This window comes from Streptomyces sp. NPDC085524 (assembly GCF_044541755.1).
Classification (GTDB): domain Bacteria; phylum Actinomycetota; class Actinomycetes; order Streptomycetales; family Streptomycetaceae; genus Streptomyces.
Map to the genome: position 1 here is coordinate 110,760 of NZ_JBITTH010000022.1, position 55,960 is coordinate 166,719.

General features: G+C 72.4%; 50 protein-coding genes, 1 tRNA gene and 3 pseudogenes (2 of these 54 only partly in view). 28 read left to right on the top strand and 26 right to left on the bottom strand.

Features of this window, described 5'->3' with window-relative positions; all coding sequences use genetic code 11:
* Positions 1-651 carry the 5' portion of an MFS transporter gene (locus tag ACIGFK_RS29675; protein WP_386470813.1) on the bottom strand. Its footprint begins 579 nt before the window's first position, so the window shows 651 of its 1,230 coding nt (coding positions 1-651); the start codon lies at positions 649-651; the stop codon falls past the left edge of the window.
* Between the two features lie 121 nt (positions 652-772).
* Here ACIGFK_RS29675 and ACIGFK_RS29680 point away from each other — a divergent pair.
* Positions 773-862 (top strand): annotated as a pseudogene (locus ACIGFK_RS29680) (IS5/IS1182 family transposase); the annotation flags it as partial.
* 21 nt (positions 863-883) lie between these two features.
* Here ACIGFK_RS29680 and ACIGFK_RS29685 read toward each other — a convergent pair.
* Positions 884-1,648: a maleylpyruvate isomerase family mycothiol-dependent enzyme gene (locus ACIGFK_RS29685; protein WP_400054268.1), complete on the bottom strand. Its 765-nt coding sequence runs from the start codon at positions 1,646-1,648 to the stop codon at positions 884-886.
* Between the two features lie 82 nt (positions 1,649-1,730).
* Positions 1,731-2,810, bottom strand: coding sequence for an alpha/beta fold hydrolase (locus tag ACIGFK_RS29690; protein ID WP_400054270.1), 1,080 nt, complete (start codon positions 2,808-2,810; stop codon positions 1,731-1,733).
* Positions 2,811-3,015: 205 nt separating this feature from the next.
* Between ACIGFK_RS29690 and ACIGFK_RS29695 the strand changes: the two genes are divergently transcribed.
* The 3 genes from ACIGFK_RS29695 to ACIGFK_RS29705 all read left to right on the top strand — a co-directional run bounded on the left by ACIGFK_RS29695 (position 3,016) and on the right by ACIGFK_RS29705 (position 4,843).
* Positions 3,016-3,402 (top strand): hypothetical protein, encoded by a 387-nt coding sequence (locus ACIGFK_RS29695; RefSeq protein WP_376660410.1) that lies wholly within the window; start codon positions 3,016-3,018, stop codon positions 3,400-3,402.
* 9 nt (positions 3,403-3,411) lie between these two features.
* Positions 3,412-3,903 carry a GNAT family N-acetyltransferase gene (locus tag ACIGFK_RS29700; RefSeq protein ID WP_400054272.1) on the top strand — a complete coding sequence of 164 codons (492 nt, stop codon included), beginning with the start codon at positions 3,412-3,414 and terminating at the stop codon, positions 3,901-3,903.
* Positions 3,904-4,000: 97 nt separating this feature from the next.
* Positions 4,001-4,843 carry a trypsin-like peptidase domain-containing protein gene (locus tag ACIGFK_RS29705; protein ID WP_376660412.1) on the top strand — a complete coding sequence of 281 codons (843 nt, stop codon included), beginning with the start codon at positions 4,001-4,003 and terminating at the stop codon, positions 4,841-4,843.
* Between the two features lie 30 nt (positions 4,844-4,873).
* Here ACIGFK_RS29705 and ACIGFK_RS29710 read toward each other — a convergent pair whose 3' ends face one another.
* The 5 genes from ACIGFK_RS29710 to ACIGFK_RS29730 all read right to left on the bottom strand — a co-directional run bounded on the left by ACIGFK_RS29710 (position 4,874) and on the right by ACIGFK_RS29730 (position 8,991).
* Positions 4,874-5,320, bottom strand: coding sequence for an NUDIX hydrolase (locus ACIGFK_RS29710; protein WP_376660413.1), 447 nt, complete (start codon positions 5,318-5,320; stop codon positions 4,874-4,876).
* Positions 5,321-5,409: 89 nt separating this feature from the next.
* Positions 5,410-6,681, bottom strand: coding sequence for an ABC transporter permease (locus ACIGFK_RS29715; protein ID WP_400054275.1), 1,272 nt, complete (start codon positions 6,679-6,681; stop codon positions 5,410-5,412).
* Positions 6,678-7,385, bottom strand: coding sequence for an ABC transporter ATP-binding protein (locus ACIGFK_RS29720; RefSeq protein ID WP_376660415.1), 708 nt, complete (start codon positions 7,383-7,385; stop codon positions 6,678-6,680). The genes ACIGFK_RS29715 and ACIGFK_RS29720 overlap by 4 nt, the downstream gene beginning before the upstream one ends.
* Positions 7,382-8,512 (bottom strand): peptidoglycan-binding protein, encoded by a 1,131-nt coding sequence (locus ACIGFK_RS29725; protein ID WP_400054277.1) that lies wholly within the window; start codon positions 8,510-8,512, stop codon positions 7,382-7,384. The genes ACIGFK_RS29720 and ACIGFK_RS29725 overlap by 4 nt, the downstream gene beginning before the upstream one ends.
* Positions 8,509-8,991: a hypothetical protein gene (locus ACIGFK_RS29730; RefSeq protein WP_400054279.1), complete on the bottom strand. Its 483-nt coding sequence runs from the start codon at positions 8,989-8,991 to the stop codon at positions 8,509-8,511. Before ACIGFK_RS29730 ends, ACIGFK_RS29725 begins: the two co-directional genes overlap by 4 nt.
* A 90-nt stretch (positions 8,992-9,081) precedes the next feature.
* Here ACIGFK_RS29730 and ACIGFK_RS29735 point away from each other — a divergent pair, with 90 nt between their 5' ends.
* From ACIGFK_RS29735 to ACIGFK_RS29745, 3 genes are read left to right on the top strand one after another with little or no spacing between them, the layout of a single operon-like run.
* On the top strand, positions 9,082-9,744 hold the full coding sequence (locus tag ACIGFK_RS29735; RefSeq protein ID WP_400054281.1) for a response regulator transcription factor: 663 nt from the start codon (positions 9,082-9,084) through the stop codon (positions 9,742-9,744).
* On the top strand, positions 9,741-11,036 hold the full coding sequence (locus ACIGFK_RS29740; RefSeq protein WP_376660419.1) for a sensor histidine kinase: 1,296 nt from the start codon (positions 9,741-9,743) through the stop codon (positions 11,034-11,036). The genes ACIGFK_RS29735 and ACIGFK_RS29740 overlap by 4 nt, the downstream gene beginning before the upstream one ends.
* 15 nt (positions 11,037-11,051) lie before the next feature.
* The gene (locus tag ACIGFK_RS29745) at positions 11,052-11,846 is read left to right on the top strand and encodes a hypothetical protein (RefSeq protein ID WP_376660420.1); all 795 of its coding nucleotides are present in this window, start codon (positions 11,052-11,054) and stop codon (positions 11,844-11,846) included.
* On the opposite strand, the gene ACIGFK_RS29750 is transcribed toward ACIGFK_RS29745, so the two are convergent.
* Positions 11,818-12,507 (bottom strand): hypothetical protein, encoded by a 690-nt coding sequence (locus tag ACIGFK_RS29750; RefSeq protein ID WP_400054284.1) that lies wholly within the window; start codon positions 12,505-12,507, stop codon positions 11,818-11,820. The two genes, ACIGFK_RS29745 and ACIGFK_RS29750, sit on opposite strands and share 29 nt — an antisense overlap.
* 177 nt (positions 12,508-12,684) lie before the next feature.
* On the opposite strand from ACIGFK_RS29750, the gene ACIGFK_RS29755 reads away from it, so the two are divergent.
* The 5 genes from ACIGFK_RS29755 to ACIGFK_RS29775 all read left to right on the top strand — a co-directional run bounded on the left by ACIGFK_RS29755 (position 12,685) and on the right by ACIGFK_RS29775 (position 19,227).
* The gene (locus ACIGFK_RS29755) at positions 12,685-13,632 is read left to right on the top strand and encodes an LLM class F420-dependent oxidoreductase (RefSeq protein ID WP_376660422.1); all 948 of its coding nucleotides are present in this window, start codon (positions 12,685-12,687) and stop codon (positions 13,630-13,632) included.
* A 17-nt stretch (positions 13,633-13,649) separates the two neighbouring features.
* The gene (locus tag ACIGFK_RS29760; protein ID WP_376660423.1) at positions 13,650-14,435 is read left to right on the top strand and encodes an SDR family NAD(P)-dependent oxidoreductase; all 786 of its coding nucleotides are present in this window, start codon (positions 13,650-13,652) and stop codon (positions 14,433-14,435) included.
* Between the two features lie 116 nt (positions 14,436-14,551).
* Complete coding sequence (locus ACIGFK_RS29765; RefSeq protein ID WP_376660424.1) at positions 14,552-15,673, top strand: LLM class flavin-dependent oxidoreductase; 1,122 nt, start codon at positions 14,552-14,554, stop codon at positions 15,671-15,673.
* A gap of 285 nt (positions 15,674-15,958) precedes the next feature.
* The gene (locus ACIGFK_RS29770; protein WP_400054317.1) at positions 15,959-17,752 is read left to right on the top strand and encodes an amidohydrolase family protein; all 1,794 of its coding nucleotides are present in this window, start codon (positions 15,959-15,961) and stop codon (positions 17,750-17,752) included.
* Positions 17,749-19,227, top strand: coding sequence for an aldehyde dehydrogenase family protein (locus ACIGFK_RS29775; RefSeq protein WP_376662380.1), 1,479 nt, complete (start codon positions 17,749-17,751; stop codon positions 19,225-19,227). The genes ACIGFK_RS29770 and ACIGFK_RS29775 overlap by 4 nt, the downstream gene beginning before the upstream one ends.
* A 51-nt stretch (positions 19,228-19,278) precedes the next feature.
* Here the strand turns inward: ACIGFK_RS29775 and ACIGFK_RS29780 are convergent, their stop codons facing one another.
* Both ACIGFK_RS29780 and ACIGFK_RS29785 read right to left on the bottom strand, forming a co-directional pair.
* Positions 19,279-21,066, bottom strand: a complete 1,788-nt coding sequence (locus ACIGFK_RS29780; RefSeq protein ID WP_400054287.1) for a hypothetical protein — start codon at positions 21,064-21,066, stop codon at positions 19,279-19,281.
* 163 nt (positions 21,067-21,229) lie between these two features.
* Positions 21,230-21,916 (bottom strand): hypothetical protein, encoded by a 687-nt coding sequence (locus ACIGFK_RS29785; RefSeq protein ID WP_400054289.1) that lies wholly within the window; start codon positions 21,914-21,916, stop codon positions 21,230-21,232.
* Between the two features lie 292 nt (positions 21,917-22,208).
* Between ACIGFK_RS29785 and ACIGFK_RS29790 the strand changes: the two genes are divergently transcribed.
* From ACIGFK_RS29790 to ACIGFK_RS29805, 4 genes are all read left to right on the top strand, one after another.
* Positions 22,209-23,774, top strand: a complete 1,566-nt coding sequence (locus ACIGFK_RS29790) for an APC family permease (protein ID WP_376662147.1) — start codon at positions 22,209-22,211, stop codon at positions 23,772-23,774.
* A 130-nt stretch (positions 23,775-23,904) separates the two neighbouring features.
* Positions 23,905-24,183, top strand: coding sequence for a hypothetical protein (locus ACIGFK_RS29795; protein ID WP_376662146.1), 279 nt, complete (start codon positions 23,905-23,907; stop codon positions 24,181-24,183).
* A gap of 275 nt (positions 24,184-24,458) precedes the next feature.
* Positions 24,459-25,859, top strand: coding sequence for an FAD-binding oxidoreductase (locus ACIGFK_RS29800; protein ID WP_400054291.1), 1,401 nt, complete (start codon positions 24,459-24,461; stop codon positions 25,857-25,859).
* A gap of 7 nt (positions 25,860-25,866) precedes the next feature.
* Complete coding sequence (locus tag ACIGFK_RS29805) at positions 25,867-26,670, top strand: DUF4239 domain-containing protein (RefSeq protein ID WP_386464906.1); 804 nt, start codon at positions 25,867-25,869, stop codon at positions 26,668-26,670.
* A gap of 10 nt (positions 26,671-26,680) precedes the next feature.
* Here the strand turns inward: ACIGFK_RS29805 and ACIGFK_RS29810 are convergent, their stop codons facing one another.
* A complete protein-coding gene (locus ACIGFK_RS29810) occupies positions 26,681-27,079 on the bottom strand; it encodes a VOC family protein (RefSeq protein WP_386464909.1) in 399 nt (132 codons plus the stop codon).
* Positions 27,080-27,852: 773 nt separating this feature from the next.
* Between ACIGFK_RS29810 and ACIGFK_RS29815 the strand changes: the two genes are divergently transcribed.
* Together ACIGFK_RS29815 and ACIGFK_RS29820 are read left to right on the top strand one after the other, a co-directional pair.
* On the top strand, positions 27,853-28,233 hold the full coding sequence (locus ACIGFK_RS29815; RefSeq protein WP_376662531.1) for a hypothetical protein: 381 nt from the start codon (positions 27,853-27,855) through the stop codon (positions 28,231-28,233).
* Between the two features lie 30 nt (positions 28,234-28,263).
* A complete protein-coding gene (locus tag ACIGFK_RS29820) occupies positions 28,264-28,731 on the top strand; it encodes a hypothetical protein (protein ID WP_376662532.1) in 468 nt (155 codons plus the stop codon).
* Between the two features lie 541 nt (positions 28,732-29,272).
* Here the strand turns inward: ACIGFK_RS29820 and ACIGFK_RS29825 are convergent.
* Together ACIGFK_RS29825 and ACIGFK_RS29830 are read right to left on the bottom strand one after the other, a co-directional pair.
* Positions 29,273-29,524, bottom strand: a complete 252-nt coding sequence (locus ACIGFK_RS29825) for a DUF397 domain-containing protein (protein ID WP_400054294.1) — start codon at positions 29,522-29,524, stop codon at positions 29,273-29,275.
* Positions 29,521-30,366 carry a Scr1 family TA system antitoxin-like transcriptional regulator gene (locus ACIGFK_RS29830; RefSeq protein WP_400054296.1) on the bottom strand — a complete coding sequence of 282 codons (846 nt, stop codon included), beginning with the start codon at positions 30,364-30,366 and terminating at the stop codon, positions 29,521-29,523. Before ACIGFK_RS29830 ends, ACIGFK_RS29825 begins: the two co-directional genes overlap by 4 nt.
* A 126-nt stretch (positions 30,367-30,492) precedes the next feature.
* On the opposite strand from ACIGFK_RS29830, the gene ACIGFK_RS29835 reads away from it, so the two are divergent.
* The gene (locus ACIGFK_RS29835) at positions 30,493-30,933 is read left to right on the top strand and encodes an ATP-binding protein (RefSeq protein ID WP_376662466.1); all 441 of its coding nucleotides are present in this window, start codon (positions 30,493-30,495) and stop codon (positions 30,931-30,933) included.
* A gap of 96 nt (positions 30,934-31,029) precedes the next feature.
* On the opposite strand, the gene ACIGFK_RS29840 is transcribed toward ACIGFK_RS29835, so the two are convergent.
* The 3 genes and pseudogenes from ACIGFK_RS29840 to ACIGFK_RS29850 form a co-directional block, all read right to left on the bottom strand.
* Positions 31,030-31,509: a hypothetical protein gene (locus ACIGFK_RS29840; protein ID WP_400054299.1), complete on the bottom strand. Its 480-nt coding sequence runs from the start codon at positions 31,507-31,509 to the stop codon at positions 31,030-31,032.
* A gap of 135 nt (positions 31,510-31,644) precedes the next feature.
* Positions 31,645-32,505 (bottom strand): TIGR03619 family F420-dependent LLM class oxidoreductase, encoded by an 861-nt coding sequence (locus ACIGFK_RS29845; protein WP_376662311.1) that lies wholly within the window; start codon positions 32,503-32,505, stop codon positions 31,645-31,647.
* 102 nt (positions 32,506-32,607) lie between these two features.
* A pseudogene (locus ACIGFK_RS29850) lies at positions 32,608-33,720 on the bottom strand (ADP-ribosylglycohydrolase family protein); the annotation flags it as partial.
* A gap of 629 nt (positions 33,721-34,349) precedes the next feature.
* Between ACIGFK_RS29850 and ACIGFK_RS29855 the strand changes: the two are divergent.
* A complete protein-coding gene (locus ACIGFK_RS29855) occupies positions 34,350-35,438 on the top strand; it encodes a tyrosine-protein phosphatase (RefSeq protein ID WP_376662312.1) in 1,089 nt (362 codons plus the stop codon).
* Between the two features lie 61 nt (positions 35,439-35,499).
* Here ACIGFK_RS29855 and ACIGFK_RS29860 read toward each other — a convergent pair whose 3' ends face one another.
* The gene (locus tag ACIGFK_RS29860) at positions 35,500-38,076 is read right to left on the bottom strand and encodes a bifunctional FO biosynthesis protein CofGH (protein WP_376662370.1); all 2,577 of its coding nucleotides are present in this window, start codon (positions 38,074-38,076) and stop codon (positions 35,500-35,502) included.
* Between the two features lie 40 nt (positions 38,077-38,116).
* Positions 38,117-38,899: an SDR family oxidoreductase gene (locus ACIGFK_RS29865; RefSeq protein WP_400054302.1), complete on the bottom strand. Its 783-nt coding sequence runs from the start codon at positions 38,897-38,899 to the stop codon at positions 38,117-38,119.
* Positions 38,900-39,245: 346 nt separating this feature from the next.
* On the opposite strand from ACIGFK_RS29865, the gene ACIGFK_RS29870 reads away from it, so the two are divergent.
* Positions 39,246-39,806 carry a hypothetical protein gene (locus ACIGFK_RS29870; protein ID WP_376662284.1) on the top strand — a complete coding sequence of 187 codons (561 nt, stop codon included), beginning with the start codon at positions 39,246-39,248 and terminating at the stop codon, positions 39,804-39,806.
* 33 nt (positions 39,807-39,839) lie between these two features.
* On the opposite strand, the gene ACIGFK_RS29875 is transcribed toward ACIGFK_RS29870, so the two are convergent.
* A complete protein-coding gene (locus tag ACIGFK_RS29875; RefSeq protein ID WP_400054304.1) occupies positions 39,840-41,123 on the bottom strand; it encodes a PLP-dependent aminotransferase family protein in 1,284 nt (427 codons plus the stop codon).
* Positions 41,124-41,211: 88 nt separating this feature from the next.
* Here ACIGFK_RS29875 and ACIGFK_RS29880 point away from each other — a divergent pair, with 88 nt between their 5' ends.
* Positions 41,212-42,060, top strand: coding sequence for a hypothetical protein (locus ACIGFK_RS29880; protein ID WP_376662281.1), 849 nt, complete (start codon positions 41,212-41,214; stop codon positions 42,058-42,060).
* 171 nt (positions 42,061-42,231) lie between these two features.
* Here the strand turns inward: ACIGFK_RS29880 and ACIGFK_RS29885 are convergent, their stop codons facing one another.
* The 3 genes from ACIGFK_RS29885 to ACIGFK_RS29895 form a co-directional block, all read right to left on the bottom strand.
* Positions 42,232-42,444: a DUF397 domain-containing protein gene (locus ACIGFK_RS29885; RefSeq protein WP_376662282.1), complete on the bottom strand. Its 213-nt coding sequence runs from the start codon at positions 42,442-42,444 to the stop codon at positions 42,232-42,234.
* Positions 42,445-42,654: 210 nt separating this feature from the next.
* A complete protein-coding gene (locus ACIGFK_RS29890; protein ID WP_376662283.1) occupies positions 42,655-43,539 on the bottom strand; it encodes a helix-turn-helix domain-containing protein in 885 nt (294 codons plus the stop codon).
* Positions 43,540-43,764: 225 nt separating this feature from the next.
* Positions 43,765-44,502: a GPP34 family phosphoprotein gene (locus ACIGFK_RS29895; RefSeq protein ID WP_376662511.1), complete on the bottom strand. Its 738-nt coding sequence runs from the start codon at positions 44,500-44,502 to the stop codon at positions 43,765-43,767.
* Positions 44,503-44,688: 186 nt separating this feature from the next.
* Between ACIGFK_RS29895 and ACIGFK_RS29900 the strand changes: the two genes are divergently transcribed.
* The 5 genes from ACIGFK_RS29900 to ACIGFK_RS29920 all read left to right on the top strand — a co-directional run bounded on the left by ACIGFK_RS29900 (position 44,689) and on the right by ACIGFK_RS29920 (position 51,974).
* Complete coding sequence (locus ACIGFK_RS29900) at positions 44,689-47,394, top strand: D-alanyl-D-alanine carboxypeptidase family protein (RefSeq protein ID WP_400054307.1); 2,706 nt, start codon at positions 44,689-44,691, stop codon at positions 47,392-47,394.
* Between the two features lie 163 nt (positions 47,395-47,557).
* Positions 47,558-49,369 (top strand): MFS transporter, encoded by a 1,812-nt coding sequence (locus tag ACIGFK_RS29905; protein WP_386465131.1) that lies wholly within the window; start codon positions 47,558-47,560, stop codon positions 49,367-49,369.
* Positions 49,370-49,512: 143 nt separating this feature from the next.
* On the top strand, positions 49,513-49,719 hold the full coding sequence (locus ACIGFK_RS29910) for a hypothetical protein (RefSeq protein ID WP_376661747.1): 207 nt from the start codon (positions 49,513-49,515) through the stop codon (positions 49,717-49,719).
* 180 nt (positions 49,720-49,899) lie between these two features.
* On the top strand, positions 49,900-50,541 hold the full coding sequence (locus ACIGFK_RS29915; protein WP_400054319.1) for a sortase domain-bontaining protein: 642 nt from the start codon (positions 49,900-49,902) through the stop codon (positions 50,539-50,541).
* A 194-nt stretch (positions 50,542-50,735) separates the two neighbouring features.
* Entirely contained in the window at positions 50,736-51,974 is a 1,239-nt protein-coding gene (locus tag ACIGFK_RS29920; protein WP_386464933.1) for an ATP-binding protein, read from the top strand.
* Positions 51,975-52,031: 57 nt separating this feature from the next.
* Here the strand turns inward: ACIGFK_RS29920 and ACIGFK_RS29925 are convergent.
* Positions 52,032-52,104: transfer RNA gene (locus ACIGFK_RS29925), tRNA-Arg, on the bottom strand.
* A 1,001-nt stretch (positions 52,105-53,105) separates the two neighbouring features.
* Here ACIGFK_RS29925 and ACIGFK_RS29930 point away from each other — a divergent pair.
* A complete protein-coding gene (locus ACIGFK_RS29930; RefSeq protein ID WP_376661745.1) occupies positions 53,106-53,609 on the top strand; it encodes a nucleoside deaminase in 504 nt (167 codons plus the stop codon).
* A gap of 127 nt (positions 53,610-53,736) precedes the next feature.
* On the opposite strand, the pseudogene ACIGFK_RS29935 reads toward ACIGFK_RS29930, so the two are convergent.
* Together ACIGFK_RS29935 and ACIGFK_RS29940 are read right to left on the bottom strand one after the other, a co-directional pair.
* Positions 53,737-54,414 (bottom strand): annotated as a pseudogene (locus ACIGFK_RS29935) (histidine phosphatase family protein); the annotation flags it as partial.
* 104 nt (positions 54,415-54,518) lie between these two features.
* Positions 54,519-55,960, bottom strand: the 3' portion of a protein-coding gene (locus ACIGFK_RS29940; RefSeq protein ID WP_376660684.1) for a carbamoyltransferase. 358 nt of this gene lie beyond the right edge of the window; 1,442 of the gene's 1,800 nt are visible here — the last part of the coding sequence; its start codon lies beyond the right edge, outside the window — the gene reads right to left on this strand; the stop codon is at positions 54,519-54,521.

Genomic DNA, 55,960 nt, shown 5'->3' on the forward strand with positions numbered 1-55,960 from the left:
CACCGGCGAGCCCCACAACTGCCGCGCACCCGCCGCGAACCCGCCCCCGGCCGGGCCGCGTTCCGCAGCCGTCCCTCCTGCCCGTACGCGTACGAAGATCCCCGCCGCCAGCGCGAACGTCACCGCGTCGAGCAGTGCCACCGAGGCCCCGCCGAACCGGGCGAACAGCCCCGCGCCCACCAGCGGCGCCAGCAGCTTCATGCCCTCGCCGGCCGCGAGCCGCAGCCCGCCGAGGTCCCCGAGCAGCCGCGCGTCGACGGCCTGCGCGACCAGGGCCGATTCCGCCGCGTCGTGCAGCGTGCCGCAGATCCCGTACGCCAGCAGCACGGCGAACAGCAGCCACACCCGGTCCGCGGAGTCGAGCAGGAGCAGCAGCGGCAGCAGCGCCGCCATCAGGAGGTTCACCGCGACGAGCAGCGGCCGCCGCGGCAGGCGGTCGGCGAGCGCCCCGAGCGCCGGGCCCGCCAGGACGGGCGCCCACATGGCGAACGCGGTGAGCGCCGCCAGCGAGTCCGAGCCCGTCAGCGACTTGACCCAGACCCCGGCGACCAGCCACATCGCGCTCGTCCCGAACCCGGACACCACCACGCCGGACAGATACAGCCCCGCGTTCCGGTCCCGCAGGACCCGCACCGTTCCCCACTTGCCCATGGGCCCAGCGTGTGTCTAAGGAGGGTGCCGGGGGATCGGGCAATCGCCTTAGAGCGCCCTGTCCTGAAGGCCGGCAAGGAACAGGCCGGCGAGCTGCCCGACCGGGTCGACGTGAACCTGGGCCGCAGCGATCGTCACGCTGCGCATGCTCATCCGCCGCGCGGCCCCGCGCTACCGCTGGGACGGCCGCCCCACCACCCGACGCCTCGAGCGATCCACGTGCCGGTCGGTCTCAGCCCCAGTCCTGCAGCTGCTGGAGCAGGTCGGCGTCGCCCTCGATCCGCAGCGAGCCGGCCGGGATGCGCATGTACATGAGCAGGGCCATCTCGCTCGCCGTGCCGTAGATGGCGGTGGTGGGCTTGCTCTCGGCAGCCTCCGCCGGGGTGAGGCGGGTGAAGCGGGAACCGGCGGCGTCCACCGTCTGGCGCCAGGAGCCGGCCTCGGCTGCGTGGTAGTCCATGGTGGCGGGCTCGCCCGGCCACGGGACCGTGCCGGTGCAGACGGTGGCGAGGAACTCCTCGATGGCGTCGCCCGCCTCGGTCGCCGGCAGCTCCTGCGGGGTACCGGAGGCCAGCTGGGCGTCGTAGGTGTGGATCAGCGACTCCGGGACGCGGCGGCGGGCCACGGCGGCCACCGTGTGCGGCGAGGCCAGCGGCTCCCACCAGGCCCAGCACCCCCGGTCCGGGCCGGCCTCGCGCAGAGCAGCGAGCAGCTGCTCCGTCGAGTCGGCCAGCCAGGTGATGAGCTCCTCGCGCCCCCTGGGCGCCGCCAGCCCGTCCTTGCTCGGCCGCTCGTCGCCCGGCGCGGTGTTCAGCACGATGTGGGCCCAGAAGCGGTCCCCCTCGCTGAGGTGGTTCGCCAGGTCGTACAGCGTCCAGCCCGGGCAGGACGGGACATCGGCGTCGAGGCTGGGGGCTGCGGCGACGGCGGCGCGGAACGCGGCGGACCGCTCGTCAAGCATCCGCAGCAGGGTGGGGAAGTGAAGATGATCAGTCACGCGGACCTTCTATCACCCGGACCGGAACTCCCGCACTCGATTAAGACCGCCCAGCACGCCCACTGCCGGGCGCTCTTGGCCGCTACCGGTTCGCGGGGGCCGTGACCACCGGGCGGACGTGGGTCAGGAGGAGCTCCAGGAACCGCTCCGGGCGCCGGATCCACGCGAAGTGGCTCGCGTCCTCGATCAGTTCGAAGTGCTTGACCGGGGCCTCGACCGCGTCGAAGTACGCCTTGGCGCGCGCCGCCGGGGTGATCACGTCGAGTGCGCCCTGGAAGACGAAGAAGGGGATCTCGAAGCGCGTCCCGTCGGCCCAGTCGTCGAACCCGGACGCCCCTTCCGTGACGGTCTCCGAGAAGGCCTGGCCCTGGAAGTACGCCTTCATCCGGCTGAGGGTGTACAGCGGCGACAGCCACATCGACCCCAGGATCACCTTCTTGACCGTGTCCAGGGTCAGCGGGTCGCTGCCGGCGCACAGCTTGTCGTACGAAGCCCGCTGCGCCGAGGTCCACCGCGCGGAGTCGGAGCCGATCGCCTCGATCGCCGCGGCCTGCTTCGTCTTCCCGGCCGTCCGCAGCCGCTCCAGCGTGGCCCGGTAGGCGGAGGTGTCCCGGCCCGCCTCGTGGACGTTCTGGTCGGTGCCGGCGTACGCGGAGTAGAGCTCGGGGTGGTTGCGGGCCAGCCGCAGCCCGAAGACGGTGCCGAAGGAACTCGGCATGAGCACCACCCGGCCCACCTGCATCCGGTCCAGGACGTACCGGGTGACCTCCAGGGCGTCCTCGTACAGCCGGTCGAAGGTGACCGGCCCGCCCTGGGCCACGGCGCCGCCGCGGGCGAAGGTCAGGCCGGCGCCGCGCATGTCCCAGCGGACGAGGGTGAAGTGCTTCTCCCACTCCCGGGTGCGGGCCCCGTAGGGGGAGCCGGCGGCGCCGGGCCCGCCGTGGATCTCCAGGAGCACGGGGTTGGCGCGGTCCTCGCCGCGGATCGAGATCCACTGCTCGATCCCGCCGATGCGGACGAAGCCCTGCTCGTCGATGCCGGCGGGCGAGTCGATCCGCATGAGCGCGGCGTTCGCCGACCGGCGCACGGCGCGGTGGCCGAACAGCCCGGCGACGGGCACGGCGAGCGCGGCGGTGGTGGCGGCGAGGATGACACCGATCATTACTGTTTCCCCCAGACACTGTTTTGTGTTCGAGGGAGAGAGTACGCGAGATCGTCAGTCTGTAAAGCCCCCAATCCCGATGCGCGGAGGGAAAGTTGCGGGGAGCCCCCGGGGCGGGTCGTGCGGCCGGTCGCCGTACGGGAGATCAGGCTCGCCGGGAAGCGTTACGGGGCCCGCCGGGGTTCCGGTGCTAGGTTCGGGCGTCATGGCGGACCCCATCCACTACGTCGACCGCTCCGACATCCGCGAGGGCAGGCTGGCGGAGGTCAAGGAGGGGATGCGCGACCTGGCCGCGTTCGTCGAGGCGCACGAACCGCAGCTGATCGCGTACCACTTCTTCATCGACGAGGCGCAGTCCACGATGACCTGCATCGCCGTCCACCCGGACTCGGCGTCCATGGAGCTCCACATGGAGCTCGGCGGCCCGAAGTTCCGTGCGTTCGGCGCGCTCATCCGCATGCGGTCGATCGACGTGTACGGGAGCCCGGGTGCGGCGGTGGCGGAGCGGCTGCGGCAGAAGGCCGAGTACCTGGGCGGCGGCACCGTCACCGTCCACACCGCGCAGGCGGGCTTCAGCAGGTGGCCCGTCTAGCATCGGGGCATGCCCGAACTCGAACTGCTCCGCGTCGACCACGCCCCCGCCCTGCTCGAGTTCGAGCGGGAGAACCGGGCGTACTTCGCGGCGTCCGTCCCGGACCGCGGCGACCAGTACTTCGCTTACTTCGACGACCGGCACAGCGCCCTCCTGGCCGAGCAGGCCGACGGGCTGTGCTTCTTCCACCTGCTGGTGGGCGACGACGGCGCGGTGCTGGGCAGGGTCAACCTCGTCGACGTGGAGGACGGCTCGGCCGAACTCGGCTACCGGATCGCCGAGCACGCCGCCGGGCGGGGGCTGGCCACGACCGCCGTGCGCGAGGTCTGCCGGCTCGCCGCCGCCCGGTACGGCGTCACCACGCTGCGCGCCGTCACGACCCTCGACAACGCGGGCTCCCGCACCGTCCTGGCCCGCGCGGGCTTCGTCCCCACGGGTGAGATTTCCGTCGACGGCCGCCCGGGTCTGAGCTTCGTCCGGTCGGACCCGGCAGCCTGCTGATTCCGTCCGGCCCGAAGCCCGCCAGGCGCCGCCGCGCCCCTTGCGACCGCGCCCGCCGCCAAGGCATGCTTCGCCGGGGCAAAGCGGAAGGATCATCATGCCGGTGGACAGGCGGAACGTGGTGACGGTGGTGCTGTGCGCCGTGGCGGCGCTGGGCGCGTCCGCGGCGGTGGCCGAGTTGGTGCCGCCGCCGGAGGGGGCTCCGCCCGTGCGCGCGAAGGCCGCACCGACCGCTTCGCCCACGGCTTCGTCGCGTTCGCAAGCCTCGCCGAGGTCTCAGCTCACCTCGCCGCTGCCCGCGCCGGTGACCCCCAAGCCCGGCGGCCCGGCCGCCTTCACCGGGGCCCTGTTCACCGGTGGCCTGGACGGGGACCACTTCTGCACGGCGACCGTCGTGCGCAGCCCGGGCAAGAACCTGATCGTCACCGCCGGGCACTGCCTGCTGGCCGGGGACCAGACCAACGGCGAAGGCGGGGCCGTCTTCGCGCCTGCGTATGCCAACGGGTTCGCTCCGTACGGCACGTGGAAGATAGAGAAGGTCTTCGAGGACGACCGCTGGGCCGAGGGTACGGACGACGACTACGACCTCGCCTTCGCCCGCATCGCCCCCGACGACAAGGGCCGCAACATCGAGGACGTGACCGGCGCGGCCGCCCTCGACACCAGCGGCCGCACCGCCGAGGAGGTGACCGTCACCGGCTACCCCGCCGACCGCAAGGTTCCCCGTACGTGCACGGCGGTCGCGGTCCGGCTCAGCGCGACCGAACAGCGCTTCGACTGCGCCGACTTCCCCGGCGGCACCAGCGGCAGCGCGTGGATGGCGCGCGACGGGAAGATCGTCGGCATCCTCACGGGCGGCGACACCGACGACGTGTCGACGAGCACCGTCCTCGGGGAGTACGCCGCCTCGCTGTACGCCAAGGCCACGGCGAAGGACTGAGGACTGACGGGACGGGCTCCGGCCACAGCACTAGTTCAGCAGGCCCAGGTGCACCGGCTCCGCCGGGGTGTCGGCGAGGAGCTCCGCGAGGCGCGGCGGCCACAGGGGTTCGCCGAGGGTGGCCAGGCGCTCCTTGGGGAGCCACTGCCAGTGGATGCCGGGCGCCTCCAGGACCGGTTCGCGGTGCGGGCCGCTGGTGACGTAGATGTGCTCGTGCTGGCGCACCGGGATCCCCTCGTGCGTGAAGTCGTGCTCCCAGGTGCACAGCAGCCGCTCGGGCTCCAGGTCCGTCCACCCGGTCTCCTCGCGCAGCTCGCGCCGTACGCAGTCCTCGGGGCTCTCGCCGGGATCGATGCCGCCGCCCGGCGGCAGCCAGTGGATGCCCACCTCCACGTTGTCCTCGCGGAAGAGGAACACCGAGCCTTCGGGGGAGAGGATGACAACGCGGGCCGCGTGACGTGCAGTTCGAGTGCGCATCGATCCAGCGTACGCCGGGGGGCGGAGGCGGGACACCCCTTTTGTCCCTCCGCTTCCGGCCCCGCCTCCGGCCCCTCTCCTCCGCCCTCCTACGCCGCCGCCAGCGCCAGCGTCGGCGAGAGCCGGGCCGCGCGCACCGCGGGGTAGAGGCCGGCCAGCGTGCCGATCGCCAGGGTGGCCCCGAAGCCGCCGGTCACCGCCCACGGCGGGACCACCCAGGGCAGGTCCCCGGCCCGGGCGTAGACCGCCGTGGCCGCGCCGCCGAGGACGATGCCCGCCAGGCCGCCGAGCCCGGACAGCATCAGGGACTCCGTGACGAACTGGATCCGGATCTGGCCCTTGGTGGCGCCCAGGGAGCGGCGCAGGCCGATCTCGTGCCGCCGCTCCAGCACCGAGATGATCATGGTGTTGGCGACTCCGACCCCGCCCACCAGCAGGGCGATCCCGCCCAGGCCCAGCAGCAGCGTGCTGAATGCGCCCTCCGTGGCCGCCTTCGCCTGGAGCGCCGCCGACGGGTCGGTGACCGAGACCGCGCTCGGGGTCTGCGGGTTGGCCGTCTGCGCGACGAGCTTCCTGACCGCCGCGACCCGGTCGTCCGCCGAGCGCTCGTACACCGCCGTCGGATGCCCGTCGAAGCCCAGCAGCTGCTGCGCCGCGTCCCAGCCGATCAGAGCGGACCGCTCGATCTCCGGAGCGAGCGGGACCGGTTCCAGGATGCCGATCACCGTGAAGTACCGGCCGCCGATGAACACCTGCTGCCCCGGCGCGGTGATGCCGAGGCGGCGCGCGGACACGTCGCCGAGCACCACCGCCGGGTAGCGGCCGGTGGCCCCGCTGAGCCAGCTCCCGCTGCCCGTCCTCGCGCGCAGGGTGCCCAGCAGGTCGTCCTTGGCCGCCTTCAGCACGATCCCGCCGGTCTCCTCCCGCGGGATGTTCTCCGACCGGCGTACGGACTCGGGCACGTCACCGGTGGTACCGACCGACTCGACGCCCTCGATGCGGGAGATCATGCCGGGGGACTCCTTCGGCAGTTTGGTGTCCTGCCCGGTGAACATCCCCTGGCCGGGGGTCACGACCAGCATGTTCGTGCCGAGCGCGTCGAGTTCCCGCAGCAGTTCGGCCTGGCTGGAGGAGGAGATCCCGACCACCGCGATCATCGTCGCGATGCCGATGGCGATACCGAGCGCGGACAGGAACACCCGCATCGGGCGCGAGCGCAGCCCGGCCGACCCGACGTGCAGGACGTCCCGGGGGGACAGCCTGGGCGGGCTGAGCCGCCGGGTGCGGGCGCGGGTGCGGGAGGCGCGGATCCGCGTACCGCCGGTGCCGTTCGTACCGTCGGTGCCGTTCGTGCTGCTCATGACCGCACCCCCGTCCCGTTCCTTACGTCCGCCACGATCTCCCCGTCCCGGATCCGCACCTGCCGCGGCAGGCTGGCGGCGATCTCGTTGTCGTGGGTGATCACCGCGATCGTGGCGCCGTCCCGGTTGAGCTCGTGCAGCAGCTCCATCACCGACTCCCCGGAAGCGGTGTCCAGCGCGCCCGTCGGTTCGTCCGCCAGGAGCAGGTCCGGTGCACCCGCGACCGCCCGCGCGATGGCGACGCGCTGCTTCTGCCCGCCGGACAGTTCGTGCGGCCGGTGCTCCAGCCGGTCGCCGAGGCCGACCCGTTCCAGGGCGGCGGCCGCCCGGCGGCCGCGCTCGGCGCGCGAGAGGCCGGAGTACAGCAGCCCCTCGGCCACGTTCGCCTTCGCGCTGATGCCCGGCACCAGGTGGAAGGACTGGAAGACGAAGCCGACGTGCCGGGAGCGCAGCGCCGACAGCGCACGGTCCGACAGGGCCGCGACGTCGTGGCCGGCGATGCGCACACCGCCTGCCGTCGGGCGGTCCAGGGTGCCGACGATGTGCAGCAGGGTGGACTTCCCCGAGCCGGACGGGCCGACGATCGCCAGCAGTTCGCCGCTGCGGACGCTCAGGTCGACCCCGCGCAGGGCGGCGACCCCGCCCGGGTACTCCTTGGTGACCCCGGTCAGCTCCACGACCGTTGCGATTCCGGTGTCGCTCACAGCTTCGGGATCCCCACCTGCATGCCCTCCTCGAGGGCGTCGCCGGTCACCTCGACCCGGCCGTTGCCGAACATGCCCAGGCCGACCTTCACCTCGCGCACCCGGCCGTCCTCCACGACCTGGACGCCGAAGCCGCCGCCCGTGAGCGCGAGCAGCGCGCCCACCGGTACGGAGAGCACGCCCTTGCGGGTCTCCCCGGTCAGGCCGACGGTCACCGGGGACTGGTCCGGGGCGTCGACCCCGGCGGGCTTGTCGAAGGTGACGGACACCTCGACCTTGGCCTTCTTGTCGCCGCCACCGCCACCGCCACCGCCACCGCCACCGCCACCGCCACCGCCCGCGCCGCCGTCGCCGCCCTCGCCCGAACCGGCCGTGCCGCCCACCGAGTCGACCTTGCCGCCTGCCGTCGTCCCTCCGGGCAGCCGTACGGTGACCGGCTCGCCGGCCTTCGCCGCGGCCGCCTTCGCCGCCTCCAGCCGGAACCGGACGATCCGCTCGGTGCCGGTCACCGTGAGCACCGCCTTCCCCGGCCCGGGCTCGTCACCGACGGCCGCATCGTTCCTGCGCACCCGCTGCGGCCCCGAGGCGAAGGCGACGTCCTCCTTGCCGACCTCGCCCGTCTCCGCGGCCTTGTGCGCCTTCTGCCACCGCTTGACCGCGGTCGCCGTGCCCGCCGTGAACGACGGGTCCTCCGGATCGAGCCCGGTGCCGTACCCCAGCGCCTGGAGGTTGCGCTTGAGCTGCTTGACGTCCTCGCCCTTGTCCCCGGCCTTCAGCGGCCGGTACATCGGCACGGACCCGTACATCAGCCGCACCGCCCGCCCGTTGACCTCGTACAGCCTCCCGTCCCGCTCGACCGCCGAGCCCTCGCCCGCGACCCAGGTCAGCACGCCCGGCCCGCCCGCGTTCAGCTTGCGCTCCTGCGCGTAGCCGAGGGTGCCCTCCACCTGGAGGCCGGAGCTGAGGTCGCCGCGCTGCACCGGCGCCGTGGCCGGGGGCAGTCCGTCCGTGCGCCGCTCGCGCGCCGCGTCGTCCTGCTGCGGCTGCGCCATGACGGCGTAGCCGCCGCCCGAGACGGCCAGTACGACGGCCAGCGCACCCAGCAGCCACTTGGAGCGCGGCTTCACCGGGCCGCTTCGCACTTCTTCTGGGCGTCCTCGAAGGCCTTCTCCTGGCCCTGGGGTATCTCGATGCCGGTGCGCGCGCCCCCGTTGTACTCGGGGTCCTTCAGCGCGATGCCGTTCTCACGCATGCAGCGGATCCACCGGAGTTCCTTGTCCTTCTCCTCCTGCGTGGGCTCCTTGCCCGAGCCGGGGCCGCCCATCCCGCACGTCTTCATGGCTTCCTGCATCTTCTGCGGGTCGGCGCCGCCGCCGACCGTCATCCCGCGCGGGTCCTGGCCGGGCGCCGGGTCGGGGGCGTCGATGCCGTGCTCGCGCAGGCACTGGCGCATCTTCACGGCGTTGTCGGCCTGGTTCCCGCCGTCCGACTCCTTCTTCCCGCCCGAACCCGCGGAGCCGCCGGAGCCGTCGTTCGCGCAGGCGGTGGCGAACAGGGTCAGTCCGGTGACGACCGCGGCGGTGGTCATGATCAGGGATCGCTTCATGGTCCCGAGCCTTGCGCCGAAGGGGGTTTCGCTTCCCTCTCGCACCCTGCTTACAACGGCGAAATGTGCTCTTCCGGTAAAGAGGGGGGCATGCGCGTACTGGTGGTGGAGGACGAGGAATTCCTCCGGGAGATGATCGCCGAAGGGCTGCGCCGCGACGCCCTGGCCGTCGACGAGGCGGGCGACGGCCTGGAGGCCCTGCGCCGGCTGCGGCTGGACGCGTACGACGTCCTCGTCCTCGACCGCGACCTGCCCGGCCTGCACGGCGACGAGGTCTGCCGCCAGGTGGTCCGCGAGGGGCTGCTGACCCGCGTCCTGATGCTGACCGCCTCCGGGACCGTACGCGACCGCGTCGAAGGGCTCGGCCTCGGCGCCGACGACTACCTCACCAAGCCCTTCGCCTACGACGAACTCCTCGCCCGCGTCCTGGCACTGGGCCGGCGCGCCCGCCCCGCCCTGCCGCCCGTGCTGGAGCGCGCCGGGATCGCCGTCGACACCGCCCGCCGCACCGCCACCCGCGACGGGCACCGCCTCGCGCTGTCCCGCAAGGAGTTCGCCGTGCTGGAGACGCTGCTGCGCGCCGAGGGGGCCGTGGTCAGCAGCGACGACCTGATCGAGCAGGTGTGGGAGCAGGACACCAGCTACTCCACCAACGCCGTCCGTGTGACCCTCAGCAAGCTCCGCGCCAAGCTGGGCGAGCCGCAGCCGATCGAGACCGTGCCGGGTGCGGGCTACCGGATCGCCGACCGGTGAAGACGGGAAGCACGTCCGCCGGGGCGCTGCGGGGGCCGCTGTCGCGGCTGCTCCCGCGCACCGAACGCGCCCGCCTCACCGCCCTGTACGGCTCGCTGCTGCTCCTCGCGGGCGGCGGCCTGGTGGCGCTGGTCTACGTCCTCGTCGGCCAGGGGCTGTACGCGAGCGTCAGCGGGGTCGTCCGCACCGTCAGCCCGGCCTACCGGCTCCCCGTACCGGGCGACACGGCCGACGTGGGCCGGCGTCCCGAGCCCGCCCGGACCATGGCCCCCGGCGAGAGCCCCACTCCCGAGGAGCTCAGGGGCTACGCCTTCACCCAGGACCTCTCCGACGCCGTCACCGAGGCGACCCGGCACCGGATGCTGGTGTACTCGCTGCTCGCGCTGGCCGTCTTCGCCGTGCTGTCGATCTGGCTCGCCTGGTGGATGGCCGGCCGGGTGCTGCGCCCCGTCGGGGTGATCACCGAGACCGCGCGGCGGCTGTCCGGCGAGAACCTGCACCAGCGGATCTCCCTCGACGCCCCGCCCGGCGAGCTCAAGGAACTGGCCGACACCTTCGACGCGATGCTCGGACGGATGGAGGATCTGGTCGGCGCCCAGCGGCGGTTCGCGGCGAATGCGGCGCACGAGCTGCGCACCCCGCTGGCCGTGCAGCGGGCCGCGGCCGAGATCGGGCTGGCGGGGGAGCCGTCGCCGCGGAAGGTGGCCCGGATCCGGGAGCGGCTGATCGGGGTCGCGGAGGCCGGTGAGCACCTCGTCGAGTCCCTGCTGCTGCTCGCGGTGTCGCAGGAGGGCCTGGAGCCCGGATCGACCGGACCGGTGGACCTGGCGGCGCTGACCGCGGCGGAGCTGGCGGCCGACCCGCCGCACGGGCTGACCGTCGTACGGACCCTCGCGCCGCTGACGGTCACCGGCGACCGGACGCTCCTCGGGCAGCTGGTCCGGAACCTGTTGGCGAATGCCGTACGTCACAACCGCGCGGGCGGCCGGATCGTCGTGGCGACCTCCGCCGGCGGGGAACTGGCGGTGTCCAACACCGGCCCGGTGATCGATCCGGCGGACGTGCCGAGGCTCCTCGAGCCGTTCCGCAGGCGTGCCGAACGCCGGCACACCGCAGGTGAGGGCGCCGGATTGGGGCTTTCGATCGTCGCGGCCATCGCGCGGGCGCACGGGGCTTCGCTCGTGGCCGAGGCCAACGCGGAGCCGGAGGGCGGGCTGACGGTGCGGGTCCGTTTCCCGGCCGCGGAGCAGCAGGGCACCTCCCGGGGTACACCGGGTCGGAAGATCTGCTGATGTACGGTCGGCCCAATGAGCAAGCACCGCCGAGCCCGCTCCCGCACGTCCCGTCCGACGCGCCGTGTGGCGCTCGGGGCTGCCTTCGGCCTGCTGACCCTCGGGGCCGGATGGGTGTACTCCGTCACCGAACCGGAGAAGTCCGAGCCCCGGACGCAGGCCCGCGCCGACTCCCGCCCGCCCGCCGAGGACCGTGCGGCGCGCGACGCCCGCCGGGACGCCCTCCAGGGGCTGCCGGGCGTGAGCGAGCAGACCCGGGCCCGGATCCCCGCCGAGTCCCGCCAGCTCGTCCTCGTCACCGGCAAGGCCAAGGACTCCTCGGAGTCCACCGCCACCCTGTACACGCGGCCCGCGGCCGGCGCGGACTGGGTGCGGGCGGAGAGCTGGCCGGCGCGCAACGGGGCCAAGGGCTGGTCCACGGAGCGCACGTACGGGGACCTGACCTCCCCGCAGGGCGTGTTCGCGCTGACCGACGCGGGCGGCCTGCTGCCGAAGCCGCCGGGCACGAGGCTCCCGTACAGCAAGGACAGCTCGTTCGTGGCGACGGGCCGCGGGGTGAACGGCGAGTCGCTCGCGGGCTCCTTCGACTACGTGGTCGCGATCGACTTCAACCGCAAGCCGGGCACGTCCCCGCTGGACGCCACCAAGCCGGAGGGCGAGCGCAAGGGCGGCAACATCTGGCTCCACGTGGACCACGACGGGCCCTCGCAGGGCTGCGTGGGCATCCCGAAGGAGGCCATGAAGAAGGTCCTGGAGACCCTCGACCCGGCGGCGAAGCCGGTCATCGTGATGGGTCCGGAAGGCTTCTGACGGCGTCGGCCCCGCTGCCGGCACCGGCACCGGCAGCGGCCTGCGGGTACGCCTCCCGGCCGCGGGCCTGGAGCAGCAGGCCGATGTAGGCCAGGTCGAAGACGCTGCACAGGATGCCCAGCGCGAGGATGAAGGGCGCGTCCTCGATCACCCCGAACAGCAGGGTCGGGGCCAGCGTGCCCAGCCACTTGGCGACGGCGATGGTCAGGGACTGCCCGCGCGCGCCCCGCCGGGCGGCGAAGAGGCCGATGAACAGTCCGGACATCAGCAGGTTCTGCAGGAACGCCGAGTAGCGCGTGGCGTCGTGCGCCCCGAAGTGGGTGAGGAACAGGCCCTGTACGGCGAAGCCGGTGCCGAACACCAGGACCGACCAGGCGGCGAACATCGGGCGGGTCACGAACCGCGGCAGCTCGGCCCGGCCGAACCGCAGGTAGGTGCAGACGATCACCACGTCGGCCGCCGCCCACACCACGTTCACCACGCCCTGGGCGGAGACGCCGGTCGCGATGTCGCGGACCGCGTAGATCGACTCCCAGGCGAAGTTCAGCGCGAGCGCGGCGACCGGCATGGCGTACGTCCGGTCGCGCAGTCCGACGCGGATCGCCTCCACGTACACGACCGTCCAGGCGAGTCCGCTGACCAGCGTGAGAAACAGTTCCATGAGCGCACCCTAGGCCGTCCCTTTCGGATCAGGCCAGGAGTTCGATGTGCGGCACGGTGTGCGATCCGGTTCGGCCACCCGTTCCGTCCACCCCCTTGCCTGACGGACCGTCAGCTACGACGATGGCCCGGCACACCGATATGACGAATCGGCAGACGAAGGCGAGGCGGGCCCGGCATGGCGCGCGTATTTCCGGAAGGTCGGCTGGTCTGCGGGATGCAGCTCCCGATCCAGTCGCAGAGCACCCTCTACGCCGAGCCCTGGGAGGCCTCGGCCGGCGCCGCCGACCTCGCCGAGGTGGCCCGCGCCGCCGACCGGGCCGGCTTCGGATACCTGGCCACCTGCGACCACGTGGCCATCCCGCGCCGGCTCGCCGGACCCATGAGCACCATCTGGTACGACCCGGTGGCCACCCTGTCCTTCCTGGCGGGGATCACCGAGCGCGTCCGGCTGCTCAGCCACGTCGCGATCCTCGGCCTGCGCCACCCGCTGATCAGCGCCAAGCAGTACGCGACCCTCGACCACCTCTCCGGCGGCCGGCTGATCCTCGGCGTCGGCGCCGGGCACGTCCAGGAGGAGTTCGAGGTCCTCGGCGTGGACTTCGCCCGCCGGGGCGCCGTCCTCGACGAGGCCCTGGACGCGCTGCGCGCCGCGCTGGGCCCGGAGGAGTACCCCGAGTTCGAAGGCGAGCGGTTCTCCTTCAAGGACCTCGGCCAGCTGCCCCGGCCGGCGCAGGACCGGATCCCCGTCTGGGTCGGCGGCTCCTCGCCCGCGGCCGTGCGCCGCACCGCCCTCCGGGGCGACGGCTGGCTCCCGCAGGGCGACCCGCGGGAGAAGCTGCCCGCGCAGATCGCCCGCATCAAGGAGCTCCGCGAGGAGGCCGGGATCACCGGCCCCATGGAGTTCGGGGCGATCACCGAGGCCCTGTACGTCGGCGAGCCCGGCTGGGACACCGGCCGCCGCACCCTGACCGGCAAGGCGGAGGCGCTCGCCGAGTCCCTGCGCGAGTACAAGGCCCTCGGCGTGGACCAGATCCAGGTCCGCTTCCGCAGCCGCGACCGCGCCGAACTCGTCGACCAGATCACCGCTTTCGGCGCCGACGTCGCGCCGCACCTCAACGACTAGAAGACCGGGAGTACGGCATGGGCAAGCTGGACGGGCGCGTCGTGATCATCACCGGCGCGGCGCGCGGCCAGGGCGAGCAGGAGGCCCGGCTCTTCGCCGCCGAGGGGGCCAAGGTCCTCCTCGGGGACGTGCTCGACGAGCAGGGCGCGGCCGTGGCCAAGGAACTGGGCGAGGACCGGGCGCGCTACGCACACCTCGACGTGAGCCGCGAGGAGGACTGGGCGGCCGCGGTCGCCGCCGCGAAGGAGGCCTTCGGCCCGGTCAACGGGCTGGTCAACAACGCGGGCATCCTGCGCTTCAACGAGCTGACCGCGACCCCGTTGGAGGAGTTCCAGCAGGTGGTGCAGGTCAACCAGGTGGGCGCCTTCCTCGGCATCAAGTCGGTGGCCCCCGAGATCGAGGCGGCCGGCGGCGGCACGATCGTCAACACCTCCTCGTACACCGGCCTGACGGGCATGGCGTACGTCGGCACGTACGCGGCCACCAAGGCGGCCATCCTGGGCCTCACGCGGGTGGCCGCCCTGGAGCTGGCGGCCAAGGGGATCCGGGTCAACGCGATGTGCCCGGGGGCCGTGGACACCGCCATGGCCACCCCCGGCAACACGAACCCGGCGGACCTGCCCCAGGAGGCCCGCGACGCCATGGCGGAGCTCTACCGGCGCGTGGTGCCGATGGGGCGGGTCGGGCAGCCCGAGGAGATCGCCAAGCTGGCGCTCTTCCTGACCAGCGAGGACTCCTCGTACATCACGGGCCAGCCGTTCGTGATCGACGGCGGCTGGATGGCGGGCGTCAGCGTCCTCTAGCGGCCCTCGGTCCATATCTGATGGAGCGTCAGGTATTGACGCTCCCGCCCTCCCGATGGAACAGTCGAGACATCGAATCTGACGCAACGTCAGAAATCAAAGGACGGTGAACCCCCTTGGAATTCGGGCTCTTCGTGCAGGGATACGTGCCTGAGGCGCGGTCCAAGGTCGACCCCCAGGCCGAGCACAAGGCGCTGTTGGAGGAGACCGAGTACGTCATCCAGGCCGACAAGTCCGGCTTCAAGTACGCCTGGGCCTCCGAGCACCACTTCCTGGAGGAGTACTCGCACCTGTCGGCGAACGAGGTGTTCCTCGGCTACCTCGCCGCGGCCACCGAGCGCATCCACCTCGGCTCCGGCATCTTCAACCCGCTCGCCCCGGTCAACCACCCGGTGAAGGTGGCCGAAAAGGTCACCATGCTCGACCACCTCTCCAAGGGCCGCTTCGAATTCGGCACCGGCCGCGGCGCCGGCAGCCACGAGATCCTCGGCTTCCTCCCGGGCATCGAGGACATGAACGGCACCAAGGAGATCTGGGAGGAGACCATCGCGGAGTTCCCCAAGATGTTCCTCCAGGAGGAATACGAGGGGTTCCAGGGCAAGCACTGGTCGCTCCCGCCGCGGAAGGTCTTCCCCAAGCCGTACGGGAAGGCGCACCCGGCCATGTGGTACGCGGCGGGCTCCCCGTCCTCGTACGCGATGGCCGCCAAGAAGGGCCTCGGCGTGCTGGGCTTCAGCGTGCAGAAGGTCTCCGACATGGAGTGGGTCCTCGACCAGTACAAGACGGCCATCCGGGAGGCGAAGGCCATCGGCGCCTTCGTCAACGACAACGTCATGGTCACCTCGACCGCCATCTGCGCCGAGACCCACGACAAGGCCGTCGAGATCGCCGTCAACGCCAACATGAACCGCTTCCAGTCGCTGGTGTTCCGCTACCACGACACCTTCCCGCGGCCGGAGGCCATCCCGGAGTGGCCCGAGACCCTGCCGGAGTACAACGCGGAGATCATCGAGCTCCTGATCGCCGAGGAACTGCTGATCTGCGGTGACCCGTCCGAGGTCAAGGCCCAGTGCAAGCGCTGGGAGCAGGCGGGCGCGGACCAGCTGTCCTTCGGTCTGCCGACGGGAGTCTCGTACGAGGACACGATGACCACGATCAAGCTGATCGGCGAGCACGTGATCCCCGAGATCGACACGGACCCGGTCCACCGCACGACCCGCTTCCGCCAGGCCGTCTGACCCGGCGGGGGAACGGGGCGGCGTCTTCCCGGACCGCCGCCCCGGACCGTGCCCCGACCGGGCGGCCACCGGCCGGGGCACGGAGGCTCCGCCCTTCGGCTGCCGCGCCGTGGTCGGGGGCGCTGCCCCCGAACCCCCGCGCCTCAAACGCCGGCGGGGCTGGATTTCCCCCGGCGGCACTGGGAAGCCGCCGGGGGCAGAACCAGCCCCGCCGGCGTTTGAGGCGCGGGGTCCGGGGCGGAGCCCCAGGACACGGCGCGCAGCGTGAACACCGGCCGCAGCCACATCCAGCCCCGCCGGCGCTCGAGGCACGGAGGTCCGGGGCGGAGCCCCGAAAGAAGGGACGTCATGCTCGACCACGTCATCAAGGGCGCGACCGTCGTCGACGGCACCGGCGCCCCCGCCCGCGTCGCAGACGTCGGCATCCGCGACGGCCGCATCGTCGCCATCGGCACCGTGACGGAAGAGGCCCGCACCACCGAGGACGCCACCGGCCTCGTCCTCACCCCCGGGTTCATCGACCCGCACACGCACTACGACGCCCAGCTCTTCTGGGACCCGTACGCCACCCCCTCCATGAACCACGGCGTCACCACCGTCGCCGGCGGCAACTGCGGCTTCACCCTGGCCCCGCTCAACCCGGACCGCCCCGAGGACGCCGACTACACGCGCCGCATGATGAGCAAGGTCGAGGGCATGGCCCTCGCGGCCCTGGAGGAGGGCGTCGACTGGACCTGGTCCACTTTCGGCCAGTACCTCGACGCGCTTGACGGCCGCATCGCCGTCAACGCGGGCTTCATGGTCGGCCACTGCGCCCTGCGCCGCCACGTCATGGGCGAGGACGCCGTCGGCGGCCGGCCCACCCCCGAGCAGATGCAGCAGATGCTCGACCTCCTCCACGACGCCATGAACGCCGGCGCCTGGGGCCTGTCCACCACCCAGTCGTCCACGCACTCCGACGGCGACGGCGCCCCCGTCGCCTCCCGGCACGCCGAGCCGGCCGAACTCCTCGCCCTGTCGAAGGCCGTCTCCGAGCACGAGGGCACCCAGCTCGAAGCGATCGTCGCCGGCTGCCTCGACCAGTTCTCCGACGAGGAGATCGACCTCTTCGTCGAGATGAGCGCCGCCGCGGGCAGGCCGCTGAACTGGAACGTCCTCACCATCGACGCCGCCGTCCCCGAGCGGGTCCCGCGCCAGCTGATCCCCAGCGAGCGCGCCCGCAAGGCCGGCGGCCGGATCGTCGCCCTCACCATGCCGATCCTCACCCCCATGAACATGTCCCTCGGTACGTTCTGCGCGCTCAACCTCATCCCCGGCTGGGGCGAGGTCCTGAACCTCCCCCTCCCCGAGCGGATCACGAAGCTCCGCGACCCGGACGTACGCGCCGAGATGCTGCGCCGCGCCGACAGCAAGGAGGCCGGGGTCTTCCGCCGCCTCGCCAACTTCGGGCGCTACGTCATCGGCGACACGTACAGCAAGGAGAACGAGGGCCTCTCCGGCCGCGTCGTCGACGACATCGCCGCCGAGCGCGGCCAGGACGCCTTCCAGTGCCTGGTCGAGATATGCGCCAAAGACGACCTGCGCACCGTGCTGTGGCCCATGCCCACCGACAACGACCCGGCGACCTGGGCCCTGCGCGCCGAGACCTGGCAGCACGAGGACGTCATGCTCGGCGGCTCCGACGCGGGCGCGCACCTGGACCGCATGTGCGGCGCCCCCTACACGACCCGCTTCCTCGGCGACTGCCTGCGCGGCCGCAAGCTGGTGCCGCTGGAGCAGGCCGTTCGGATGCTCACGGACGACCCGGCGCAGCTGTTCGGGCTGCGCGAACGCGGCAGGATCGCCGAGGGCTTCCACGCGGACCTGGTCCTCTTCGACCCCGAGCGCATCGAGGCCGGCCCCGCGACCCTCGTCCACGACCTGCCCGGGGACAGCCCGCGGCTGGACTCGAGGGCCATCGGGATCGTCTCGGTCAGGGTCAACGGCGTGGAGACCATCCGCGACGACGAGGTGACGGGGGCCGTGCCGGGCATCGTGCTCCGGTCGGGCCGGGACACGAGGACGGTGAGCACCAGGTGACGGAAGCACGGACCCCGCAGAAGCTCTACATCGGCGGCGAGTGGGTGGAGCCCGCGGGCGGCCACTACGAGGTGGTCGACCCGGCGGACGAATCCGTCGTCGGCCTGGCCCCCGAGGCCTCGCGCGGACAGGTCGAGGAGGCCGCCCGCGCCGCCGCCGAGGCCTTCGGGAGCTGGTCCCGTACGACGCCCGAGGCGCGCGCCGCGATCCTCGACCGGGCCGCGGACATCATGCAGCGGGAGTACGAACCGTGGGCGGCCCTCGCCCAGGCCGAGACGGGCGCCCCGACCGGGATCGCCCGCGGCATGCAGGTCGGCGTGGGCGTCACCCGCTTCCGGCGGTACGCGAAGGGCGCCCTGGAACCGGTCGAGCGCGGCCTGCCGCCGCAGGTCACCGAGGCCGGCCCGATGGGGAAGGCGTCCGTCCTGGGCGCGCTGGAGGTGCGTCAGCCGGTCGGCGTGGTCACCTGCATCACCTCGTACAACAACCCGTGGGCGAACCCGGCGGGCAAGGTGGCCCCGGCCCTGGCCATGGGCAACACGGTGGTGGTCAAACCGGCCCCGCAGGACCCGCTGTCGGTGTTCAAGATGGCCGAGGCGCTCGCCGAGGCCGGGGTCCCGGCGGGCGTGGTCAACGTCGTGAACGGGCAGTCGGTCGAGATCGGCGAGGCCGCGGTCGACTCCCCGTACGTGGACATGGTGTCCTTCACCGGCTCCACGGGCGTCGGGCAGCGCATCGCCGAGGTCTGCGGCCGCACGATGAAGCGGCAGCTGATGGAACTGGGCGGCAAGGGCGCGGCGATCGTCTTCGACGACGCCGACCTGGACGCCGCGATGATGGGCATCGGCACCACCTTCTCCTTCTACTCCGGCCAGATCTGTACGGCCCCGACCCGGGTGATCGCCCACCGGGCGGTCTACGACCGGCTGATCGAGAAGCTCACCGGCTACCTGGCCTTCATGAAGGTCGGCGACCCGAGGGAGCGGGGCACGGTGGTGGGCCCGGTGATCTCGGCGGCGCACCGGGACCGCGTCGAGTCGTACATCGAACTGGGGAAGAAGGAGGGCGCGCGCCTCGCGTACGGCGGCGAGCGTCCCGTGGTCGGGGACGGGGGCAAGGGCTTCTACGTGGCCCCCACCCTCCTCGTCGACTGCACCAACGACATGCGGGTGGTCCGCGAGGAGATCTTCGGCCCGGTCGTCGTGGTCGTCCCCTTCGACGGGGACGAGGACGAGGCGGTCAGCCTGGCCAACGACAGCGACTTCGGCCTGCTCAGCTACGTGTGGTCCGGGGACTCGGCCCGCGCGTTCCGCGTGGCCCGGCGGCTGCGGGCGGGCGGGGTCGGTGTGAACACCATCGGCCGCAACATGGAGGCCCCGTTCGGCGGCTTCAAGCGCAGCGGTGTGGGCCGCGACGTCGGCTCGTACGCGCTGCACGCGTACAGCGAGACGCAGTCGATCGTCTGGACGGCGTAGCCCGCGGGTGCGGATCCGGCCGGGGGCGGGTGGCCCCCGGCCGGATCCGTGTCATCCCCGCGGAGTGCGCGGGCGCTCGCGGTAGCCGAGGGCCTCGGCCAGCTCCTGGTTGCCGCCGCCGAAGGAGGCGAAGGCCTTGGGGTCCTGCGTCTCCAGCCGTTGCAGGGCGGCGGCCGCCCGGTCCCCGGGCGGGCCGTCGTCGTCGGGCAGCCGCCACACGAAGTAGAGCGACCCGCCGGTGCCGGGAGGCGGCGCGGACGGCGTGAACCTGAGCTGGACCACCGTCGTGTCCGGGTCCCGCCAGTCGGTGCCGGCCCAGCTCGGCGCGAGTTCCCACCGGGAGGCCAGGTCGGGCCGGTCGCGCAGGCCCGCCGCGATCAGCCGCGCGGTGCTGCGGGCCGGCCAGCACCAGGAGAGGTCCCGTTCGGCGCGCGCGAGCTCGGCGTCGTACGCGGCCGCGTCGAAGCGGTACGCGGGCGGCGTCGGGCCGACCGCCCCGCGCCAGCCGTCCCACACCACCGCGTCGCCGTCCCGGCGGACCGTCACGTACAGCGCGCCGCAGCAGCCCTCGGTGCAGTACGCCTCGACGAGCTGCACCTCCCGCGGCTCCGGTCCGGCGCGCAGCCGGCCGCTGTCGAGGAGGTACTCGGGCGGGTTGCCGAGCCCCTTCCCGAACAGCGCGGGCACGAGCGGAACCCCGTCGGCCAGGATCCGGGTCTCGACGGCGGAGGAGTCCGCGGACCCGTGGACGACGACCACCTCCCACCGCGGCCGGTCACCGTCCCCGGCGCGGGCGAAGGGGAGGCGCCGGTTGCGCCGGAACCATTCCTCCTGCCGGTCGCCCGTTGCGGGCCCGGGGTCCGGAGAGGTCCCGGGCAGCAGCCGGTCCAGGGCGTCGAGCAGGGCCCGGCGCCGCCCGGGCCGCCAGTTCAGCAGGACGGGTGCTCCGCTGTGCAGGTCGAGGGCGACCGACAGCAGCAGCGACCGGTGCTCCGGGGTCGGGGACAGCTCGTCGGCGTGCCGGACCAGGGCCTCGTACACGGCCCGGGCGGGCGGGTAGTCGAGGATCTGGGGGCGGCTGTCCTGCTGGTCGGCCATACGGTGCAGCAGCCGGCCGGTCAGTGCGAGCAGCTCGGGGTCCTGCGGCCGTGCCCGGAGCAGTCCGTACAGGTCGGCGGCCTCGGCGAGGCGCCGGGGCTGCCACATGAGCTGCTCGTGCGGCAAGGCGAGCAGGGCGGACCGGGTGGCCTCCGCGTCGCCGGAGGTGACCGCGTCGGTCAGCGCCGTCAGCTCCCGGGACCGGTCGCGGCTGCGCAGCACCAGCAGGGCGGCCGCCTGCCGGTCGAGCGGGTCGAGCGCGGCGCTCGCGGTGTCCGCCAGGCCGTGCAGCATGCCGAGGGCCTTGAGCCAGGGCACGTCCTCGGGCTCGCCGAGGCGGATCAGCAGGGCCATGCCGACACCGACGGCCGTCACGTGCGTACCGGTGCGGACCAGCTGCCGGGCGGTCCGCCGGGCGGCGTCCTCGTCGGCGAGCGCGAGCCGCGTGGTGTGCGCGCGCAGGGTGCGGGGGGACATGGCCAGGTCTGCGACCCGCCGGTGGACCGCCTCGGCGGCCCGTACCGGGTCGGGGTCGGCGAGCAGGGGCGTGAGGGTGTCGGTGACGACCGCCTGCGCCTGGTGCCAGGTCAGGTCCCGGGGGCCGGGCTCCGGTGGGCCGTCGGGGAGGGGATAGCCCTTGCGCGGGATCCGGCCGTCCGGCTCGATGCCGCGGAGGAAGAGGGCGTAGTCGTACAGGGAGGTTCCGGGGGTGAGCGCAGCGCGCTCCTCGCGGGCGCTCACCGGGCGGGGTGGGACTCGATTCCGTAGGTCATGAGCGCGAGCATGCCGCAGTGATCACCCGGCGTCCACCGAAAATACGGCGTCGCCGCCGACCCGCCCGTTGACCTGGAGTTCCACCAGCGCCGCCGGGCCGGGCGGGGCTCGCGCGCCCCGCCCGGCGTCCTCAGTCCTTGTAGTAGTCGGTGAGGACGCAGCCCTTGACCAGGGCCGGTTCCTTGCGGAATCCGCTCGGCGGGTTGAACTGCGGGTGGCAGTTCAGCATGAGCAGCCCGGCCTGCGGCTGGAGCAGGGCGGCCATGGCGTCCGAGTCCTGGGATCCCATGGCGAAGTCCTGACCGATGACGATGCCGCCGTCGGGGTTCCCGCCGCCGTTCTTCGCATCGATCTCGGCCTTGAAGGCGGTCTGGAAGGCCTTCGGGTCCTTGATCATGACGATCGTGGTGCGGCCGCCCCTGCCGCAGTGTCCGACCTCGGTGATGGAATGCGCCTTGTCGTACTCGGCGGTCCCCGGGCCTTCGGTCGGAGCGCCGTCCGAAGGCGTCTTGCTGACCTGGTCGCACCGGGTGTAGCCGTTGACGAAGCGGGCGGCGGCGGCCATGGTGCCCGCCTTCGGCAGCTTCTGGAACGCGGTCCCGTTCTTGGGGGCGTTGCCGTTGACCCCGCCGTTCTTCGTGGGGTTCTCGAGGGTGCCCTCGTGGGGGCCGCCGTCGCCCTCGCCGTTGGCCGCGACGGAGTCCCCGCCGATGCCGCCGATGCCGCCTGCCTGGGATCCGTCCCCTCCGCAGGCGGTGGTGAGGGTGAGGAGGGCCGAGACGGCCGTGACAGTGGTGATGATCATCTTGATGCGCACGACGGGACTGTAGGTCAAAGTGGTCATGTCCGCGGCAATCCACTCCGGAAGGGCGGGAGTGAGCGCGGTCACACGGGAAAGTTTGAAAGCGTGCAAAAGGGGCAGAGGTGCGGTTTCCGCATACCGGAACACGCTGTCCGGCACCTGTCGATCTGCGGATGGATGCCTGAGTGAACCTTGTATTGCATGCCTGTGAACGTTTTGATCTCGAGATTCCAAGGGGTTTGGGCCGCCCTGAATCCGGACTCAAGGCCTCCAGATGTGGAATGCGCAGCATCTAACGTCCTGACCCATGACTCAGCTGGACGTTCGGCCCCGGGCCGGAGACACGGTAGGCGGCGTCGCCCAGGGCGAGAGCGACGTGCGCGGCAAGGGCCTCGGCAAGGGATCCGTCGGCCTGGTGGGCAGTGCCGTCATCGGCATCTCCACCGTCGCCCCCGTCTACTGCCTGACCTCGACCCTCGGCTCGACGGCCGGCGAGGTCGGCGTCCAGATGCCCGCGGTCTTCCTCGCCGGCTTCCTCCCGATGCTCCTGGTGGCCTTCGCTTACCGCGAGCTCAACAAGGCCATGCCGGACTGCGGCACCTCGTTCACCTGGACCGTCAAGGCCTTCGGCCCGCGGATCGGCTGGATGTGCGGCTGGGGCCTGGTGATCGCCACGATCATCGTGCTCTCCAACCTGGCCGGTGTCGCCACCTCCTACTTCTGGCTCCTCGCCGGTGAGATCACGGGCAATCCGTCGATCGCGGCCCTGGACGACAACAAGCTCGTCCACATCGCCACCTGCCTGACCCTGATCGCCACCGCCACGGCGATCAGCTACCGCGGCATGACCGCCACCAAGGGCGTCCAGTACACCCTCGTCGGCCTCCAGCTCGTCGTGCTCGCCGTCTTCGTCGCCATGGCCCTCCAGAAGGCCTCCGCCGGCACCTTCGACACCGGCCTGGACTTCTCCTGGTCCTGGATGAACCCCTTCGCGGTCGGGTCCATGGGGTCCTTCACCGCCGGTCTCTCCCTCTCGATCTTCATGTACTGGGGCTGGGACGCGTGCCTGGCCACCAACGAGGAGACCACCGGCTCCGCCAAGACCCCCGGCCGCGCTTCGCTCATCGCGATGGTCGTCCTGGTCGGCTCGTACCTCGCCACCGGCATCGCCGCCCAGATGGCCGTCGGCTCGGGCGACAAGGGCCTCGGCCTCGGCAACCCGGAGACCTCCGGCAACGTCTTCGCGGCCCTCGCCGGCCCCGTGATGGGCCCGCTGCTCGGCATCCTGCTCTTCGTCGCCGTCCTGGCCTCCGCCGCCGCGTCCCTGCAGACCACGTTCATCCCGGTGGCCCGCACGGTCCTCGCCATGTCGACGTACGAGGCGCTGCCGCCCTCCTACGCCAAGGTCCACCCGAAGTTCAAGACCCCGGGCCGCGCCACCGTCATGGCGGGCGTCGCCACCGGCGCGTTCTACACGATCATGACCCTGGTCAGCGAGAACGTCCTCACGGACACGATCTTCGCGCTCGGCCTGATGATCTGCTTCTACTACTCGCTGACGGCCTTCGCCTGCGCCTGGTACTTCCGCGGCGACCTGCGCCGCTCCGCCCGGGACCTGTTCTTCAAGGGCGTCTTCCCGGTCATGGGCGGCCTGCTGCTGGCCGCGGTCTTCCTCAAGACCCTCGTCGACGCGTGGGACCCGGCCTACGGCTCCGGCTCCGACGTCCTCGGCGTCGGCAGCGTCTTCGTCATCGGCGTCGGCCTGCTGGCCCTCGGCCTGGTCATCATGGCCGTCACCGAACGCCGCAGCCCGGCCTTCTTCCGCGGCCAGGTCCTGACGAAGTCCACCCCGTCCCTGGTCGTCGAGGACTGACCCACCGCCCGCCCCTGCAGGGCCCCTCCCGCCGAGTCATTCCCGCGGCCCCGGACCGATTCCCCCGATCCGGGGCCGCGGGCGTCGGTGACCCGGGCCGTCCGGGGTCGTTGGGCTGGGCATGAATGCAATGAAGCGCACCCTTGCCGCCCTGGTCCTCTCCGGCGGCGCCGCCCTCGCACTCACCCCGGTCGCCGCGCACGCCGACGGGATGCCCCAGGGGGTCCCGCTCACCGAGCGCGTCGGCGACATCGTCGACCACCCCGCGCAGGCCGTCCAGGACACGAAGACCGCGGTGGGCGTCACCACCATGGCCGCCGGGTCCGCGACCAAGGCCACCGACGCCTCGCTCGCGGGCGCCGGCGGCGCACTGTCCGCAGGACTGCCCAACGCCCCGACGGTCCGCTGACGGCCGGTCCGGCGCCCCGACCCGGCCGGAATCACGCCGGGCCCACCCCCGCGTGCACCCCGCGCAGGGCCGGGGCGGTGGCCTCGTCCACCACGGTCCGCGCGGGCGCAGGAGCCGGGCTGGCTGCCGATCGGACACCGGCCTAACGTGTGGATCATGAGCGAGCCGCAGCCCCACCGCCGCCGGACCCGGGAGCACGGGAACGAGCCGATCGACGCCCAGGGGGCGGGGGCGGCCGCCGGGGTCGCCCCGCGTCCGGTGAAGGCCGGCTAGCCGTGGACCCCGTCGACCCCGACCGGCTCGCCCGGCAGCTCGGCGCCGTCGTCGGAGACGCCCACGTACTCACCGACCCCGCCCTCCGCGCCTCGTACGAGACCGACTTCACCGGCCGCTACAGCGGCCGGGCCCGGCTGGTGGTGCGGCCCGCCGACACCGCCCAGGTCGCGCAGACGCTCCGGCTCTGCCGGGACGCCGGAGCCCCGGTCCTCCCGCAGGGGGGCAACACAGGGCTCGTCGGCGGCTCCGTCCCCGCCGGAGCCGGCACCGAGGTCGTGCTGTCGCTGCGCCGGCTGAACGCGATCGGCCCGATCGACCCCGACGCCCGCCAGGTGACGGTGGGTGCGGGCACCGCACTGGCGGAACTGCAGCGCCGGGTCCGCCCGCACGGCTGGGACTTCGGCGTCGACCTGGCATCCCGGGACTCCGCCACCCTCGGCGGCATGATCGCGACCAACGCGGGCGGTGAACGCGTCGTCCGCCACGGCACCACCCGCGCCAACGTCGCCGGCGTGGAGGCCGTACTCGCCGACGGCAGCGTCCTCGACCGGCTCGCCGGGCTGCCCAAGGACAACACCGGCTACGACCTGACGGGCCTCCTCGTCGGCAGCGAAGGCACCCTGGCCGTCATCACCCGCGCACGCCTGCGCCTGGTCCCGGAACTCCCCGAGCGGGTCACTGCCCTGCTCGCCCTCGGCTCGCTCGCCTCCGCCGTCGGCGTCCTGGCCGTCCTGCGGCGGCTCGAATCCCTCGAACTGGCCGAGTTCTTCACGGCCGACGGCCTTGACCTGGTCCTGAAGCACGCCCGCCTGCCCGCGCCCTTCCGCACCGGACACCCCGTCTACCTCCTCGTGGAGTGCGCGGCCCGGCACGATCCGGCCGAGGAACTCGCCGCGCTGCTCGAGGAGGCGGGAGTGGCGGGGGAGGTACGCGATGCGGCCGTAGGCCGCCAGGCCTCCGACCGCCGCCGGCTCGCCGCCTACCGGGAGCGGCACACCGAGTCCGTCAACGCCGAGGGCGTCCCCCTGAAGCTCGACGTCACCGTGCCGCTCGCCGACCTGCCGCAGTTCGTCGCCGACCTGCCCGGGCTGCTGGCCGGCCGGGCCCGCCCGTACGTCTTCGGGCACCTGGCGGAGGGCAACGTCCACGTCAACCTCCTCGGCGTCGCTCCCGCCGACGAGGAACCGGTGATGGAGGCGGTGCTGCGCCGGGTCGCGGAGGCGGGTGGCAGCATCAGCGCCGAACACGGCATCGGCCGGGCCAAGTCCCGCTACCTGCACCTCACCCGCTCCGCCACGGACATCGCCGTGATGCGCTCGGTCAAGGCCGCTCTGGACCCGGAGCACCTGCTCAGCCCGCACACGCTGCTGCCGCTGCCTCCGGGGGAGGCCGGTCGTTGAGCAGTGCATGATCCTCTGGTTGCTCAACAACCTCAGCACCCTCGTCATCGCGGTCCTGCTCGTCGGGGGCATCACCGGGCTCGCCGTCGTCGGCAGCGTGGCCGCCCGCCGTCGCTTCCCCCAGCTCGCGGGCGGCGACCACAACGAGATGGTCGGGGTCGCGCTCGGCATGTTCGGCGCGATCTACGGCATCATCCTCGCGTTCGTCGTGGTCACCCTCTGGACGCAGTTGGAGAACACCGAGAACATCGTCGCCACCGAGGCGACGGACCTGGCCCTGGTCGTACGCAGCGCCGACACCTTCCCGGAAGCCGACCGCGCGCGCATCAACCGGGCGGTGGGCGCGTACGCGCACGCCGTCGTCGAGGTGCAGTGGCCGCTGATGCGCGACGGCCGGCCGAGCTACGACGCGACGGCGGCCCAGACGCGGGACCTGTACGCGGCCCTCCAGGCGTACGAACCCAGCGGACCCCGCGCCGAGACCTTCTACGCCGAGGCCGTCAGCCGCGTCAACGACGTCGCCGCACAGCGCCGGGCGCGCATCTCGATGGCCGAGACCTCGCTGCCGATCCTGCTGCAAGTACTGGTGTACGGCGGCGCGTTGGTGATCATCCCGCTCACCTTCCTGTTCGGGCTGCGCAGCCTGAAGATGCAGCTGCTGTTCGTGTCGGCGGTGGCCGGGCTGATCGGCTTCAGCCTGCTGCTGGTCGTGGCGTTGGACCGTCCCTTCGCGGGGGACCTGAGCGTGACCCCGCAGCCGTACAAGGAGGCGGCGCTGTCGCAGTTCTGGGCGGCGGGGGCGGGGTCGTGACGTCCTGCTGCTAGCCCCAGGTACGGGAAGACAGCACGAGGCGGTAGCCGTCCGGGTCCTCGATGGTGACGCCCCACTCGTCCCAGTACGGATTGTGCGAGGCCACCCGAGTCCCGCCGTGCTCGACGAGCCGCTGCACGAGGGCCTCGTCGGGGGCTTCGCCGAGGTAGACCACGAAGAGGTCCTCGACGGTGGGGGCGGGGGTGGTCGGGTTCGACGCGTCGTAGGTCAGCTCGAAGTGCCAGCCGCCCCCGGCGGGCCCGACCATCAGCAGATCGTGCTCCCCGGGCGCGGTGGAGGCGGTCCGCCACTGCACGTCGAGCCCGAGCCCGTCGACGTAGAACCTCTCGGCGGCCTTCAGATCGAGGGAGGGCCGGGCGACGCGGATGTGGGTGCTTGGAGTGATCATGGGGGCAGGGTACGGGGGTTGGGCGGAGGCGGGGGCAGGACTTCTACCCCCTCGGGCCCTGCCTGCGGGGCAGTGTTTGCCCACCCGCCCCCTGGGTGCGGGTGGGGTCGGCGGCCTCGGGGAGGGGCCTTTGCTTCTTCGGGCGCCGTTCTGGGGAGGGTGCTCGAGCCCCCTCCCCGGTTGGGCGGGGTCGGGCGGTTGGCGGGACTCGCGCCGGCCGGAATCAGAGAGGTCTTGGGGGTTTCCCGTCAGTCCCATAGTCCTTCCGCGTCGGGCCGGCCTGTCAAGAGCGCTCCTCCTTCGTCGTCGCGTCGCTGCGCGATCGCCTACGGCGACCCTTGACAGACCGTCCCGCCACGGAAAGACAAGGACTGCCGGGAAACCCCCAAAAGAACGGGCCGGGCGGAACGACGACAAACGGCCGTGTCACCGATGTCCGACCGGGCTTCGGGAGGGGCCGGGCCCGCCCTCGGGCCCTCCCAGGCCACCACCCGGACCGGGCAGGCGGCCACCCACCCCGAAACCTCGGCCACAAGAGCCTCGGCGGGAGGATGGGCGCCTCAGATCGCTACGGGCTCCTCACGGCTCGGCGTCTGGAGCCCGTCTGGGGCTGGTCTCGCCTCAGATGGCTACGTGCTCCTCCTGGACGGCGTCTGCGGCCCGTCTTGGGCCGGACATAAGCCGCCCATGACCGCTACACGGCTGACGTCGTCCGGCGTCGGTCAGGTCGTCGTGGGTCGGGAAGAATGCGGGCTGACGATGGGGGTGACCGGGTGAAGTACTTCGGCTTCTATGACGCGATGCTTTACAAGATCGGCTCTGGGATCCGGGCGGTCGATCTCCCGAGAGGTCCGATGCGGTCGGACCGGGCGGCTTTGGCTGCGTACATGGGCGCCTGCGAGGGACTCGTCGCGGTGCCGGGCGTGGAGTGCGATCCGTTCGATGAGACCCGGGACGTCATGGGCGGATTCAGTCTCCGGACCGACGGGGAGTGGGTGTGGCCCGACATGGCCCGCCATCTGGTGCGTGTCCATGAGCTCGTCGTTCCCGAGGAGTTCGAGCAGCGAGTGGTGGAGCGGGACTTCGTGGCTCCCGCGCTGACTCACGAGCAGATCCTCGGGCTGTTTCGGTCGGTCGAAGCCGACCTGTATTGAGTGTCGGTGGCGCCGGATACCGTGCCGCGCATGAGCATGTGGATCTACTTCCAGGGGCTGGACCCCTCTGTGCTGCCCGGGGACCCGGCGGGCTTCGAGGACCTGTTCGATGAGGAGTTCGACGAGCTGCGGCGGCGGGTCAGGGTTGGTGAGGCGGTCTGGCTGGAGACCGGTTTCTTCCAGCTGAACGAGGTCTATTGGCCACCATCCCAGCCAGGCGGCGACAGAGAACTTCCCGTCTTCGGCGGCCGACACATACCGGACCCTGGCAGCGGCCCCGGTCACGTGGCGGTCGATCCGCCGGACGTGGTCCGTGCGGCTGCCTACCTGGAGGGTGTGTCATTCCCTGACCTGTGGGAGGAGTGGCGTCAACGCCAAAAACCCGAGCCGGACGCGGAATTGCGCGACCGCCTGGCCCGGTACCACGAGAACCTGCGGACGTTCTACGCCAGATCGGCGGAGCGCGGCTGGGCAGTTGCCAAGTATTTCTCCTTCTGACCCACCTGGACACCCATGACGGCCTGATCGACGCCGGACGACGTCAGCCGTGTAGCGGTCGTGGGCGGCTTATGTCCGGCCCAAGACGGCCGTCGGACGCCGTTGCGGAGGAGCGCGTAGCGATCTGTTGCGTCAGACCAGCCCCAGACGGCTCGCAGTCGCCGTCGTGGAGGAGCGCGTAGCGATTTTTGGCGCCCGTCCTGCCCCGAGGCTCTTGTGGCCGAGGTTTGGAGAGGGCTGGCCGCCTGCCCGGTCCGGAGGGCGAGGTGGGAGGGCCCGAGGGCGGGCCCGGCCCCTGCCGGAGCAGGGCCGTGCATCGCTGGTAGGCCCGTTTGTCGTTCTTCCGCCCGGCCCGTTCTTTTGGGGGTTTCCCGGCAGTCCTTGTCTTTCCGTGGCGGGACGGGCTGTCAAGGGTGGCCGAAGGCCATCGCGAAGCGACGCGACGAAGGAGCGCCCTTGACAGGGCGGCCCGACACGGAAGGACTATGGGACTGACGGGAAATCCCCAAGACTTCTCTGATGCCCTTGGGGATGCGTCCCCTTACCGCCGAGTGCCCGTGACGCCGCCGAGGAACTCGGTCCAGGCCGTGGGGGTGACGGCCAGCTCGGGGCCCGCCGTCACCTTGGAGTCCCGGATGTGGACGGCTTCCGTACAGGCGGCCACCTCGACGCAGTTGTCACCCTCGCTGCTGCTGTACGTGGACTTGTGCCAGGAGAGGGCCACTTCGACGCAGTCGTCGCCCTCGCTTCCGCTGTAGCTGCTCTTGAACCACCGGAGCTGGGAGCTGTTCACAGGGAACCTCGCATTCGCATCAACAGGCCCGCGCTGTCCGCCGGGTTGAGGGCCTGGATGCGAAGTTTGGCATACCGCTGGTGGAGGTCGCTGAGGGCTTTCAGGTCAGCGATGACCTGGCCGGTCTTCTGGCCTTCGGTGTAGCCCAGCCACTCGTGGTCCTCGGTTTCGAGGAGTCGGAAAGGCCCATCGGTCCCCGCATGCTCCGGACTCACCGTAGGCATGATCTGCAGATCCACATTGGGCAGCTTCCCCACCTCCAGCAGGTGGTCGACCAGCTCGCGCGTCACCTCGCCCCCGCCCGTCTGCCGTTCGATCACCGACTGCTCGATGATGAAGCTGAAAGCGACGTACGGCGTCTTCAGCAGCAGGGCTTGCCTTGCCAGCCGGAAGATGATGCGGGCCTCCGCCTGTTCCTGCGTCGGCAGCGGTGGCACGTCCCGGATCTGGGCCCGCGCATACGCCTCCGTCTGCAGCAACCCCGGAATCGACCTGCACTCGTACGTATTGAGGGCAAGGGCCGTCTCCTCCAGGTCCGCCCACCGCCTGAACCACTTCGCCAGCCCCCGCTGCCGCGTCAGCCGCTTCGCCGCGATGCGGATGACGCCGAAGGCGTCCAGGACCTCCTCCGCCTTCTCCACGAACCTTCGGGACGGCTGGCGGCGGCCCTGTTCCACCGAGGCCACGTACTGGACCGAGTAGCCGACCAGAGGGTGGAGCTGCTCCTGGGTGAGGCCGGCCCGTTTGCGGAAGGCCTTGATGGTCTCGCCGAAGTTCCGCAGGTCGTCGTCGGGCTCGACCTCTCCTGCGCCGCTCTCGTCGGCGGTTGCCGCAGTCGTCACAGCGTCACCTCCCCACAGCAAGGTTCACGCACGGTGACTGTTACTGTCCAGAGAGTGGACTACTACTCTTCAAAAGTAGTAGTCGGGTTGCTGGGAACTTCCGTGGTCACACGGGACGTTCATTCCATGACCGCACCCGCCGGCCCCACCCCGGCCCTCGTACGCACGTTCACGCAGCGTTTCAGCTGCACCCCCCGCGGGGCCCGCCTCGCCCGGCAGCTCGCGCTCGTCGAGCTGCACGAGTGGGGCATCCCGGAGTCCACCGCGCTCTCCGCCGACGCGGGGCTGCTCGTGGCAGAGCTCGTCGCCAACGCGGTGGCCCACGGGCGTGTCCCCGGCCGGGACTTCGAGCTGCGGATGAGGCTGCTGGAGGGTGTCCTCCGCATCGAGGTCTCCGACGCCCGCCGGGACCGCCGCCCCGCCGTCCAGCCGCACGCGTACTTGGCCGAGTCCGGTTACGGCCTGCGCATCGTCGAGGCCGTGGCCGTCGGCTGGGGGGTCGTGGACCGGGTGGTCGGGAAGACGGTCTGGGCGGAGCTGAGCCTTCGGGCCGCGGCGGTGGCATGAATGCGGCAGATGGTGGCGGACGGCGAGATCGACTTCAACGGTCGCGGGTGAGCGGCGGCCCGCCCGGGCCCCGGGCGGGCCGCGTGCCGCGGGCCGCTACTTCTTCGTCGGGAGCGACGGGAGCTTGCCCGGTTCGCTCTTCTGGAAGGTGTCCGCGCCGGCGCCCTCCCAGGTGACCTTCAGGGTGGTGGCGTCCACCGAGTCGACCTTGCCCTTCGAGCGGGTCGCGCCGGCCGGGCACTTCAGGTCGAAGGACTTCCCGTCCGTGGTGCCCTCGCAGGTGGCGCCGGTGGCCGCCTCGACCACGAACGCCCTCTGACCCTTGACCGTGAGCACCACGCCCTTGCCCGGGTTCTGCATGGAGATCCAGCCGCCCTCCAGGCTGCCCGCGCCGGCGCCCGCGCCCGCGCCCGCGCCGGCCCCCGTGCTCGCGGTGGCGGCCGGGGCGGGGGCCGAGGCGGCGGGGGCGGGCTTCTGGTCCGCCTTCGGGGAGTTGTCGCTGCCGCAGGCGGTCAGGGCCAGGGCGGCCGCGAGTCCTGTGGCGGCGAAGGCGGTGATACGCAGGTGGCTGTGCACGGGTGATCCCCCAGGGAACGATGTGAGTGGCGGAACGCGCCGAAGCGGCGGCGGTCCGAGTGGTCAGAGGCACTCGGGGACACGCTCGGGAGGGCCGCGGCGGTTCCGCCCGCCGTGACTCAGGGGCACGGAGGGTCAGAGGTACTGCGCGAAGTCGTCCAGCACCCGCAGGATCTCCGCCTCTCCGGTCGACGGGAGCTGGAGGACGACCTCCTCGATGCCCAGGTCGGCGTAGTGGCCCAGCTTGCCGGGGTTCGGCTGTACGGCGAACGGGACCACCTGGAGGGACTTCGGGTCGCGGCCGGCGGTTTCCCAGACCTGCCGCAGGGCCGGGAGGGACTCCGTGAGGCCGCGGCCGCCGATGGGGAGCCAGCCGTCGGCGTGGTCGGCGATGGCCGCGAACAGCTTCGGGCCCGCCGCGCCGCCGATCAGGGTGCGGGGGCCGTGGAGGGGGGTGCCGGGGGCGAGTTCGCGGGCGGGCTGGACCGGCTTGGGGTGGGCGGAGCTCGCCTGGACGGAGGAGTACTCGCCCACGTACGCGGTCGGCTCGGGGGCCCACAGGGCCCGCATCAACGCCATCCGGTCGCGGACCAGTTCGCGGCGGGTGCGCCACTCGACGCCGTGGTCGGCGGCCTCCTCAACGTTCCAGCCGTAGCCGACGCCCAGGGTGAAGCGGCCTCCGGAGAGGTGGTCGAGGGTGGCGATCCGCTTCGCGAGGTCGATGGGGTCGTGCTGGGCGACGAGGGTGATGCCGGTGCCGAGGTGCAGCCGCTCGGTCACGGCGGCGGCCTGGCCGAGGGCGACGAAGGGGTCGAGCGTGCGCCCGTACATCTCCGGGAGCTCGCCGCCCATGGGGGCGGGGCTGACGCGGCTGACCGGGATGTGGGTGTGCTCCGGGAGGTAGAGGCCTGAGAAGCCGCGCTCTTCGAGGGCGCGGGCGAGGCGGACGGGCGAGACGGTGCGGTCGGTCAGGAAGACGGTCGTGGCGATCCGCATGTGCTGGCACCTCCGAGACGTGGGAATCGACGCAACGGTACGGTGCGGGCGCACGAATGTTGAGGGGGCGTCAGGTCCCAGGAGGGTCAGGTCGCCGGGCCGTCAGTTCGCGTGTGCGGGGTAGCGGGCCAGCCAGCCCTGGCCGACGGCGGCGGGGCCGTGCAGGCTCGGGCCCTGGGTCATCTCCAGCGCGAAGTCGTCGGCGAGCTCCAGGACGGTGGCACGGCCTTCGAGCCCGGCCAGCCAGGCGGCCGGAAGGGCGGTTTCGCCGTGCTGGGCGCCGAGCAGGGCCCCGGTCAGGGCGCCGGTGGCGGGGGAGTCGCCGCCGTGGTTGACGGCGAGGCGCAGGCCCTTCGGAATGTCCTCGGCGACCAGGGCGCAGTACACCGCGATGGCGAGCACCTCGTCGGCGGAGCGGCCGTCGCCGGGGGAGAGCGCCTCGGCGCTGCCGGGGCCGGGTGCGCCGCGGGTGACGGCGGACAGGGCGCGCTGGAGGGCGTCGGTGACGGGCTGGTGCCCGGGGCGGGCCCCGAGCAGGCCGAGGGCCCGCTGGACGGCGGAGTCGAGGGAGTCGCCCCGGGTCAGGCCGTGCACGATGACGGCGAAGGCGCCCGCGGAGAGGTACGCGGTGGGGTGGCCGTGGCTCTGCGCGGCGCATTCGACGCTGAGCTGGAGGACGAGGGCGGGTTCCCAGCCGACGAGCAGCCCGAACGGGGTCGAGCGGGCGGCGGCGCCGGCGCCCTGGGCGGTGGGGTTCTTCGGGCGGTCGAGGGTGCCGAGGGTCTCGTCGGCGAAGCCGCTGAGGGAGTCGCGGTCCGGGTCGCGGCGTACGTAGAGCCACTCCTGCTGCGCGAGCCAGCCGTTGTCCGTGCGGCGCTCGTCGGGGCCCCATTCGTTCTGGGTCGCCCACCAGCGGCGGTGCGCGCGGTGGACGTCGGTGGGCGGGTGCCAGGCGCCGGTGTCGCGGCGTACGTGGGCCCGTACGAGGCCGTCCACGGTGAAGAGCGTGAGCTGGGTGGCGGCGGTGACGGCGCCGCGGCGGCCGTGCGCGGGGGCGGGCTCGGCCAGGCCGTGCGGGCCGTGTTCCTCGCGGATGGCGTCGAGGGAGAGCGAGGCCAGGGGCGCGCCGAGGGCGTCGCCGATGGCGGCCCCGAGGAGCGTGCCGCGGACCCGGCTGCGGAAGTCCTGCTGCTCGGCCCGGCCCCAGAGCCCGGTGGCGGTGGCGGTGACGCGCGGGGCAGGCCGCGCCGCCCCACCGGTGGCTGCCGCGGGGCCGCCGGCTGCGGGGGTGCCGCCGGGCGGGGTCGTGCCCGCCCGGGGCGTGGCCGCGGGGGTGCCCCCCGGCGGGGTGCTCCCGCTCGACGTGACGCCCGCGCCGAGGGGCGTGCCGCCGGGCGGGGTCGCGGCCGCGAGGTGGGCCAGGGGTGCGGGGGCGGCGCCGGGGGGCGTGCCGCCGGGCGGGGTCGGTGCCGCGGGGTGGGTGGCACCCGCGGGGACCCCGGGCAGGGGCGTACCGCCGGGTGGTGTCGCGGCCGCCGGGGTGGCGCCGGGCGGGTTGGGGCCGGGGTCGTCGTTCGTCGTGTTGGTCGTACCGATCACTTCATCCACCCCCGGCTCAGGAGCCACCCGCCGCGCATGCGAACCCGCACTGTAGTGGACACGTCCGATCGAATCCGGAACGAGTGTGCCAAGCGGCGCGGAAGTGCAGGGAGAACGGCCGGAAAGCGAATACTTCCGGCCGACCCGCTGGCCGATGGCACGTTTTGCCACTTGCCTTGGACTGGGCCGGTCCCGGCCATGTCTCGTTCATCGGAGGTTTCCCGCAGCCGCCGAGTCTCGGCGGCATGAAGAAGGCCCTCCTCGCCGCGACCGTCGTCGCCTCCGCCCTCACCGCCTCCATGGTCGCGGCCCCCGCCGCCTCCGCCTCCGGCTGGGACCTCCCCTGGTCCGGCCACCACAACAACGACGACCGGTCCTCCATCCCGTTCACCGAGGCGTCCGTCACCGCCGGAGCCGACGGTTCGTACACCGTCAGGTGGAGTGCCGCCGGCACCCGGCGCGTCCAGATCAAGGCGAACGGCAAGGTCGTCGCCAAGGGCGGCGCGAAGGGCGAGGCCGTCGTCACCGGGCTGCCCGCCGCCGACCGCCAGTGGTTCGACTTCGACCCCGAGCGCGGCGAGGGCCTGCGCCTCGCCGACCGCCTCGTGAAGCTGGAAGGCGCCGTCAACTTCCGCGACGCCGGCGGCTACCGCACCACCACCGGCCAGTGGGTCAAGATGGGCGAGGTCTACCGCTCCGACGCCCTGAACAAGCTGACCGCGAACGACCTGGCCAAGCTCCAGCGCCTGCGCGTCAAGACCGTCTTCGACCTGCGCATGCAGGACGAGCGCACCAAGGACGCCGACAAGGTCCCGGCCGGCGCCACCTATGTCGTCGCCGACGTCTTCGCGGGCTCCGGCTCGTTCCAGACCATGCCCAGGACCCCCGACGAGGCCGTCAAGGCCATGGTCGACGCCGAGAAGGCCATGGTCAGCGGCGAGGGCGGCAAGAAGGCCTACACGCAGGTGTTCGAGGGCATCGGCGACGACGACGCCCGTACCGTCCTGTTCCACTGCACCGCCGGCAAGGACCGCACCGGCTGGGCGAACGCCGCCCTGCTGACCGCGCTCGGCGTCCCCGGCGAGACCGTGATGGCCGACTACCTGGCCAGCAACGACTACCGCAAGGCCGCCAACGACGCGATCCTCTCCCGCCTCCCGGCCCCGCAGGCCGCCGTCTACAAGCCGATGCTCGACGTCCGCCCCGAGTACCTGAACTCCGGCTACGACGAGGTCAAGGCGCAGTACGGCTCCTTCGACCGCTACCTGAAGGACGGCTTGGGCATCGACGCCCGCGAGCTGAAGCAGCTCAAGAGGGACCTGCTCGTCGGCTGATCCGGCTGATCCGGCGGGTCGTACGGGGAGGGCCCGGCCGGGCCCTCCCCGTACGACGGGGTCAGTCCAGCACCGGCAGCAGCTCCGGCAGGTGTCCGTCCGAGGCGCGCGCCGCCTCCTGCCGCTCCTGCGGGACCTCCCCGTACAGCGTCGTGCGGGCCTTCGCGGGCCGGCCCGCCGCCTCCGCGACCGCGATCAGGTCCTGCACGGATTTGTACGACCCGTAACTCGACCCCGCCATGCGGGAGATGGTCTCCTCCATCAGGGTCCCGCCCAGGTCGTTCGCCCCGGACCGCAGCATCTCCGCCGCGCCCTCCGCGCCCAGCTTCACCCAGCTGGTCTGGATGTTCGGGATGTGCGGGTGGAGCAGGATCCGGGCCATCGCCGTCACCGCCCGGTTGTCGCGCACCGTCGGGCCGGGTCGGGCGATCCCCGCCAGGTACACCGGCGCGTTGGTGTGGATGAAGGGGAGGGTGACGAACTCCGTGAAGCCGCCCGTCCGTTCCTGGATCCGGGCGAGCGTGCGGAAGTGGCCGAGCCAGTGCCGCGGCTGGTCCACGTGCCCGTACATCATCGTGGAGGACGAGCGGATGCCCAGCTCGTGCGCGGTGGTGACCACGTCGATCCAGTCCGCCGTCGGCAGCTTGCCCTTGGTGAGCACCCAGCGGACCTCGTCGTCCAGGATCTCCGCCGCCGTGCCCGGGATGGAGTCCAGACCTGCCTCCTTGGCGGCCGTCAGCCAGTCCCGTACGGACATCCCCGTGCGGGTGGCCCCGTTGACGACCTCCATCGGCGAGAAGGCGTGCACGTGCATGCCCGGGACCCGCTGCTTCACCGCGCGCGCGATGTCGAAGTACGCGGTCCCGGGCAGGTCCGGGTGGATGCCGCCCTGCATGCACACCTCGACCGCGCCCACGTCCCATGCCTGGGCCGCGCGGTCGGCGACCTGCTCCAGGGAGAGCGTGTACGCGTCCGCGTCCGTACGGCGCTGCGCGAAGGCGCAGAAACGGCAGCCGGTGTAGCAGACGTTGGTGAAGTTGATGTTCCGCGTGACGACGTAGGTGACCTCGTCGCCCACCACCGACTTGCGCAGGTCGTCCGCGACCCGGCACAGCGCGTCCAGCGCCGGCCCGTCCGCGTGGAGCAGCGCCAGGGCCTGAGCGTCGGTGAGCCGCGTCGGATCGTCCGCGGCCTGCGCGAGCGCGGCCCGTACGTCCGTGTCGATGCGTTCGGGCACCATTCCGGGGGCCGCGATCTCCCGCAGCGCCTCCCAGTCGCCGTACACCTCGTCGAAGTCGTCGCGGCGGTCGCCGGTGCGGCCCTCGGTGTCGATGGTGGCGTGCAGATCGGTACGGCCGTAGGCGGTGAAGCCCTCGTCCGGCTCCTGCCAGGGGTGGCCCTCGACCGTCGCCGATTCGTCCGCCAGGCCCGTCTCCGCGTCGGCGAGCGCGCGCACGTGCGGCAGCAGCCGGGGGTCCAGCCAGGGCTCGCCGCGCTGCAGGAACTCCGGGTAGATGGTGAGGCGTTCGCGCAGCTCGAAACCGGCGTCCGCGGTGCGCTCGGCCAGCTCCTCGATGTGCGGCCAGGGGCGCTCGGGGTTCACGTGGTCGGGGGTCAGCGGGGAGACCCCGCCCCAGTCGTCGATGCCGGCGCCGATGAGCAGGGCGTACTCGGCGTCCACCAGGTTCGGCGGGGCCTGGATGCGGGCGCTCGGGCCCAGGATGTGCCGGGCGACGGCGATCGCGGCGGCCAGCTCCTCCAGTTCCGCGTCCGGCATGCCGCGCATGGCGGTGTCCGGCTTGGCGCGGAAGTTCTGGACGATGACCTCCTGGATGCCGTGGTAGCTGCGCTGGATCCGGCGCAGCTCGAAGAAGGCGTCGGCCCTCTCCTCGTACGACTCCCCGATCCCGATCAGGACGCCGGTGGTGAAGGGGACGTTGGAGCGGCCCGCGTCCTCCAGCACCCGCAGCCGGACGGCCGGGTCCTTGTCGGGGGAGCCGTGGTGGGGGCCGCCGGGCTCGGACCACAGGCGCGTCGCGGTGGTCTCCAGCATCATGCCCATGGAGGGCGCGACGGGCTTCAGCCGCTGGAGGTCCGACCAGGACAGGACGCCCGGGTTGAGGTGCGGGAGCAGCCCGGTCTCCTCCAGGACGCGGATCGCCATGGCGCGCACGTAGGCGAGCGTGTCGTCGTAGCCGTGCGCGTCGAGCCACTCGCGGGCCTCGGGCCAGCGGTCCTCGGGGCGGTCGCCGAGGGTGAAGAGCGCTTCCTTGCAGCCCATCGCCGCGCCCTTGCGGGCGATGTCGAGGACCTCGTCGGGGGAGAGGTACATCCCGTGCCCGGCCTTGCGGAGCTTGCCGGGCACGGTCACGAAGGTGCAGTAGTGGCACTTGTCGCGGCACAGGCGGGTCAGCGGGATGAAGACCTTGCGGGAGTACGTGATGACACCGGGCCGCCCGGCGGCGGCGAGCCCGGCGTCCCTTACGCGTGCGGCTGAGGCGGCGAGGTCCTTGAGGGCCTCGCCGCGCGCCTGGAGGAGTACGGCCGCCTCGGTCGCGTCGAGCGCGACGCCGTCGCGTGCCCGACGGAGCGCACGGCGCATCGCGTTGCCGGTCGGAGCGTCACTCGGAGTGGTCATGCGGTGAGCATACGATCCGTATCGGCGCGGGCAGAGGGCGTCATCGCATCAGCTCACCGGCATTGACCAGCAGCGACTGGCCGGTTATCGCCCGTGCCCGGTCGGAGGCGAGGAAGGCGGCGGCGTCGGCGACGTCCCCGTCGGTGGCGAGGTCGGGCAGCGCCATGCGGTCGGTCAGCCGCTTGTGCACCTCGGCCTCGGGCACGCCCTCGGTGTGGGCGCTGAAGGTGACGAAGGCCTGCACGGGCGGTCCCCACATCCAGCCGGGCAGCACGGTGTTGACGCGGATCCGGTGCGGGCCGAGCTCGCGGGCCATGGAGTACATGGCCGAGGTCAGGGCCCCCTTGGAGGCGGCGTAGGCGGCCTGCTGCACCTCGTTGGGCGCGGCGACGGCGGACTGCGTGCCGATGATGACCACGGACCCGCCGCGCTCCTTGAGGGCGGGCAGGCAGGCGCGGGTCATGCGCAGGGTCCCGAGCAGGTTCACGTCGATGATCTGCTGCCAGGTCCCGAAGTCGGCGTCCTCGATCCCGCCGAAGTACGAGTCCCACGCGGCGACGTGCACGACGGCGTCGACCCCGCCGAACCGCTCCTGCGCGAGCGCGACCAGGGCCTCGCACTGCGCCTCGTCGGAGATGTCGGTGGTCCGGTAGGCGGTGTGCACGCCGTCGGGGTCGATCTCGGCGGCGGACTTCGCGAGGTTCGCCTCGGTCCGCGCCCCGAGCACGGCGTTGCCCCCGTCCCGCACCACGGCGGCGGCCACCTGGTGCCCGAGCCCGGCCCCGACGCCGGAGACGATGACGGTCTTCCCTTGCAGCAGCATGCCGTGCCTCCTGGGGCGGGCAGGGTGGTGATCTGACGGTGCGTCAGGGTACGGGGGTGGTGCGGCGATGTGAAGAGGTGCGGAGCCGGGTGCCGCTGCGCGGGGCTGGGTCCCCTACCCGCCCTTCCTCCGTTCCCCGGGCTCCGCCCGGACCCGGTCCTCAAACGCCGGACAGGCTGGAAAATCCAGCCTCGCCGGCGTTTGAGGCGCGGGTCCGGGCGGAGCCCCGGTTTCGGGAAGGGGCGGGGTGGGGGAAAGCCCCGCAGGGCCCGCCACTCGGCCGCAGCAGGCCGCTCGGGGTGCCCGAACCTCCGGGGGCGCCCACAATGAGGCCTAGCCGGTGTCCCTGCTGCCCCGCGGAACGGAGATCGCCGAAGTGCCCGATCACGACGGCCGCGGCCGTGCCACCGAGCCCTCCGCCCGCCCCGACGAGGCGGGCGCGCCGCGCGGCGACTACTCCGGCGCCGTCTACGGTTCGCTGCTCGCCGCCTCCGTGGTGGTCGGCGCCGGGATACCCGGCACGTTCCCGCGGCTGCACCTCGTCGTGCTGCTGCTCTGCACGGGCGTGGTGTTCTGGGCCGCACACGTCTTCGCGCGCCTCTTCGGGGCCCGCATCGTGCGCCACCTGAGCTGGCGCGCGATCCGCAGCATGGCCAGGGAGGAACGCCCGATCATCGAGGCGGCCGTCCCGCCGGCCCTGGCCGCGGCCGTCAGCCCGCTGTTCGGGCTGGGAGCGAGGGGGATGGCCTGGCTGGCCCTCTTCGTGGCCCTGGCGGGCCAAGTGGGCTGGTCGGTCGTGGCCGCCAGCCGCGCCGGAGCCACGCGCGGGCTGATGGCGGTCGCGGGCGCGGTCAACCTGTTGCTCGGGATGCTCATCGTGCTGCTGAAGGTCGCGCTCCAGCACTAAGCCGCGGTGCCAGGCCGCCGGACACCCCCTAGGCTAGGGCCTGTCGTCGGCCGTCCGCCGGTAGTCCGCGAGCGCCGCGCCCAGGCGGGAGACGCCCTCGGCGATCTCCTCCGGGGTGTGCGTCGTGAAGGAGAGCCGCAGGGTGCGGGGGTCCGGGGTGCCCGTGAAGAAGGGGGCTCCGGGGACGAAGGCCACGTCGTGCGGGAGGGCTGCCCTGAGCAGGGCCGTCGCGTCGTGGCCCGCGGGGAGGCGGGCCCAGACGAACATGCCGCCCTCGGGCCGGTTCCACTCGCAGTCCGCCGGGAGCGTGCGGCCCAGGGCCGCCAGCAGGGCGTCGCGGCGGGACCGGTACGCCGCGCGGACCCCGGCGACGTGGGCGTCCAGGTCGGACGCGGCGAGGTAGTGGGCGGCGGCCAGCTGGTCCACCGTCGAGGTGTGCAGGTCCGCCGCCTGCTTCGCGACCACCGCGGCCCGGCGCAGCGCCGCCGGGGCGCGCAGCCAGCCCAGCCGCAGCCCCGGCGCCATGATCTTCGAGAAGCTGCCGAGCAGCGCCGTGCGGTCCTCGGCCCCCGGGTGCGCGGCGAGCCAGGGGACGTCCGTGCCCTCGTAGCGCAGGTCTCCGTACGGGTCGTCCTCCACCAGCCACAGCCCGAGCCGCGCCGCGGTCTCCGCGACCGCCGCCCGGCGGGCTGCCGGCAGGGTGCGGCCGGTCGGGTTCTGGAAGGTGGGGATGGTGTAGAGCAGCTTCGGGCGCTCCCGTACGACGAGATCGGCGAGGGCGTCCGGGATGATCCCCTCCCCGTCGCACGGCACGGGCACGACCCGCGCCCCGGCCAGCCCGAAGCACTGCAGCGCCGCCAGGTACGTGGGGTTCTCGACCAGCACCACGTCCCCCGGCTCGACCAGGGCGCCGGTGATGAGGGCGAGGGCCTGCTGGGAGCCCGAGGTGACCAGGACGTCGTCCGCGCCGGTGGCCAGTCCGCGCGCGGTGGCCCGGACGGCGACGGCCTCGCGGAGCTCCGGGGCGCCCTCGGTGGTGGAGTACTGGAGCGCGCGCCGCGCCGATGTCGCGAACGCGGTGTCGTAGGCGGCCCGCAGCCCCTCGGTGTCGAAGAGCTCGGGTGCGGGCAGGCCGCCGGCGAAGGAGATCACCCCGGGGCGTTCGGTGAGCGCGAGGATCTCGCGTACGGGGGAGCCCTCCACCGAGGTGGCGCGGGCGGCGAACGAGGGCGGTGCGACGGCGGAAGTGGCAGCGGCGGCAGGCACGGTGGCTCCTCGGGAGTCGGGTGCGCGCATCGTAGCCAGAGAAGCTTGCATACGGCATCTATGTATCGCATGGCGAACGGGCTGGGGTCGCCCCGTCCGACCCCTCCCGATCTGACGTCTCATCAGCTAGACCGGTGGCATGACGACAGACAGGCAACAGGACACCCGCGTCGAGGACTACGCCGGTCTCGCGGCCGTCGGCCCCTACGGCGTCCACCCCGGCCACGCTCTGATCACCATGGTGGAACCGCACCCGGGCCACGAGTTCGCGTACAACCGCTGGTACGAGGACGACCACTACTACGCCGGCGCCATGGCCATGCCCTGGATGTACGCCGGCCGCCGCTGGGTGGCCACCCGCGACCTGCAGGAGCTGCGCTACCCGGAGAAGTCGGCCGTCGCCCAGCCCGTCACGGCGGGCTGCTACATCTCGACGTACTGGGTCACCGAGGGCCGCTACGACGAGCACATGAAGTGGACCGTCGGCATCAACAAGCGGCTCAACCGCGACGGCCGCGTCTACCAGGACCGGACGCACGTCTTCACGTCCTTCCAGGACCACCAGGCCACCGTCTACCGCGACGGCGCCGCCGGCCCCCGCGACTTCCACGCCATGGACCACCCGTACGCCGGGCTCGTGGTCCAGGTCGTCGACGCCGAAGGTCCGGAGCAGCGGGCGGAACTGCTGGAGTGGCTGCGGTCGAGCGCGCTGCCGAAGCGGCTGCACGGCTCACCGGCCGCGATGGTGACGGTCTTCCGGCCGACACCGCTGCCCGGCGACCGGATGACCTACGTCAAGCAGGTGGAGGGGGTCGACACCCGCCTGACGCTGCTCTGGTTCCTCGAGGCCGACCCGCGGACCTGCTGGGACCGCTTCCAGGGGCTGGACGCGGAGGTCGCGGGGTCGGGGCTGGGGCGGGTGGAGCTGGTGGCGCCGTTCATCCCGACGGTGCCGGGGACCGACCGGTACGTCGACCAGCTGAGGTAGGCCGAGCCGGCCCGGCCGGCTCGGGTGGCCGGGCATGGCCGAGCCCCCTCGGCCAGGACGGCGTGCCGGTCGAGAGGGCTCCACTGGGTGGTGCTGGCGGTGCTGGCGGTGCTGGCGGTGCAGGTGTTGCTGTCAGTCGATGCGAGGCGGTTGGGACGCATGCCGTGACGTTCAGGCGAGGCGGCCCATCCGGCCCTCGGTGACGTCGGCGACGAACGAGGTCCAGGAGCCGGGCGCGAAGGTGAGGGACGGGCCGTCCTGCACCTTCGAGTCACGGACGGCGATGGCTTCCACGGCGGGGGATTTGACCTCGACGCAGGCGCCGTTTCCGCCGGAGTAGGAGGACTTGACCCAGTTTTCGGTGCCGCCCTGACGAATAGCCATGTTTCTCTCCGGTTCAGCGAGTAGTGCCGGTGGGGGCGTCGGCCGAATTCGTGCTTCCCGGCCGACGTGATCGACGCTACCCGCACCTTCCGATGGGTGAAGGGGACGTTCACCCGACCGGGTGGCATATTCCATTCAGGCCTTCTGTGGCCGGGGAGTGACGGTGTACCGTACGGGCCCTCCCCGCGACCTGCCCCCTTTCCGGCCCTTTTACTTCCCCTTGCCCGCATAGTGGTCGATGATCTCGCCGATGAACTGCCGCGTCTGCTCGACGTTGAGCGCCTGGGCGCGCAGGTGCTCGTACATCACGCTGTACTTCTGAACGTCGTTGGCCTTCTCCAGGTACAAATCGCTCGTGACGCCTTCGATGTAGACCACCGTCGAGTCCGAGGCGTCCGGGAATTCCAGAATCGCGTACTGGCCGTTCATGCCCGGGTGCGCGCCCATCGAGAAGGGCATCACCTGCACCGTGATGTAGGGCTGCTCGGACTGCTCTATCAAGTACTCGAGCTGCCGGATCATCAGCTGCGCGTCCCCCACGTGCCGGCGCAGCGCCGCCTCGTCGATGACGGCCCACAGGCGCAGCGGTCCCACGTCCGGGTTGTTGTTGTCGGTCTCGGAGAGCCGCTTCTGGCGGTGCATCCGGACCTGGACGCGCTTCTCCACGTCGAGCTGCGCGGTCTCGGGCAGCGCGCCGCGGATGAGGGCCTGGGCGTACTCCGGGGTCTGGAGCAGCCCCGGAACCATCTGGGGCTCGTAGGTGCGCAAGCTGGCGGCGTCCGTTTCCAGCCCGATGTAGACGCTGTACGGGATGTCGCCGAAGGCGTGCCACCAGCCCTGCTGGCGGGAGTCCTTCGCCATCTGCATGAGGGAGTCGACGAGCCGGCGGTCCTCCACCTCGTACACGTCGCAGAGGTCGCGGACGTCGCGCTGGCTGATGGAACGGCGGCCGTTCTCCAGCCGGCTGATCTTCGACTGGGATACCAGCAAGCGCTCGGCGACCTGTTCGGCCGTCATGCCCTTGTCCTCGCGGAGCTTGCGCAACTCCATGCCCAGTCGGCGGCGTCGGACGGTGGGATTGACATTGGACGCCACGTGAACGGCACCTCCGCCTTCTTCTGTCTTCTTCTGCCGTGCAGCAGCTGTCTCTCTGCGTGCCTGATGTTGAGCAGACTGCCACCGAAGCGTGCGGTGCCGCTGGGGAACGGCAGGGAAAACAGGGGAAAGCAGACGCGCGGGGCGGCGGAACCGGCGAACCGGTACCGCCACCCCGCGCGCTGGTGGCATTGCGTTGGAGCAGGTGGAACGGGTCGAACTCGATCAGTGCGCGGCCGCGCGGGCCATCGCACCCGTCCGGCGCGGCTGCAGCGGAACACCGCTCGCCGTGGCCCGGGCGGCCGGCTGGGCCGGTGCGCGGTCGCGGCGCGGCTGTGCGGCCACGCCGTTCTGGACGTCCATGACGGCGTGCGCCACGAGACCGCCCATCGGGTCGTGCCGGATCAGGTCCCGCAGCCGGGACCTGGACGACCGCCCCTCGTTGCCGGGGTACAGGTGCTTGCCGAGTCCGACCGCGTGGGCCAGTGCGGCGAGCGCCGCGGTCCGCGGGTCCGGCGGTACGCCGGTGCGGATCGCCGTGTCGAGCCGGGTACGGATCTCCCGGCTGATGGCCGTGTCGGTCGCCTGGTAGCGAGTCGTCGGCAACACCCCGCACATCTGCCCCGCGACGGCATGCACCATGCCGCAGCGCTCGAGGTGAGCGAGGTAAATCTGGCGGAGCCCCAGGCGGGGTCCGCCGATCCAGTGGACGGCCCGTACCGGGCTGCCGCGCCTGCGCAGCAGTTCCAGTGCGGAGTCCAGAGTCGGATCTCCTGTCGGCCGTGGCATCACCACGGCGATACGATCCCCGTCAGGGGCTATCCGTCCTGCCAGAGCCAGCTCCACTAGCTGTGCCCCGGCCAGGCCGAGGTCGAGCGACTGCGGCTGCGCCGTGGTGCCCGTGGTCGGGTCCAAGGCGAGCAGCAGAAGCTCCTCCGGAATTGTTCTGCGGCTCCTGCCCATCCATGCCTCCCCGCGTGGATGAGTGACAGGGTGACGCCTCTCACATTCATCTGTCGAGAGCGCCTGCCTGCTTTGTGGGGGAACCCGCAGCTATGTCGTTCTCGTCTAGCACGGGGGCGATGCCCCCGAGACGGGACACTGTTAGACATTCGGACAACCGGTCGTGGCGTCGATGGAGGAGGAACGGTGGCGGGCGAGTCCCCCGACAAGTCGGTAGATGAAGGAACGCCGGGGGCGGTGGAGTCCTCCGAGCGGGACCCGAGGCTGTCGGTGTTCCGGCCGAGGGAGCCTGAGGGCGGGTCGGGCGCCCCTGCCAAGGTGGACGCCGACTCCGGTGACGCCGGTTCCGGCGGCGAGCCGGCCGGACCGGATCTGCTGCGGGAAGCGGTGGCGGCGTGGGTCGCCTCGGCCGAGGCGGAGTCCTCCGGGCCGGATGCGGATGCCGGTGCCGACGCGGATGCCGATGCCGATGCGGCCGGGGCTGCCGGTGAGCCGGGCTCGGCTCCGGCGGAGGGCGGGGCTTCGGCCGCCGCGGCATCCGATGCGGGCAAGCCCGCGGCCGATGCCGCGAAGCCGGCTCCTGCCGCCGAGGCGGGCAAGCCGGGTTCCGGTTCCGCCCCGGACGGGGCGGCGGCCGACGCCGCGAAGCCGGCTCCTGCTGCCGGGAACTCGGATTCCGCTCCGGGCGCGGGCGGTGCCGGGGCTGAGGCCGCGAAGCCCGCCGACAGCGAGCGCACCGCGGTGTTCCGCGCCGTGAAGCAGGACTCCGGTTCCGGTTCCGGTCCCGCCTCGGGTGTTGCCGACTCGGCGAAGTCGGGTGCGGGGGCTGCTGCCGATGCGGGCAAGCCCGCGTCCCCCGCGGGCGGGTCCGCCGACAGCGAGCGCACTGCGGTGTTCCGTGCGGTGAAGCCGGGGTCCGGTTCTGCCACTGGTGGGGCCGTTGCCGACGCAGTGAAGTCCGGGCCGGGGGCTGCCGCCGGCGCGGGCAAGCCCGCCTCCGGTGCGGCCCCTGCTGCCGGGAAGCCCGCCGCGGACGAGCCCGCCGACAGTGAGCGCACTGCGGTGTTCCGTGCGTTCGAGCGGGGTTCCGGTTCTGCCTCGGCCGGGGCCGTTGCCGACTCGGCGAAGTCGGGTGCGGGGGCTGCTGCCGATGCGGGCAAGCCCGCCTCGAGTGCGGCCCCTGCTGCCGGGAAGCCCGCCGCGGACGAGCCCGCCGACAGCGAGCGCACCGCGGTGTTCCGTGCCGTGAAGCCGGGTTCCGGATCTGCCCCCGCCCCCGCGAAGCCCGCCGCAGGCAAGTCGGCTCCCGCCCCCGCGAAGCCCGCCGCGGGCGAGCCCGCAGACAGCGAGCGCACCGCGGTGTTCCGCGTGCCGAAGCCCGGTTCCGCCGGGCCCGCCGCTGGTGCACGGCCCGGTTCCGCCGTGCCCGCCGCAGGCGACCGGCCGGGCGGCGCCGCGCCGAAGGACAGCACCTTCGTACCGCTGCGCACCGATGACGCCGAAGCCGGGCAGCAGCAGCCGAAGGCGGCCGCCGCGTCGGCCGCCGCGCCCGCCATCGCCCCGAGGCCCCCGGCGGACCACAGCGAGCGGACCACGCAGCAGCCGCTGCCGCCCAGGCCGCCGCTCGACCTGCTCGCGGACCTCACCAACAACCCGCCCCCGCCGCCGAGCCCGATGCGCACGGCGGTCCGGCGGCTCAAGATCTACACGCCGATCGTCCTGCTGCTGGCGATCATCCTCGCCGTCGTCCAGCTGGTGCGCCCCCTGCCCCAGCCGAAGCTCGTGATGACCGCGAAGTCCTCGTTCACCTTCGACGGATCGGCCCCGCAGCTGCCCTGGCCCAGCGAGGGCCAGGCCTACATGGCCGCCGCCGGCCTCGGCACGCTCGGCCAGTCCGGCGAGCAGAAGCCCGTGCCGATCGCGAGCGTCACCAAGTCGATGACGGCGTACATCATCCTGCGCGACCACCCCTTCAAGAAGGGGGAGAAGGGCGCGATGATCGACGTCGACAAGATCGCCGAGAGCGAGGGCCAGAAGGACAAGTCCGACAACGAGTCCACCCTCAACACGGTCAAGGAGGGCGACAAGATCTCGGAGTACGACGCGATCGCCGCCCTCATGATTCCGTCGGCCAACAACATCGCGCGGCTGCTCGCGCGCTGGGACTCCGGCACCCAGGAGGCGTTCGTCAAGAAGATGAACGACACCGCCAAGGACCTCGGCATGACCAACACGACGTACACCGACCCCTCGGGTCTGGACGCGACCACGGTCAGCACCGCCGAGGACCAGGTGAAGCTGGGCCTGAAGATCGTCGAGATGGACGCCATGATCGACATCACGCGGAAGCCGAGCTGGATCGACCCGTCGGGCAAGAAGTGGGACAACTGGAACCGCCTCGTCCCGGGCAACGACTCGCTCGGCATCAAGACCGGTACGACGACGAAGGCCGGCGGAAACCTCCTCTTCGCCGCGCAGAAGAAGATCGGCAACACCAACCAGCTGATCGTCGGAGCCGTCCTCGGCCAGCACAAGGCGCCGATCATCGACACCGTCATCGCCGCGAGCAAGCAGCTGCTGATCGCCACCCAGAAGTCCCTCGACGGCGCGGTCGTCGTCAAGAAGGGCGAGGTCGTGGGCTACGTGGACGACGGCTTCGGCGGCCAGGCGCCGGTCGTGGCCACGGCCGACGTGCAGGCGGTCGGCTGGGCCTCGCTCACCGTCAACGTGAAGCTCTCGAGCGGCGGCGTGATCCCGCAGACCGCGAAGGCCGGCACCGAGATGGGTGTGCTGACCGTGGGCGAGGGCGCCAGCCAGGTGAAGGTGCCGGTGGCACTGAAGGACGACCTCCTCGCGCCGACCATCGGCAGCAAGCTGACGCGCGTCGGCTGACCGCCCGCGGGAGCGAGGGTCCGGCGCCCCGGGCAACCCCGGGGCGCCGGACCCCGTCTATCGGGCCGGGGGCGTGCGCACCTGCGCGTGCGCGAGGGTGCATTCACGTGTGGGGAGTACGGCTGTGACCACCGCTGAGCGGCAGGACCGGCGGGCGGGTGCGGTGGTCGCGCCGCCGGCCGGCGGCGATTCCGGGCCGCCCGTGGCCGGCTGGGCCCGGCGCCATCCGGTGGTCGTGGCCACCGTGCTCGCGGGGCTGCTGCACGTCGCCTGGTTCTTCAGCTTCGCCAACAGCGGCGGCGATCTGGCCGCGCAGGACGCCTGGGCCGAGTTCGTCGGCCGGCACCCCGATTCGGCGTACAACCTCGCCTGGTACGGGGGCATGCACCCCGTCTCGTACAGCGTGGTCTCGCCGTACCTCATGCACATGCTCGGCGTCCGGACCACGATGATGATCGCGGGCACCGTCTCGGCCGGCCTGCTCGCGCTGGTGCTGACCCGCTGCCGGGGCGCCGTGCGCGAGCCGCTGTGGCCCGCCCTGGCCGGGGTGTACGGGCTGCTGTGCAACGCCCTGTCCGGCCGGGTCACCTTCGGGCTCGGCGTGATGTTCGCGCTCGGCGCGGTCGCCGCGGTCTTCTGCTGGCCGCGCAAGTGGTCCCGGCGGCGCTGGGCCAAGGCCGCCGTGGCCGCCCCGCTCGCCGGGCTGGCCACCGCGGCCAGTCCCGTCGCCGGACTGTTCCTCGGGGTGATCGCGGCCGCGCTGTTCCTGAGCGGGCGGCGCCCGGGTGCGTACGCGCTGGGGCTGGCGCCGGTGGCCGTGGTCGGGCTGTCGGCGTGGCTGTTCCCCTTCTCGGGGACGCAGCCGATGAAGTTCGGCTCGGCGTGGCTGCCCTTCGTGTTCGGGCTCGCGATCCTGTTCCTCGTACCGAAGCGGTGGAAGACCGTTCGGATCGCCTCGGCCGTCTACGCCTTCGGGGTGTTCCTGACCTGGGCGATCGACTCCCAAGTCGGTTCGAACGTCACCCGGCTGGTGATGCTGTTCGGCGGGGCCGTGCTGCTCGCCGCCCTCCCGTACGCGCTCGCGCGCTCGCGGCGCCGGCGCGCGCTGGTGCTGGCCTTCGCCGGGCTCACCGTCTGGATCACCACCAACAGCGTCATGGACGTGGTGCGCACCACCCCGGTGGCCGCCTGGAACCGGGAGCTGGCCCCGCTCGTCGACCAGCTCCAGAAGGCGGGCGCCGAGCGCGGCCGGGTCGAGGTGGTCCCGGCCAGCAGTCACCGGGAGTCCTCCGCCTTCCCCTCGTACGTGAACCTCGCCCGCGGCTGGAACCGGCAGGCCGACCTGGAGCGGAACCCGCTCTTCTACGACGACACCCTGACCGCGGACTCCTACCGGGCCTGGCTGGAGCGCTGGGCCGTGCACTACGTGGTGCTGCCGGCCGACAAACCCGACTCGGGCGGGGAGGACGAGGCGAAGCTGGTGCGCGGCGGGCTCCCGTACCTCCAGCCGGTGTGGGGCGACGCGAACTGGCAGCTCTTCAAGGTGAGCGAGCCGAGCGACCTGGTGGCCGGGCCGGCGACCGTGGTGCGGGCGAGCGCGGACCGGCTGGTCATCGACGTGAAGGAGGCCGGCCGGGTGCTGGTGCGGATCCCGCACTCGCCCTGGCTGGGGCTGGTGGACGCGGCGGGCAAGCCGGTGGCGCCGCCGGAGGAGAGCTTCGCGTCGCGGGCCCGCAGCGGGGCCGTGGGCGGTGGCGGGGGCTCGCTCCCGAAGGAGTACACGAACACGGCCGGGTGCCTCTTCAAGGCTGCTCCGGACGCGGCCGGGGACGTGTGGACGGAGCTGCTGGCCCCGGCGCCGGGGGAGTACCAGGTGGCGGCGAAGTACCAGCTGCCGCGCGGGACGCCCTGCCCGGAGGAGCTGATCCACCACTCGCTGGGGACGCCGCCGCGGCCAGCTCCGCCGCGTCCGTGATGGTGCGCCCGTGACCCCGCGCCCGTGATGCCGGGCCGGTCCGTCATTCTTTGCCCTCGGTCCGGGTGCGTTCATCCTTATGTCTGCATACGATCCCAATAGTCCGATTGGATGCTGTGTCCCCCGAGGGAGTTGACAACGGGATGACCAAAGAGCAGAAGCAGGATGTCCGGGCAGCCATCGCGAGGGCGCAGGGGCAGGATCGAGTGCCGCCGCGCACGCAGGGCCACGGCTTCGAGGGGCCGCTGCGGAGCAAGGTCAAGGGCGGGCTGCACACGAAGGCGGCGCTCAAGCGGGCCGGCACTCCGCAGGGCGACCGCATCGGCGAACGCACCAGCGGCCTGAGCTGATTCGAGGTGGCGAGGCCCTTCCGGTTTCCGGCCGGAAGGGCTTTCGCATGCTTCCGTACTCCTCCGACCTGGGACTTCGGTCCCGGCCGGGGCCTTCATGGCTTTGCCGGGGAGTATCCGGGCAATCGTTACATTGCCTACGTATGACCCATACATCGCCCTCGTAGCGTCGGTCGTGTGATGACCTGCACCGCCACCCCCGCCCCCGCCCGCCGGACCCGCGCCGTCGCGGCCGCCGCCCTCGCCGTCGCCGTCTCCGGCGGCCTCGTCGCCTGCGGGGGCGGCGCGAAGCCGGCGCCCGCGCCCGAGGTCGGCAGCACCGCGGCCCCCACCCCCGCCTCCGCACCCGCAGGCGCCCCCGCCCTTCCCCCGTCCAGGCCGACCGGGATGAAGATCGACGCGGCCGGCGTGGACGCGAAGAAGATGGTCGGCCTCAAGGTGGACGCGGCCACCGGCGAGCTCGGCGTGCCGAACGCCGACACCGACGCGGACAGCCCGGGCTGGTGGACCGAAGGCGTCACCCCGGGCGAGAAGGGCGTCTCGGTGCTCGTGGCGCACTTCGACACCCGGCACGGACCGGCGCTGATGAAGGACGTCGCGAAGATCGGGCTCGGCGATCTCGTCGAGGTGCCGCGCGAGGACGGCAGGACGGCCAGGTTCAAGATCCGCGAGATCGAGGAGGTGAACAAGAAGGACTTCCCCACGGACAAGGTCTACGGCGCCACCGACCGCCCCGAGCTGCGCCTGCTGACCTGCGGCGGCGAGATCGAGGACGGCCACCGCACCGACAACGTCATCTTCTACGCGTACCTGGTCGCGTGACGGGGCCGCGCCCCGGCGACCGGCCCCGCCCCGGAGGCCGCCGCACGCCTTCCGGGGCACGCGTATTACGGTGAACCGAACGGGAACGATCACGAAGACGCGCACGAAGCAGCGCACGAAGACGAGCACGAAGACGAGCACGAAGCGATCACGCCGCAGATCATCCGCCACCCGTCGGAGCCGGAGCCCAGCCGATGACCCCGCGCCCCCGCCTGCCCGCCTGGACCTCGACCCTCACCTGGAGGGCCGCGGTCTTCATCACGCTCATGTGCTGCGGCCTCGCCGCTCTCCTCGGTGGCCTCGTGCACGGCGCCATGACCCGCCAGACGGTCTCCACGGCCCGCGAGAAGGCGCTGGGCAAGCTGGAGCGGATCACCAAGGAGTACGAGACCGGCGGGCGCATGGCGCGCGGCGAGGGCATCGACCCCGTGGGCCTGCCGCCCGAACTGCGCGCACTGGCGGTCAGCGGCAAACGCGGCACGGCGGTCGGCGAACACCGCGGCCGGGCCGCCATGTGGGCCGCGGCGCCCGCGGACGGCGAGACCGCGATAGCCGTCTCCGTGGACTTCACCGGCAGTGAGCGCACCATCGCCGAACTGGACCGGGCCATCCTCGGCTCCTCGGGGCTGGCCATCGGCGGCACCCTCCTCATCGGCGCGTTCGTCGTCACCCGGATCACCCGGCGGCTGCACCAGACCGCGCAGGTGGCCCGCCGGATCACCGCGGGCGACCTGGACGCGCGGGTCGACGACTCCCGGCGCTCCCGCGACGAGGTGGCGGCCGTCTCCCGCGCCCTGGACACGATGGCCTCCACCCTCCAGGACAAGCTCGAAGCGGAGCAGCGCTTCACCGCGGACGTGGCGCACGAACTGCGCACCCCGCTGACGGGCCTGAACGCGGCCGCCGAACTCCTGCCGCCGGGCCGCCCCGCCGAACTCGTACGGGACCGGGTGCAGGCGATGCGCTCGCTGACGGAGGACCTGCTGGAGATATCCCGGCTGGACACCCGCAGCGAGCGCGTGGAGCTGGACTCGTACGACCTGGCCGACCTCGCGGCGCGCACGATCCGGGCCTCCGGCACCGACACCGGCCTGAAGGTGATCACCTCCCTCCGGGTGGAGACGGACCGGCGGCGCCTGGACCGCATCCTGGGCAACCTGATCGCGAACGCCCACAAGCACGGCGCGGCCCCGGTCACGCTCACGGTGGACGGCCCGACGCTGACCGTGACCGACGAGGGCCCCGGCTACCCGCCCTACCTCCTGAGCTGCGGCCCGCAGCGGTTCCGTACGGAGGGCATGAACAAGGGCCACGGACTGGGCCTCACCATCGTCGCGGGCCAGGCCCGCACCCTCGGCGCGACCCTCACCTTCCACAACCGCCGGCCGAACGGCGCCGAGGCCCGGGTCACCCTCCCGACACCCGCGAGCTGAACGCAGGGCCACACGCAGAGGACCCCCGGCCTGAGTGGCCGGGGGTCCTCCGTTCTGTGCCCTCGGCAGGATTCGAACCTGCGACACCGGCTTTAGGAGAGCCGTGCTCTATCCCCTGAGCTACGAAGGCGGGGCCTTGCACCGCGGCAAGGGGCTGGGCTGCCACGGGAGCAGCCCAGGGACAGCGTAGCGGATCAGGGGGCGGCTCCGGGGGTGGGTTTTCGGGGGACGGGGTGCGCTGGTTCTCGGCTCTGACCAGCGCCGGACCGGGACCGCCGGACCCGCCTCGCGCCGGGTGGCCGGCTCGTCCGCGCACCGGCGCGCGGGGAGGCGCTCCCGGGCCGCTCACACGGCGCTCCCGGGCCGCCCATGTGCGGCTCCCGGGCCGGGTTTCGACGGCCTCCGCGGACATCGGGGACATCGGGGAGAATTGCGATGGTGAAGCCCTCGCCTCCGGGCGGGGCGTCACGGGCGCGATCCCGCCGGGTGTTCCGCTTCCTCCCGGGGGCAGCGGATATTTCCGGCCTCCACCCGACCTGGCCGGTTCTTGTCCGGTTCCACATTTCCGGCCTGGCCGAGAAGCATGATTGCTGGAGCATGAACCAGGGGTGACATCGCAAGCGAACAACGTCTCGTAGGAGTCTACGAAGAGCGGTTCTCAGCCAGGGCAGTTTTCATGTCTTCGACCGCTAGCTGACACCACTCGGTTGCCTGTCTACTCGTGACGAGTTGCCGCGAAGCAGGCGGAAAGTGTCTGTCGTGTCCGGGTCGCCATCGCTCCTGGGGCGTCCGTGCGGCAACTCGATGCCAGCCAGGATCCCGGTCCCTCCCGTTTCCTGGCCGAAACGAAGGGGGAGGGCCATGAGCGTGACGTTGTCTGGTCGGCGCGTCGATGTCGCATGGCCTGATCCAAGCCATCCGCAGTGCGACAGGGCTGAGCTCGACCCACATCCCGGTCGCACCGGAGCACCTGGTCGGCGCCCCGTCGCGCTGATCTTCCGCAGGCGTCACCAGCAGACCTGACCGCTGGGCGGCGCCCGCAGAGCCCCCTCCGTCCCGGATGCGGATTCCCGCACGGGTAGAGCAGCACACCAGTCCGGGGAATCCCCCACCCTCTCCAAAGGAGTGACCATGACCGCGCACACCGCCGAAGCGAGCGTCCAGGCCATCGAGACCGCATGGCTCGACGAGGCCATCCGCCTGGCCACCGAGAGCGTCGCCAACGGCGGCGGTCCGTTCGGCGCCCTGATCGCCAAGGACGGCGAGATCATTGCTCCCGGGAACAACCAGGTGACCTCCAACCTGGACCCGACGGCGCACGGCGAGGTCACCGCGATCCGCAACGCCTGCCAGAAGCTGGGCACCTTCTCCCTCGAGGGCTGCGTCCTGGTCACCTCGTGCGAGCCGTGTCCGATGTGCCTGTCCTCCGCCCTGTGGGCGCGCGTGGACCGGATCATCTTCGCCGCCGACCGTGACGACGCCGCGGTGGCCGGCTTCGACGACCGCAAGTTCTACGACCTGCTCGAGGTGAAGGCCTCCGGGGACTGGCCGATGTCGATCGAGCGCCTCGACCTGCCGAACCGTACGGCTCCGTTCGACGCGTGGCTGGCCAAGACCGACCGCATCGACTACTGAGCATCCCCGGTCCCCGGCTCCTTCGCGCGGCAGGAGCCGGAGACCGTCGGCGACGCCGGTCCCCGGACCGCAAGAGCGCCCCGGCCCCCGCGGCCGGGGCGCTTTCCCGCTTCGTGCCGGCGCGCGGCTACCGCAGGTGCGACGTGTCGTTGAACGACCGCACGGAGGCGTTCCCCGTGGCGTAGTACGCGACCGTCGACACCGACGCCGCCGCGATCTCCATCCGGAACAGCGACTCCGGCGGAGCGCCGAGCGCCAGCCGGACCAGCTGCCGCACGGGGACCACGTGCGAGACGACCAGTACGGTCTGCCCCGCGTGGCGCGCCAGCAGCCCGTCCCGCGCCGCCGCCACCCGCCCGGCCACCGCGTCCAGGGACTCGCCGCCCGGCGGCACGGCCGCCGGGGACCGCAGCCAGGCCGCCAGCTCCTCGGGGTGGCGCTCGCGGACCTCTGCGAACGTCAGCCCCTCCCAGGCGCCGAAGTGCGCCTCCCGCAGCTCCTCGTCGACCCGCACCTCCAGCCCCAGGCGCCCGGCGGCCGCCTCGGCGGTCTCCCGGCAGCGCCGCAGCGGCGAGGCCACGACCGCCTGCACGTCCCCGCGCGCGGCGAGCAGCGCCGCGGTCGCCTCGGCCTGCCGCCGCCCGGCCGCGGAGAGCTCCGGGTCGGTGCCCCCGCTGCCGGAGAACCGCTTCTCGGGCGTCAGGGCCGTCTCCCCGTGCCGCACGAGCAGGAACGTCGTGGGCGTGCCCTGGTCGGCGAGCCCGGCCGGGGCCGGTTCGGGCTCCTCGTTCTCCGCGTGCTCCTTGAGTGCGTTCAAGCCTGCTGCTCCTGGGTGTGGTGGCGTACGGGATCAACGCCGTCGCCGGGACGTCGGCGTACGACGTCCCGGCGACGGGTGGGCGGGCGGGGTCAGGCGGACGCGGCGGTCTTCCTGACGAGGTGGTTCCCGAGCACGACGTAATCGATCTCCGTACCGAGGAAGCAGTTCAGCGCGTCGGCCGGGGTGCACACGATCGGCTCGCCGGCCACGTTGAACGAGGTGTTGATCAGGCAGGGGACGTCGGTCAGGGCGGTGAACCGCTGCAGCAGCGCCGCCAGCCGCGGGGTGGCGCCGTGGTCGAGCGTCTGCACCCGGGAGGTGCCGTCGACGTGGACCGCACCCGGGATCACGTCCACGAACTCCGGCCGCACAGGGAAGACGAAGGTCATGTACGGCGAACGGGTCTTGCGGCCCATGTCGAAGACCCGCGGCGCGTCCGACTCGAGGACGAGCGGCGCGAACGGGCGGAACGGCTCGCGGTGCTTGACCTTGGTGTTGATGATGTCCTTGATGTCCTGGAAGCTCGGGTTCGCCAGGATGCTGCGGTGCCCCAGGGCCCGGGGCCCGTGCTCGATCCGGCCCTCGTAGTAGCCGATGACGACCTTCTCGGTGAGCAGCTTCGACACCTGGTCGACGATCTCGTCGTCGCTCAGCCGCGTCCACTCCACGCGGTCGCCGAACTCGGCCAGGGTCCGCTCGATCGTCGCCTCGTCGTACTCCGGTCCGAGGTACGGGGTGACCGGGGCGATGGGCTTCACCTTGCCGGCGCTGTCCGGGTGGCCGATCCAGGCCTGGACCGCGGCGCCGATGGTGATGCCCGTGTCGCTGGCACCGAAGCTGACGTCCATGTCCTCGAACCGCGACCCCTCGAACAGCGGGGTGTTGTTCAGGCAGTTCAGCGCCACGCCGCCTTCGAACAGCAGGCGGTTCAGATCCGACTTCCGCTCGAGCGCGCGGACCTGGTGGCGGGTGACGACCTCCAGCATCTGCTGCGCCGCCGCGGACACCCCGGCCTGGTACTCCAGGGTGTCCTGCCGGGGTCCGAAGTACTCCTCGAACAGCGGGTCGAGGCTGTGCGGGTCCTCCGTGGCCAGCGGCGTGGAGAAGGTGTACCGCCCGTCCTCGCGCAGTTCGACCAGGTTCTCGACGAACGGGTTCGGGACCGGGGGCTCGGCGTACCCGGCCAGGCCCATGACCTTGTACTCGTCATTGTTCGGCACGAAGCCCAGGAAACGGGTGATCGCGCTGAACAGGATGCCGATCGAGTGTTCCGCGCCGATGGCCGTCTCTTCGAACACCCGGATCCGGCCCTCGCGGATCTCGCCCGTCACCGTCGAGAACCGCTCGGCGCGACCGTCGCTGACGAGGAACGCGGAGTCCTTCATGCCGGCCAGGTACCAGCCGGTCATCGCGTGGGCGAGGTGGTGCGGTACGAACACCACCTTCTCCGGGTCCGGGGTGAAGCCGGTGCGCGCGGCGAAGTCCGCGATCATCGCCTCGGGGCTGACGATCTCGGCGAACAGCCTGCGCA

Excerpts from the sequence above, each read along its gene's own strand:
- ACIGFK_RS29810 (WP_386464909.1), bottom strand. The coding sequence starts at position 27,079 with ATGATCACTCCAAGCACCCACATCCGCGTCGCCCGGCCCTCCCTCGAT.
- ACIGFK_RS29855 (WP_376662312.1), top strand. The coding sequence starts at position 34,350 with ATGAAGAAGGCCCTCCTCGCCGCGACCGTCGTCGCCTCCGCCCTCACC.
- ACIGFK_RS29865 (WP_400054302.1), bottom strand. The coding sequence starts at position 38,899 with ATGCTGCTGCAAGGGAAGACCGTCATCGTCTCCGGCGTCGGGGCCGGG.
- ACIGFK_RS29885 (WP_376662282.1), bottom strand. The coding sequence starts at position 42,444 with ATGGCTATTCGTCAGGGCGGCACCGAAAACTGGGTCAAGTCCTCCTAC.
- ACIGFK_RS29880 (WP_376662281.1), top strand. The coding sequence starts at position 41,212 with ATGACGACAGACAGGCAACAGGACACCCGCGTCGAGGACTACGCCGGT.
- ACIGFK_RS29805 (WP_386464906.1), top strand. The coding sequence starts at position 25,867 with ATGATCCTCTGGTTGCTCAACAACCTCAGCACCCTCGTCATCGCGGTC.
- ACIGFK_RS29695 (WP_376660410.1), top strand. The coding sequence starts at position 3,016 with ATGGCGGACCCCATCCACTACGTCGACCGCTCCGACATCCGCGAGGGC.
- ACIGFK_RS29835 (WP_376662466.1), top strand. The coding sequence starts at position 30,493 with ATGACCGCACCCGCCGGCCCCACCCCGGCCCTCGTACGCACGTTCACG.
- ACIGFK_RS29750 (WP_400054284.1), bottom strand. The coding sequence starts at position 12,507 with ATGGAACTGTTTCTCACGCTGGTCAGCGGACTCGCCTGGACGGTCGTG.
- ACIGFK_RS29755 (WP_376660422.1), top strand. The coding sequence starts at position 12,685 with ATGGCGCGCGTATTTCCGGAAGGTCGGCTGGTCTGCGGGATGCAGCTC.
- ACIGFK_RS29915 (WP_400054319.1), top strand. The coding sequence starts at position 49,900 with ATGACCTGCACCGCCACCCCCGCCCCCGCCCGCCGGACCCGCGCCGTC.
- ACIGFK_RS29930 (WP_376661745.1), top strand. The coding sequence starts at position 53,106 with ATGACCGCGCACACCGCCGAAGCGAGCGTCCAGGCCATCGAGACCGCA.
- ACIGFK_RS29705 (WP_376660412.1), top strand. The coding sequence starts at position 4,001 with ATGCCGGTGGACAGGCGGAACGTGGTGACGGTGGTGCTGTGCGCCGTG.
- ACIGFK_RS29730 (WP_400054279.1), bottom strand. The coding sequence starts at position 8,991 with ATGAAGCGATCCCTGATCATGACCACCGCCGCGGTCGTCACCGGACTG.
- ACIGFK_RS29710 (WP_376660413.1), bottom strand. The coding sequence starts at position 5,320 with ATGCGCACTCGAACTGCACGTCACGCGGCCCGCGTTGTCATCCTCTCC.
- ACIGFK_RS29735 (WP_400054281.1), top strand. The coding sequence starts at position 9,082 with ATGCGCGTACTGGTGGTGGAGGACGAGGAATTCCTCCGGGAGATGATC.
- ACIGFK_RS29790 (WP_376662147.1), top strand. The coding sequence starts at position 22,209 with ATGACTCAGCTGGACGTTCGGCCCCGGGCCGGAGACACGGTAGGCGGC.
- ACIGFK_RS29920 (WP_386464933.1), top strand. The coding sequence starts at position 50,736 with ATGACCCCGCGCCCCCGCCTGCCCGCCTGGACCTCGACCCTCACCTGG.
- ACIGFK_RS29895 (WP_376662511.1), bottom strand. The coding sequence starts at position 44,502 with ATGGGCAGGAGCCGCAGAACAATTCCGGAGGAGCTTCTGCTGCTCGCC.
- ACIGFK_RS29690 (WP_400054270.1), bottom strand. The coding sequence starts at position 2,810 with ATGATCGGTGTCATCCTCGCCGCCACCACCGCCGCGCTCGCCGTGCCC.
- ACIGFK_RS29745 (WP_376660420.1), top strand. The coding sequence starts at position 11,052 with ATGAGCAAGCACCGCCGAGCCCGCTCCCGCACGTCCCGTCCGACGCGC.
- ACIGFK_RS29700 (WP_400054272.1), top strand. The coding sequence starts at position 3,412 with ATGCCCGAACTCGAACTGCTCCGCGTCGACCACGCCCCCGCCCTGCTC.
- ACIGFK_RS29795 (WP_376662146.1), top strand. The coding sequence starts at position 23,905 with ATGAAGCGCACCCTTGCCGCCCTGGTCCTCTCCGGCGGCGCCGCCCTC.
- ACIGFK_RS29860 (WP_376662370.1), bottom strand. The coding sequence starts at position 38,076 with ATGACCACTCCGAGTGACGCTCCGACCGGCAACGCGATGCGCCGTGCG.
- ACIGFK_RS29820 (WP_376662532.1), top strand. The coding sequence starts at position 28,264 with ATGAGCATGTGGATCTACTTCCAGGGGCTGGACCCCTCTGTGCTGCCC.
- ACIGFK_RS29875 (WP_400054304.1), bottom strand. The coding sequence starts at position 41,123 with ATGCAAGCTTCTCTGGCTACGATGCGCGCACCCGACTCCCGAGGAGCC.
- ACIGFK_RS29715 (WP_400054275.1), bottom strand. The coding sequence starts at position 6,681 with ATGAGCAGCACGAACGGCACCGACGGTACGAACGGCACCGGCGGTACG.
- ACIGFK_RS29845 (WP_376662311.1), bottom strand. The coding sequence starts at position 32,505 with ATGCGGATCGCCACGACCGTCTTCCTGACCGACCGCACCGTCTCGCCC.
- ACIGFK_RS29760 (WP_376660423.1), top strand. The coding sequence starts at position 13,650 with ATGGGCAAGCTGGACGGGCGCGTCGTGATCATCACCGGCGCGGCGCGC.
- ACIGFK_RS29910 (WP_376661747.1), top strand. The coding sequence starts at position 49,513 with ATGACCAAAGAGCAGAAGCAGGATGTCCGGGCAGCCATCGCGAGGGCG.